Annotated in this window: 50 protein-coding genes and 2 pseudogenes (2 of these 52 only partly in view); 24 read left to right on the top strand and 28 right to left on the bottom strand. The window is 73.0% G+C overall.

All coding sequences use genetic code 11. The features are described 5' to 3' along the window. Together AB0J12_RS19565 and AB0J12_RS19560 are read right to left on the bottom strand one after the other, a co-directional pair. On the bottom strand, window positions 1-1,319 hold the 5' portion of the coding sequence (locus AB0J12_RS19565; RefSeq protein ID WP_363265562.1) for an ATP-dependent DNA ligase. Its footprint begins 220 nt before the window's first position; only the first 1,319 of its 1,539 coding nucleotides appear in the window; the start codon lies at window positions 1,317-1,319; the stop codon falls past the left edge of the window. A 127-nt stretch (window positions 1,320-1,446) separates the two neighbouring features. Next, window positions 1,447-2,379: an NAD(P)/FAD-dependent oxidoreductase gene (locus tag AB0J12_RS19560; RefSeq protein WP_363265561.1), complete on the bottom strand. Its 933-nt coding sequence runs from the start codon at window positions 2,377-2,379 to the stop codon at window positions 1,447-1,449. Window positions 2,380-2,464: 85 nt separating this feature from the next. Between AB0J12_RS19560 and AB0J12_RS19555 the strand changes: the two genes are divergently transcribed. The 6 genes from AB0J12_RS19555 (at window position 2,465) to AB0J12_RS19530 (ending at window position 7,696) form a co-directional block, all read left to right on the top strand. After that, a complete protein-coding gene (locus tag AB0J12_RS19555; protein ID WP_363265560.1) occupies window positions 2,465-3,037 on the top strand; it encodes an XRE family transcriptional regulator in 573 nt (190 codons plus the stop codon). 84 nt (window positions 3,038-3,121) lie between these two features. After that, entirely contained in the window at window positions 3,122-4,087 is a 966-nt protein-coding gene (locus AB0J12_RS19550) for an NADPH:quinone oxidoreductase family protein (RefSeq protein ID WP_363265559.1), read from the top strand. Further along, on the top strand, window positions 4,084-5,265 hold the full coding sequence (locus tag AB0J12_RS19545; protein WP_363265558.1) for an acyl-CoA dehydrogenase family protein: 1,182 nt from the start codon (window positions 4,084-4,086) through the stop codon (window positions 5,263-5,265). Before AB0J12_RS19550 ends, AB0J12_RS19545 begins: the two co-directional genes overlap by 4 nt. After that, window positions 5,262-6,335, top strand: coding sequence for an acyl-CoA dehydrogenase family protein (locus AB0J12_RS19540; protein ID WP_363265557.1), 1,074 nt, complete (start codon window positions 5,262-5,264; stop codon window positions 6,333-6,335). The genes AB0J12_RS19545 and AB0J12_RS19540 overlap by 4 nt, the downstream gene beginning before the upstream one ends. Window positions 6,336-6,498: 163 nt before the next feature. Then, window positions 6,499-7,362, top strand: a complete 864-nt coding sequence (locus AB0J12_RS19535; RefSeq protein WP_363265556.1) for a phosphatidylinositol-specific phospholipase C/glycerophosphodiester phosphodiesterase family protein — start codon at window positions 6,499-6,501, stop codon at window positions 7,360-7,362. A gap of 139 nt (window positions 7,363-7,501) precedes the next feature. Then, complete coding sequence (locus AB0J12_RS19530; protein ID WP_363265555.1) at window positions 7,502-7,696, top strand: hypothetical protein; 195 nt, start codon at window positions 7,502-7,504, stop codon at window positions 7,694-7,696. Between the two features lie 12 nt (window positions 7,697-7,708). Here AB0J12_RS19530 and AB0J12_RS19525 read toward each other — a convergent pair whose 3' ends face one another. The 4 genes from AB0J12_RS19525 to xylB all read right to left on the bottom strand — a co-directional run bounded on the left by AB0J12_RS19525 (window position 7,709) and on the right by xylB (window position 12,633). Then, window positions 7,709-8,947, bottom strand: coding sequence for a phosphodiester glycosidase family protein (locus AB0J12_RS19525; protein WP_363265554.1), 1,239 nt, complete (start codon window positions 8,945-8,947; stop codon window positions 7,709-7,711). Window positions 8,948-9,059: 112 nt separating this feature from the next. After that, window positions 9,060-9,659, bottom strand: coding sequence for an N-acetylmuramoyl-L-alanine amidase (locus AB0J12_RS19520; protein WP_363265553.1), 600 nt, complete (start codon window positions 9,657-9,659; stop codon window positions 9,060-9,062). A gap of 297 nt (window positions 9,660-9,956) precedes the next feature. Further along, window positions 9,957-11,165, bottom strand: a complete 1,209-nt coding sequence (locus AB0J12_RS19515; protein WP_363265552.1) for an ROK family transcriptional regulator — start codon at window positions 11,163-11,165, stop codon at window positions 9,957-9,959. Between the two features lie 28 nt (window positions 11,166-11,193). Then, the gene (xylB, locus tag AB0J12_RS19510; protein WP_363265551.1) at window positions 11,194-12,633 is read right to left on the bottom strand and encodes a xylulokinase; all 1,440 of its coding nucleotides are present in this window, start codon (window positions 12,631-12,633) and stop codon (window positions 11,194-11,196) included. Window positions 12,634-12,758: 125 nt separating this feature from the next. Between xylB and xylA the strand changes: the two genes are divergently transcribed. Beyond that, the gene (gene xylA / locus AB0J12_RS19505) at window positions 12,759-13,925 is read left to right on the top strand and encodes a xylose isomerase (RefSeq protein WP_363265550.1); all 1,167 of its coding nucleotides are present in this window, start codon (window positions 12,759-12,761) and stop codon (window positions 13,923-13,925) included. 56 nt (window positions 13,926-13,981) lie between these two features. Here the strand turns inward: xylA and AB0J12_RS19500 are convergent, their stop codons facing one another. The 3 genes from AB0J12_RS19500 to AB0J12_RS19490 form a co-directional block, all read right to left on the bottom strand. Then, window positions 13,982-15,322, bottom strand: coding sequence for an esterase-like activity of phytase family protein (locus AB0J12_RS19500; RefSeq protein ID WP_363265549.1), 1,341 nt, complete (start codon window positions 15,320-15,322; stop codon window positions 13,982-13,984). Window positions 15,323-15,654: 332 nt separating this feature from the next. Beyond that, window positions 15,655-16,938, bottom strand: a complete 1,284-nt coding sequence (locus tag AB0J12_RS19495; RefSeq protein ID WP_363265548.1) for an SWF or SNF family helicase — start codon at window positions 16,936-16,938, stop codon at window positions 15,655-15,657. Continuing rightward, entirely contained in the window at window positions 16,935-19,976 is a 3,042-nt protein-coding gene (locus tag AB0J12_RS19490; RefSeq protein ID WP_363265547.1) for a DEAD/DEAH box helicase, read from the bottom strand. The genes AB0J12_RS19495 and AB0J12_RS19490 overlap by 4 nt, the downstream gene beginning before the upstream one ends. 242 nt (window positions 19,977-20,218) lie before the next feature. On the opposite strand from AB0J12_RS19490, the gene AB0J12_RS19485 reads away from it, so the two are divergent. Then, the gene (locus AB0J12_RS19485; RefSeq protein ID WP_030316648.1) at window positions 20,219-20,401 is read left to right on the top strand and encodes a hypothetical protein; all 183 of its coding nucleotides are present in this window, start codon (window positions 20,219-20,221) and stop codon (window positions 20,399-20,401) included. Window positions 20,402-20,405: 4 nt separating this feature from the next. On the opposite strand, the gene AB0J12_RS19480 is transcribed toward AB0J12_RS19485, so the two are convergent. The 3 genes from AB0J12_RS19480 to AB0J12_RS19470 all read right to left on the bottom strand — a co-directional run bounded on the left by AB0J12_RS19480 (window position 20,406) and on the right by AB0J12_RS19470 (window position 23,455). After that, complete coding sequence (locus AB0J12_RS19480; RefSeq protein WP_363265546.1) at window positions 20,406-21,791, bottom strand: tannase/feruloyl esterase family alpha/beta hydrolase; 1,386 nt, start codon at window positions 21,789-21,791, stop codon at window positions 20,406-20,408. Window positions 21,792-22,064: 273 nt separating this feature from the next. Further along, a complete protein-coding gene (locus tag AB0J12_RS19475) occupies window positions 22,065-23,012 on the bottom strand; it encodes a hypothetical protein (RefSeq protein WP_363265545.1) in 948 nt (315 codons plus the stop codon). A 146-nt stretch (window positions 23,013-23,158) separates the two neighbouring features. Continuing rightward, the gene (locus tag AB0J12_RS19470) at window positions 23,159-23,455 is read right to left on the bottom strand and encodes a hypothetical protein (RefSeq protein ID WP_363265544.1); all 297 of its coding nucleotides are present in this window, start codon (window positions 23,453-23,455) and stop codon (window positions 23,159-23,161) included. 168 nt (window positions 23,456-23,623) lie between these two features. On the opposite strand from AB0J12_RS19470, the gene AB0J12_RS19465 reads away from it, so the two are divergent. Then, window positions 23,624-24,520, top strand: a complete 897-nt coding sequence (locus AB0J12_RS19465; protein WP_363265543.1) for an oxygenase MpaB family protein — start codon at window positions 23,624-23,626, stop codon at window positions 24,518-24,520. On the opposite strand, the gene AB0J12_RS19460 is transcribed toward AB0J12_RS19465, so the two are convergent. Continuing rightward, window positions 24,506-25,030, bottom strand: a complete 525-nt coding sequence (locus AB0J12_RS19460) for a PadR family transcriptional regulator (RefSeq protein ID WP_363265542.1) — start codon at window positions 25,028-25,030, stop codon at window positions 24,506-24,508. The two genes, AB0J12_RS19465 and AB0J12_RS19460, sit on opposite strands and share 15 nt — an antisense overlap. A 120-nt stretch (window positions 25,031-25,150) precedes the next feature. Here AB0J12_RS19460 and AB0J12_RS19455 point away from each other — a divergent pair, with 120 nt between their 5' ends. Further along, on the top strand, window positions 25,151-25,906 hold the full coding sequence (locus tag AB0J12_RS19455) for an alpha/beta hydrolase (protein ID WP_363265541.1): 756 nt from the start codon (window positions 25,151-25,153) through the stop codon (window positions 25,904-25,906). Between the two features lie 4 nt (window positions 25,907-25,910). Here the strand turns inward: AB0J12_RS19455 and AB0J12_RS19450 are convergent, their stop codons facing one another. After that, entirely contained in the window at window positions 25,911-26,510 is a 600-nt protein-coding gene (locus tag AB0J12_RS19450) for a class I SAM-dependent methyltransferase (RefSeq protein WP_363265540.1), read from the bottom strand. A 161-nt stretch (window positions 26,511-26,671) separates the two neighbouring features. On the opposite strand from AB0J12_RS19450, the gene AB0J12_RS19445 reads away from it, so the two are divergent. From AB0J12_RS19445 to AB0J12_RS19425, 5 genes are all read left to right on the top strand, one after another. Then, window positions 26,672-27,445, top strand: coding sequence for an MHYT domain-containing protein (locus tag AB0J12_RS19445; protein ID WP_363265539.1), 774 nt, complete (start codon window positions 26,672-26,674; stop codon window positions 27,443-27,445). Window positions 27,446-27,506: 61 nt separating this feature from the next. Further along, entirely contained in the window at window positions 27,507-30,050 is a 2,544-nt protein-coding gene (locus tag AB0J12_RS19440; RefSeq protein WP_363265538.1) for a nitrate- and nitrite sensing domain-containing protein, read from the top strand. After that, window positions 30,047-30,484, top strand: a complete 438-nt coding sequence (locus AB0J12_RS19435; RefSeq protein WP_363265537.1) for a roadblock/LC7 domain-containing protein — start codon at window positions 30,047-30,049, stop codon at window positions 30,482-30,484. Before AB0J12_RS19440 ends, AB0J12_RS19435 begins: the two co-directional genes overlap by 4 nt. 22 nt (window positions 30,485-30,506) lie before the next feature. Next, the gene (locus tag AB0J12_RS19430) at window positions 30,507-30,917 is read left to right on the top strand and encodes a DUF742 domain-containing protein (protein WP_363265536.1); all 411 of its coding nucleotides are present in this window, start codon (window positions 30,507-30,509) and stop codon (window positions 30,915-30,917) included. A 62-nt stretch (window positions 30,918-30,979) separates the two neighbouring features. Beyond that, the gene (locus AB0J12_RS19425; RefSeq protein WP_363265535.1) at window positions 30,980-31,579 is read left to right on the top strand and encodes an ATP/GTP-binding protein; all 600 of its coding nucleotides are present in this window, start codon (window positions 30,980-30,982) and stop codon (window positions 31,577-31,579) included. Between the two features lie 118 nt (window positions 31,580-31,697). On the opposite strand, the gene AB0J12_RS19420 is transcribed toward AB0J12_RS19425, so the two are convergent. Then, entirely contained in the window at window positions 31,698-32,126 is a 429-nt protein-coding gene (locus AB0J12_RS19420; protein WP_363265533.1) for a PPOX class F420-dependent oxidoreductase, read from the bottom strand. Between the two features lie 93 nt (window positions 32,127-32,219). Between AB0J12_RS19420 and AB0J12_RS19415 the strand changes: the two genes are divergently transcribed. Both AB0J12_RS19415 and AB0J12_RS19410 read left to right on the top strand, forming a co-directional pair. Beyond that, window positions 32,220-32,633 (top strand): roadblock/LC7 domain-containing protein, encoded by a 414-nt coding sequence (locus AB0J12_RS19415; RefSeq protein ID WP_363265532.1) that lies wholly within the window; start codon window positions 32,220-32,222, stop codon window positions 32,631-32,633. 137 nt (window positions 32,634-32,770) lie between these two features. After that, window positions 32,771-33,814, top strand: a complete 1,044-nt coding sequence (locus AB0J12_RS19410; RefSeq protein ID WP_363265531.1) for a DUF6397 family protein — start codon at window positions 32,771-32,773, stop codon at window positions 33,812-33,814. Window position 33,815: 1 nt separating this feature from the next. Here the strand turns inward: AB0J12_RS19410 and AB0J12_RS19405 are convergent, their stop codons facing one another. Next, window positions 33,816-34,682, bottom strand: a complete 867-nt coding sequence (locus AB0J12_RS19405) for an acyl-CoA thioesterase II (protein WP_363265530.1) — start codon at window positions 34,680-34,682, stop codon at window positions 33,816-33,818. A 19-nt stretch (window positions 34,683-34,701) separates the two neighbouring features. Then, window positions 34,702-37,215, bottom strand: coding sequence for a DUF3516 domain-containing protein (locus AB0J12_RS19400; RefSeq protein ID WP_363265528.1), 2,514 nt, complete (start codon window positions 37,213-37,215; stop codon window positions 34,702-34,704). A gap of 145 nt (window positions 37,216-37,360) precedes the next feature. On the opposite strand from AB0J12_RS19400, the gene AB0J12_RS19395 reads away from it, so the two are divergent. Continuing rightward, on the top strand, window positions 37,361-38,155 hold the full coding sequence (locus AB0J12_RS19395; protein ID WP_363265527.1) for a metal-dependent hydrolase: 795 nt from the start codon (window positions 37,361-37,363) through the stop codon (window positions 38,153-38,155). Window positions 38,156-38,226: 71 nt separating this feature from the next. On the opposite strand, the gene AB0J12_RS19390 is transcribed toward AB0J12_RS19395, so the two are convergent. The 4 genes from AB0J12_RS19390 to AB0J12_RS19375 form a co-directional block, all read right to left on the bottom strand. After that, window positions 38,227-38,481 carry a type B 50S ribosomal protein L31 gene (locus tag AB0J12_RS19390; protein WP_363265526.1) on the bottom strand — a complete coding sequence of 85 codons (255 nt, stop codon included), beginning with the start codon at window positions 38,479-38,481 and terminating at the stop codon, window positions 38,227-38,229. 60 nt (window positions 38,482-38,541) lie between these two features. Further along, window positions 38,542-39,012: a DUF5709 domain-containing protein gene (locus tag AB0J12_RS19385; protein WP_363265525.1), complete on the bottom strand. Its 471-nt coding sequence runs from the start codon at window positions 39,010-39,012 to the stop codon at window positions 38,542-38,544. 396 nt (window positions 39,013-39,408) lie between these two features. Beyond that, the gene (locus AB0J12_RS19380; protein ID WP_363265524.1) at window positions 39,409-41,190 is read right to left on the bottom strand and encodes an ABC transporter ATP-binding protein; all 1,782 of its coding nucleotides are present in this window, start codon (window positions 41,188-41,190) and stop codon (window positions 39,409-39,411) included. Next, the gene (locus AB0J12_RS19375) at window positions 41,187-43,004 is read right to left on the bottom strand and encodes an ABC transporter ATP-binding protein (RefSeq protein WP_363265523.1); all 1,818 of its coding nucleotides are present in this window, start codon (window positions 43,002-43,004) and stop codon (window positions 41,187-41,189) included. Before AB0J12_RS19375 ends, AB0J12_RS19380 begins: the two co-directional genes overlap by 4 nt. A gap of 218 nt (window positions 43,005-43,222) precedes the next feature. Here AB0J12_RS19375 and AB0J12_RS19370 point away from each other — a divergent pair, with 218 nt between their 5' ends. Continuing rightward, window positions 43,223-43,963, top strand: a complete 741-nt coding sequence (locus tag AB0J12_RS19370) for a L,D-transpeptidase family protein (RefSeq protein ID WP_363265522.1) — start codon at window positions 43,223-43,225, stop codon at window positions 43,961-43,963. Between the two features lie 235 nt (window positions 43,964-44,198). After that, window positions 44,199-45,728 (top strand): annotated as a pseudogene (locus tag AB0J12_RS19365) (peptide-N4-asparagine amidase); the annotation flags it as partial. 15 nt (window positions 45,729-45,743) lie between these two features. Here AB0J12_RS19365 and AB0J12_RS19360 read toward each other — a convergent pair. Next, window positions 45,744-46,193 carry a MarR family transcriptional regulator gene (locus AB0J12_RS19360; protein WP_363265521.1) on the bottom strand — a complete coding sequence of 150 codons (450 nt, stop codon included), beginning with the start codon at window positions 46,191-46,193 and terminating at the stop codon, window positions 45,744-45,746. 117 nt (window positions 46,194-46,310) lie between these two features. Here AB0J12_RS19360 and AB0J12_RS19355 point away from each other — a divergent pair, with 117 nt between their 5' ends. Both AB0J12_RS19355 and mltG read left to right on the top strand, forming a co-directional pair. Then, complete coding sequence (locus AB0J12_RS19355; protein WP_363265520.1) at window positions 46,311-48,122, top strand: ABC transporter ATP-binding protein; 1,812 nt, start codon at window positions 46,311-46,313, stop codon at window positions 48,120-48,122. Window positions 48,123-48,188: 66 nt separating this feature from the next. Then, window positions 48,189-49,112: an endolytic transglycosylase MltG gene (gene mltG / locus AB0J12_RS19350; RefSeq protein ID WP_363265519.1), complete on the top strand. Its 924-nt coding sequence runs from the start codon at window positions 48,189-48,191 to the stop codon at window positions 49,110-49,112. Window positions 49,113-49,135: 23 nt separating this feature from the next. Here the strand turns inward: mltG and AB0J12_RS19345 are convergent, their stop codons facing one another. The 6 genes and pseudogenes from AB0J12_RS19345 to AB0J12_RS19320 all read right to left on the bottom strand — a co-directional run bounded on the left by AB0J12_RS19345 (window position 49,136) and on the right by AB0J12_RS19320 (window position 54,335). After that, the gene (locus AB0J12_RS19345) at window positions 49,136-50,221 is read right to left on the bottom strand and encodes an NAD(P)-binding domain-containing protein (protein WP_363265518.1); all 1,086 of its coding nucleotides are present in this window, start codon (window positions 50,219-50,221) and stop codon (window positions 49,136-49,138) included. A 98-nt stretch (window positions 50,222-50,319) separates the two neighbouring features. Next, window positions 50,320-51,468, bottom strand: a pseudogene (locus AB0J12_RS19340) (LLM class flavin-dependent oxidoreductase). 1 nt (window position 51,469) lies between these two features. Continuing rightward, a complete protein-coding gene (locus AB0J12_RS19335; RefSeq protein WP_363265517.1) occupies window positions 51,470-52,498 on the bottom strand; it encodes an ABC transporter substrate-binding protein in 1,029 nt (342 codons plus the stop codon). Window positions 52,499-52,532: 34 nt separating this feature from the next. Next, window positions 52,533-53,273 (bottom strand): ABC transporter ATP-binding protein, encoded by a 741-nt coding sequence (locus AB0J12_RS19330; protein WP_363265516.1) that lies wholly within the window; start codon window positions 53,271-53,273, stop codon window positions 52,533-52,535. Then, window positions 53,246-54,121, bottom strand: a complete 876-nt coding sequence (locus tag AB0J12_RS19325) for an ABC transporter permease (protein WP_363265515.1) — start codon at window positions 54,119-54,121, stop codon at window positions 53,246-53,248. The genes AB0J12_RS19330 and AB0J12_RS19325 overlap by 28 nt, the downstream gene beginning before the upstream one ends. Before the next feature lie 130 nt (window positions 54,122-54,251). Beyond that, window positions 54,252-54,335 (bottom strand): putative leader peptide, encoded by an 84-nt coding sequence (locus tag AB0J12_RS19320; RefSeq protein WP_363265707.1) that lies wholly within the window; start codon window positions 54,333-54,335, stop codon window positions 54,252-54,254. Window positions 54,336-54,458: 123 nt separating this feature from the next. Here AB0J12_RS19320 and AB0J12_RS19315 point away from each other — a divergent pair, with 123 nt between their 5' ends. Together AB0J12_RS19315 and AB0J12_RS19310 are read left to right on the top strand one after the other, a co-directional pair. Beyond that, a complete protein-coding gene (locus AB0J12_RS19315; RefSeq protein ID WP_363265514.1) occupies window positions 54,459-54,881 on the top strand; it encodes a secondary thiamine-phosphate synthase enzyme YjbQ in 423 nt (140 codons plus the stop codon). Window positions 54,882-55,320: 439 nt separating this feature from the next. After that, window positions 55,321-55,906, top strand: the 5' portion of a protein-coding gene (locus AB0J12_RS19310; RefSeq protein ID WP_363265512.1) for a glycoside hydrolase family 3 N-terminal domain-containing protein. The gene runs 437 nt beyond the window's last position; the window shows 586 of its 1,023 coding nt (coding positions 1-586); it begins with the start codon at window positions 55,321-55,323; its stop codon lies off the right edge, out of view.

Raw genomic sequence — 55,906 nt, 5'->3', positions numbered from 1 at the left:
CGCTCGGTCTGCCAGGCGAGCATCGCGTCGGTCATGCCCTTGAAGGTCTTGCCGAGCATGGCGTAGCCGCCGTCGGCGGTGCGGGCGCCCAGGTGCAGGTTGGACAGCTTGCCGGTGCGGCGGCCGTGGCCCCACTCGGCGGCCAGGACGACCAGGTCCAGGGTGTGCACGGGCTTGACCTTCAGCCAGGCGGCGCCGCGCCGGCCCGCGCTGTAGGGAGCGTCGAGGGCCTTGACGACGACGCCCTCGTGGCCGCGTTCCAGGGTCTCGGCGAGGAAGCGTTCCGCCTCCGGCACGTCGTCCGGCCCCTGCGTCACGGTGCGCCGCACCCGCATCGGCTCCGGCACCAGCCGGGCCAGCTCCGCGTGCCGTTCGGTGAACGGCAGGTCGAGTAGGTCGCGGCCGTCGACCGCCAGTACGTCGAAGAAGACGGGGGAGACGGGGACCTCGCGGGCGGCCGTCGCCACGTCCACCCGGGAGCCGACGCGCCCGGCGATCTCCTGGAAGGAGCGCGGACGGCCGTCCGCGTCGAAGGCGATGACCTCCCCGTCGAGCACGAACCGCTCGCCGCGCAGCTCCCGGGCCGCCCGCGACAGCTCCGGCAGCCGGTCGGTGATGTCGTCGAGGGTGCGCGTGTACAGCCGTACGTCGTCGCCGTCGCGGTGCACCTGCACCCGGATGCCGTCCAGTTTCTCCTCGACCGCGCAGGCGCCCAGCTTGCCGACCGCCTCGGCGACCGAGGACGCGGTGTGCGCGAGCATCGGCAGCACCGGGCGGCCGACGGTCAGCCGGAACCGCTCCAGTGCGGCCGGGCCTTCGGCCAGCAGCGCCTCGGCGACGGTCTGCAGCGACCCGGCCAGCATGACGGCCCGCCGCACGTCCGCCGGCGGGGCGCCGGTGGCCTCCGCCAGCCCCTCCACGGCGAGCGCGTCGAGGGCACCCTGGCGGACCTCGCCGGTCAGCAGCCCGACGAGGAACCGCTGCTCGGCCTCGGTGGCCGCGCCCATCAGCTCCCCGACCAGCCGGGCCCGCTCGGCCTGCGACCCGGGCCCCGACACGGTGCCCAGCTCGGTGAGCCGGGCGTCCACCTCGCGGACGGTCAGACGGGGCTCGACGGCCGGTTCGACGGCCTGGCCGAGCACCTTCCAGCCGATCCCGAGCCGCCCCTGCGGCAGCCGCCCGGCGAGGTAGGGAATGACGATCGGGACGTCCTCCGCCTCCGCGTCCCGGAACAGCCCGGCCAGCAGGGCCGTCTTGCGGGACCGCGCGGAGGTGGCGGCGACCTCCTGGGACACACGGGCGAGCCGGTGCAACAGCATGCAGTCATGGTGCACCGGGCGAGGCCGGGCTACACCTGCACGGCGGGCGCAGCGGCTCAGTGCCGTACCGCCAGGCCGGGCCGGCGCCCCGCTCAGCGTCGTACCGCCACACCCCACCGGCGCCCCCTCAGCGTCGTGCCGCCGCGTCCAGGTCCGTGAAGAGCAGTTCGCCGTTGATCGCCGCGCCCGCGCGGTAGCCGCGGCTGGCCGCATTGATGACCTGTTCGGCGAAGCCGGAGGCGTTGCCGGCCGCCCACAGGCCGGGGACGGTCGTCAGGCCGCGTTCGTCGATCACCGGGTAGGAGCCGAACGGCGTCTCGCGCAGCTCGGCGCCGAGCCGCCGGAGTAGATCGGTGCGCGGCACCGCGCGCGGGGCGGCGAAGAGCACCTCGCGCTCGTGCACCGCGCCGTCGTCGAGTCGTACACCGGTCAGCCGGTCGTCCTCGATCACCAGGCCCGCGACCTCACCCGGCACCACCGTCACCCCGGCCGCCGCCAGCCGGCGCAGGTCGTCGCCGGACAGTTCCTCCTCGGCCACCCGGTGCAGGAAGAACGTCACGTCCTTGGACCACTGGGTGACCATCAGCGCCTGGTGCGCGCTGAGCGCACTCGTGGCCAGCACGCCGAACGCCTGGTCGCGCACCTCCCAGCCGTGGCAGTACGGGCAGTGCAGCACGTCCCGCCCCCAGCGCTCGGCGACGCCGGGAACGTCCGGCAGCTCGTCCTTCAGCCCCGTGGCCACCACCAGGTGCCGGGCGCGCACGCTGCGGCCACCGGCCATCCGTACGGCGAAGCCGCCGTCCTCGCGCGTCGCGTCCACCGCCCGGTCCCGGACCAGTTCCACGCCGTACCGGGCGATCTCCTCACGGCCCACGGCCAGGAACTCGGCGGGCGGCATCCCGTCCCGGGACAGGAACCCCTGCATGTGAGCGGCGGGCGCGTTGCGCGGCTCGCCCGCGTCGACGACGAGCGTGCGGCGCCGGGCCCTGCCCAGCACCAGCGCGGCGGACAGTCCGGCCGCGCCGCCCCCGACGACGACCACTTCGTACGTCTCGGTCATGGTGACCACCTCCGCCCCCGACAGTGACCCGGAGGATCCGGAAACGACAAACGTCTTTGCCGGTTCGGCAAGACACAATGGGGGCATGACGACGGACGAGGTACTCGCGGGCGTCGGCCCGAGACTGCGACGGATCCGCAAGGAGCGGGAGGTGACGCTGGCGGCTCTCTCCGAGTCGACCGGCATCTCCGTCTCCACGCTGTCCCGGCTGGAGTCCGGCCTGCGCAGACCCAGCCTGGAGCTGCTGCTCCCGATCGCGCAGGCCCACCAGGTCCCGCTGGACGAACTGGTCGGCGCGCCCCCGGTCGGCGACCCCCGGGTGCGGGCGAAACCGATCACCCGGGGTGGCCGCACCCTGTACCCGCTGAGCCGGCAGCCCGGCGGGCTCCAGGCCTACAAGATGGTCCAGCCGCAGCGCGCCGAACGGCCCGATCCGCGCACGCACGAGGGCTACGAGTGGCTGTTCGTGCTGTCCGGGAGGCTGCGCCTGGTGCTGGGCGAGCACGACGTCGTGCTCACGCCGGGGGAGGCCGCCGAGTTCGACACCCGGGTGCCGCACTGGTTCGGTTCGACGGGGGAGGGGCCGGTGGAGTTCCTCAGCCTCTTCGGTCCGCAGGGGGAGCGGATGCACGTACGGGCGAGGTCGAAGCGGGGGTGACGCACCTGACTGTTCCCTGATGGGCAAGCGACCGCTTAGTATGTGGGGAACCGGTCGGACGACGCAGTCTTGTGGAGGCTCCGCATGCAGGCATGGCAGGTGCACGAGAACGGTGAGCCGAGCGAGGTGATGCGCCTCGAGGACGTCGAGCGTCCCACGCCCGGCGACGGCCAGGTCCTGCTCAGGGTGCGCGCCGCGAACATCAACTTCCCCGACGCCCTGCTGTGCCGGGGCCAGTACCAGATCCGTCCGCCGCTGCCGTTCACGCCGGGTGTGGAGATCTGCGGCGAGACCGAGGACGGCCGCCGCGTGATCGCCAATCCGGCCCTGCCGTACGGCGGTTTCGCCGAGTACGCCGCCGCGGACGCCGCCGCCCTGCTGCCCGCGCCCGACGCGCTGGACGACGCGGAGGCGGCCGCCCTGCACATCGGCTACCAGACCGGCTGGTTCGGCCTGCACCGCCGGGCCGCGCTCCAGGCCGGCGAGACCCTGCTCGTCCACGCCGCCGCCGGAGGGGTCGGCAGCGCGGCCGTACAGCTCGGCAAGGCCGCCGGCGCCACCGTCATCGGTGTCGTGGGCGGCGCCGAGAAGGCCGCCGTCGCCCGGGAACTGGGCTGTGACGTGGTGGTCGACCGGCGCGCCGAGGACGTCGTCGCCGCCGTCAAGGAGGCCACCGGCGGCCGCGGCGCCGACGTGATCTACGACCCGGTCGGCGGGGAGGCGTACACCCAGTCCACCAAGGTGGTCGCCTTCGAGGGCCGGATCGTCGTCGTCGGCTTCGCGAGCGGCACCATCCCGAGCCCCGGCCTCAACCACGCCCTGGTGAAGAACTACTCGATCCTCGGCCTGCACTGGGGTCTGTACAACACCAAGAACCCCAAGCTCGTGCAGCAGTGCCACGAGCAGCTCACCGAGCTGGCCGCCCGGGGCGCGATCAAGCCGCTGGTGAGCGAGCGGGTGCCGCTGGACGAGGCCGCGGCCGGCGTGCAGAAGGTGGCGGACGGCCTGAGCACCGGCCGGATCGCCGTGGTGATGGAGGGAGCAGCATGACCGACGCCGAGGAACTGCGCCGCCGGACCCGGGAGTTCCTGGCCGCGCACCCGCCCGCCACGACCGACCGCCTCGACTTCCTGCGGGCCCGCTTCGACGCCGGTCTCGCCTGGGTCCATTACCCCGAGGGTCTCGGTGGCCTCGGCGCCCCCCGCTCCCTCCAGGGTGTCGTGGACGCCGAACTGGCCGCCGCCGGCGCCCCCGACAACGAGCCGCGCCGCAACGGCATCGGCCTCGGCATGGCCGCGCCGACGATCCTCAAGTACGGCACCGACGAGCAGAAGCAGCGCTTCCTGAGGCCCCTGTGGACCGGGGAGGAGGTCTGGTGCCAGCTGTTCAGCGAGCCCGGCGCCGGCTCCGACCTGGCCGCGCTCGGCACCCGTGCCGTCCGCGAGGGCGACCAGTGGGTCGTCAACGGGCAGAAGGTGTGGACGTCCGGCGCGCACAACGCCCGCTGGGCCATCCTTATCGCCCGCACCGACCCCGACGTGCCCAAGCACGCCGGCATCACCTACTTCGCCTGCGACATGACCGACCCCGGCGTCGACGTCCGGCCGCTGCGCCAGATCACCGGCGAGGCCGAGTTCAACGAGGTCTTCCTCACCGACGTCCGCATCCCCGACGCCCACCGCCTCGGCGAGGTCGGCGACGGCTGGCGGGTCGCGCAGACCACGCTCAACAACGAGCGCGTGGCCATCGGCGGCATGGCCCTGCCCCGCGAGGGCGGCATGATCGGCAAGGTCGCGAAGACCTGGCGCGAACGCCCCGGCCTGCGCTCCCACGACCTGCACCAGCGGCTGCTGAAGCTGTGGGTCGAGGCCGAGGTCTCCCGGCTCACCGCGGAACGCCTGCGTCAGCAGCTCGTCGCCGGCCAGCCCGGCCCCGAGGGCGCCGGCATGAAACTCGCCTTCGCCCGCCTCAACCAGGAGATCAGCGGCCTGGAAGTGGAACTGCTCGGCGAAGAGGGCCTGTTGTACGACGACTGGACCCTGCGCCGCCCCGAGCTGGTCGACTTCACCGGCCGGGACGCCGGCTACCGCTATCTGCGCTCCAAGGGCAACAGCATCGAGGGCGGGACCAGCGAGGTCCTGCTCAACATCGTCGCCGAGCGCGTCCTCGGGCTGCCCTCCGAGCCGCGCACCGACAAGGACGTCGCCTGGAAGGACCTGGCCCGATGACGGATCTGCTCTACTCCGAGGAGGAAGAGGCGCTGCGGGCCGCGGTCCGGGACCTGCTCACCGACCACTGCGCCCCGGCCGACGTGATCACCCGTGTGGAGAGCGACACCCCGCACGACCGCGCCCTGTGGAAGTCCCTCGCCGAGTCGATGGGCCTGGCCGGACTGCTGGTGCCCGAGGAGCAGGGCGGTCAGGGCGCCTCGCACCGCGAGGTGGCCGTCGTCCTGGAGGAGCTGGGGCGCGCGGTCGCGCCGGTGCCGTACCTGACCAGTGCCGTCGTCGCCACCGAGGCGCTGCTGGCCTGCGGCGACGCCGAGCTGCTCACCGCCCTGGCCTCCGGCCGCACCATCGGCGCCCTCGCCGTCGGCCTGCACCTCGCGCCCGGCGCGGCCTTCCCCGCCGTCCGCGTGGAAGACGGCCTGCTGCACGGTGAGTTGACGGGCATCGCCGATGCCTCGGCCGCCGACGTCCTGCTCGTGCCGGGCGAGGACGGCGGACTGTACGCCGTGGACGCGGACGCCGCCACGGTCACCGCCCAGGTGTCGCTTGACCTGACCCGCCCGGTGGCGACGGTACGGCTGGACGGCGCTTCCGGCCGCCGACTCGGCGACGCCGGACCCGCCGTACGCCGGGCCCTGCGTGCCGCGGCCGGACTGCTCGCCTCCGAGCAACTGGGCGTCGCCGACTGGACGCTGACCGAGACCGTGCGCTACCTGAAGGAGCGCAAGCAGTTCAACCGGCCCGTCGGCGGCTTCCAGGCGCTCAAGCACCGGCTCGCCCAGCTGTGGCTGGAAGTCGTCAACCTCCGGGCGGCCGCCCGCGGCGCCGCCGACGCCCTCGCGACGGGTACGGACACCGACGTGACGGTCGCCGTCGCCCAGGCCTACGCCGCGCCCGTCGCCGTTCACGCCGCCGAGGAGGCGCTGCAACTCCACGGCGGTATCGGCATGACCTGGGAGCATCCGATCCACCTGTACCTCAAGCGGGCCAAGGCCGATGCGATCGCCTACGGCACGGCCGGGGCGCACCGCGAGGCGCTGGCCGCTCTGGTGGACCTCCAGGCGCCCTGACGCGCCGCCGTGCGTAAAGCCCGTCCCCTCACCGGGGGCGGGCTTTCGCCTGTCCGGCCACGAGAAGTGAACAACGCGCCAACTCCCCGCTCAGCCAAGTACCTTGCAGCGTGAGGGCACGCATACTCTCCCCGGTCCCATCCGACCTCAAGGGAGGCAGAGCATGGCCCTCACCACCCGCCGCAGAGCCCTCACCACTCTTGGCGCCGCCCTCGCCGGCACCCTCGCGCTGCCCGCGACACAGGCGTCTGCCGGTGAACAGCGCCGCGGGCCCCGCCCGTTGTGGCACGCGCACGCCCACAACGACTACGTGCACCCGCGCCCCCTCCTGGACGCGCTCGACCACCGCTTCGGCAGCGTCGAGGCCGACATCTTCCTCGTCGGCGACCAGCTCCTCGTCGCCCACGACCCGGTCGACCTCGACCCGTCCCGCACTCTGGAGTCCCTCTACCTCGCCCCGCTCGCCGCCCGCGTCCGCGCCCAGGGCGGCTCCGTCTACCGCGGTTACCGCAAGCCGCTGCAGCTGCTCATCGACATCAAGACCGAGGGCTCCTCCACCTACCGGGAACTCGACCGCCACCTCAGCCGCTACCGGCACCTGTTCACCACCTGCGCCCACGGCCGCGTCCACCCGGGCCCGGTCACCGCGGTCGTCTCCGGCGACCGGGCGGCGCGCATCCCGATGGAGGCACAGACCGTCCGGCACGCCTTCTACGACGGCCGGCTCACCGACCTCGGCGGCTCAGCATCCGCCTCCTTCATCCCGCTGATCAGTGACAACTGGACGCTGAACTTCACCTGGCAGGGGGCCGGCGCCTTCCCCGACACCGAGCGGGCCAAGCTGCGCGGCATCGTCGCGCAGGCGCACGCGCGCGGGCAGCAGGTGCGGTTCTGGGCCACCCCCGACACACCCGGCCCCGCCCGCGACGCCCTGTGGACGGAACTGCTCGCCGCCGGCGTCGATTACCTCAACACCGACGACCTCGCCGGAGCGGAAACCTTCCTGGATACCCACCGCACTCGGTGACACCACCCGTTCGGGGGACACGTCAGCCACCCGGGTCAACCCTCGCCTACGCCACACTTGCGGCCGAACGCCGTGGAACGGACGGGCGTGCAAGGGCGTGGCGTCGCGTCATGCGGCGTCGTGGCGGAGGAGGCCGACGATGGCGATTTCCATCTCAGTGGTGCTGCTGCTCCTGCTCCTGGCGGTGATCTTCATCCGCAACGGCGGACTGAAGATCACCCACGCCCTGGTCTGCCTGCTGCTGGGGTTCTACCTCGCCAGCACCAGCATGGCGCCGACCATCCAGAGCGGGCTCACGGCCACCGCCGACATCGTCGGCAGCCTCCGGCCGTGAGCCCACCGGCCCTCACCGGCCGACGAACACACCGATGCCGTTCGGGACGGGCCGCTCGGCGCCACCGGTGGGATGGTTGCGCACGGACACGGCCGTCTCTCCCGGCGCCCGGGCCACCAGCGTGGTGGAGCCGCCGCCGTCCAGGCTGAACCCCTCGCGCGCACCCAGCCCGCGCAGCGCCTCGGCCACCTCCGCGACGGTCAGCCCCGTGCGGTACTCGGCGGCACCGTCCAGGGCCAACAGCAGCACCCGCCGGCCGCCGTCGGCAAGCCCCACGGCGGTGCGCACGGCGGCCGTGGTGTCGTCCAGCCCCGGCAGCGGCTGCCCGCCCGTGAGCAGCGGATAGCCACCGAGCGCGAAGTGGTACGGCACCCCGCTCCCGGCGGCGACCAGCCGGTGCGTCACGCTCACCTTCTCGCCCTCGGCCAGCTTCCGCAGCCACTGCGCACCGGTCTCCCGGCCCACCAGCACGGTCGTCCCGCGTGCGATGGGTCCGGTGCCCGGCGTGTCGGGCGCGGCGACCACCCGCCCCTGACGGAGGGTCACCTCAAAGGTGTCGGTGCTGCACGGTGCGGCCCGCTCGGTGTCCGTGCCGCAGGTCGCCCGCTTGCGCGAGGCGCTGCCCCACTCGGCGGTGAAAGCGCCGACGGAACCGACGGGCAGGGCGTACTGGTTCAGCCCGCCGAGAGGCAGCGTGCCGTCCGGGGTGCGGACCGAGCCGCGCAGGCTCAACCGCCCCATCCGGGCCCGCCGGTCGGTCCCCATACCGATGACCTCCTCGGTGGTGGTGCCGGGTGGCAGCGCAGGCCCGAACCGCTGTCCGCCCGGCACCGCCGCCTTGAGTACGTGACCGGTCGCGATCGCCGGGCCCACGCTCGCCCCGGTCGCGTCCGCGTCCGGGTGCTGCGTCTCGGTGATGTTGAAGAAGTCACCGTTGACGCCCGCGACGGCGCCCTCGGCGTCGGCCAGTTGTGAGACGGGCGCCCGCGCGGCCACCGCGCCCGGGTACAGCAGCCCGAGGCGCACCTTAGCGTTGCGCAGGTCCACGCTCAGTACATGGGCGTGCGTGACTCCCTTGGCGCCCTGGATGTCCAACTCCTCGTACACCACGCCCGGCGCGAGTGGTGTTCCCCGCTCGGCGGCACCGGTCGGCGCCGCGCCCGCCAGGGCTGCTCCGGTCAGCGTGCCGAGCGCCGCGAGGAGTGTCAGGACCGATCTGCCCCGCGCGGGGCTTTTCCGACGTGTCGCCACGAGTCCCCCTGATGTCACGTCAACTGTCCCCAGGATCCCGGGGCTGCGCCCCAGACGGCACCGCCCCGCGCGGCAGACACGGGGCCCGAGTGCAGTGCATGCCTCCGTGCCGTCAGGCGAAGTTGACCAGCCGGATGTAGCGCACCCAGTCCCAGTTCGGTCCGGGGTCCGTGTGGTCCGCGCCCGGCACCTGGTAGTGGCCGAGGATGTGCGTGCGGTCCTTCGGGATGCCGTAGCGGTCGCAGATCGCCGCCGTGAGTCTCGCCGACTGCTCGTACAGGGTGTTGGTGAAGTAGGCCGGCTGGTCCACCCACCCCTCGTGCTCGATGCCGATGCTGCGCGTGTTGTAGTCCCAGTTCCCCGCGTGCCAGGCGATGTCCTTCTCGCGCACGCACTGGGCCACATGCCCGTCGGAGGAGCGCACGACGTAGTGCGCGGACACCTTCTTCTGGGGGTTCTGGAAGATGGAAAGGGTCGTGGCGTACGTCTCCTCGGTGACGTGGATGATCACGTAATCCAGGGGATAGGCGGACGGCCGGCTGGAGGCCGTGTAGTTGGAGGTGCTCGCCGGCTGCCACTCGGCGGGCGGATAGTCGACGGCCTGTGCCTGGGCGCCGGCCCGCGCGGGCGGGAACAGGGCGGAGGAGGCGGCGGCGAGAGCGGCGCCGGTGAGGAGCCGTCGTCTGCTGGGAAGCGGTCGTGACCGTTCCATGGGCGGATGCCTTTCGACGTGGGGGAGGGTGCCCGGCCGCCGTACGGCAGCCCGGGGGCAGCGCTGTGGATCCTGGGTCGCTCATCGGGTCACGCTCCGTCATGCGCGCGGCGGGGAAAGCGGGTTCGCCGCGAGGGACGGGCGACGACCGGGTTTCACGGTACGGCCGTCCGGGGGCGCGCAGAAGAGGACGGCGCCGGGTCGGTGGACGGCACACGCATTGTGGACAACGCGCTCACCCGTTCGGGCGAACTCACCTCAGTTCGATGAGCGTTGGGGGCGCCGGCTCCCCGCGCGTCAGGCCCGCTCCGCCACCTGCGCCGGGTCGTCCAGTACCGCCCGCACCACCGAGTGCGCGGCACCGAGCAGCGGTCCCTGCGGCCCCAGCCGGGACACCGAGACCGGGCAGGCGCGTCCGGCCGTGCGCCCGTCCAGTTCCTCACGGAGCGCCGGCAGCAGCCACGGTGCGAGACCGGCCAGCGCGCCGCCCAGCACGACGGCTTCGGGGTCGAGCAGGTTGACCGCACCCGTCAGGGCGATGCCGAGCGCCACCCCGGCCTCCCGCAGGGCCCGCCGCACCGCCTCGTCGCCGCCCGCCGCCCGCTCGGCGAGCAGCCCCACCCGGTCCTCGCCCGGCTCCACATCAGCGGCCCGCAGGACCGCCTCCTCACCGGCGTACTGCTCCAGGCACCCGTGGCCGCCGCAACCGCAGGCGGGACCGTCCGGGTGGACCGGCACATGCCCCAGCTCGCCCGCGAAACCGCGCGCCCCGCGCAGTAGCCGCCCGTCCACGACCACCGCCGCGCCGATGCCGATCTCGGCCGAGACGTGCAGGAAGTCCCGCGGAGTGCCCTCGCCGAGCCACAGTTCGGCCAGGCCGCCGAAGTTGGCCTCGTTGTCCACGACCAGCGGGACGCCGTCCGGGGCCAGCGCGCCGAGGTCGGCATCGCGCCAGTCCAGGTTCGGGGCGCGGACGACCGTACGCCCGTCCGGCGCGACGAGGCCGGGCACCGCCACGGCGAGCCCGGCGGGCCACAGACCCTCACCTTCGGCCTCGGCGACGACCCGCCGGACGAGGACGGCCAGCTCGGCGAGGACGGGCTCGGGGGAGCGGCCCCGGTTCGTGCCGTGCCGCTCGGCCCGGGCCCGCACCTGACCGCGCAGGTCCACCGCGCAGACCGCCAGATGGTCGACGCCGACCTCCGCGCCGATCCCGGCGGGACCGCGATCGCTGACGGCGAGCGCCGATCCCGGCCGGCCCACCCGCCCGGGCCGTTCGGGGCCCAGCTCCTGCAGCAGCCCGGTGCGTATCAGCTCGTCGACGAGGGTCGACACCGCCGCCCTCGTCAGGCCGATACGGGAGGCGACCGCGGCCCGGGAGAGCGGACCCTGCGCGCTGACCGTGTGCATCACCCGGGCCAGATTGCGGCGGCGCATGCCCTGCTGGGTGTCGGGCAGCGCGCGCCCCGGGGACGCCGGGTGGGTCTCGTGCAGCGGTGCGCTCATGCCGGAAGCCGGTCCTCGGTCGATGTCGTCAGTGGACCTCCCGCCCGAGCAGCGGGGACGCGTCGGAGAGTACCCCGGAGATCCTGCTCAGCGTCTCCTCGTCCCGCTCCACGGCTTCCAGCACGGGTCCGCGCGCGGTGTCCCAGCGCCGGGCGACCGCGGCCGGGTCCTCCCCGGTGAGCAGCCCGGCCGCCTGGGCCGCCGCGCCGAGCGCCACCAGTTCCCGGGCCTCGGGCACCTGCACCGGGCGCCCCGACAGCCGTCGTACCGTCTGCTGCCAGGCCGTGCCGCGCGCGCCGCCGCCGATCAGCAGCAGGGGAGCCGCCGGGTCGGCGTCCTCGTCCAGCACCCTCTCCAGCGCGCCGAGCAGCGCGTGCACGGCCCCGTCGTAGGCGGCCTGCAGCAGCTGGCCGGCGGTGGTGTCGTGGCGCAGGCCCAGCAGCAGGCCGGAGGCGTCCGGGAGGTTCGGTGTGCGCTCGCCGTCCAGGTAGGGCAGCAGGGTCACGTCGGCGGCGGGCTCGACGGCCTCGCGGTCCAGGCCCAGCAGGGCGGCGACGCGGTCGACGGCGAGCGTGCAGTTCAGGGTGCAGGCCAGCGGCAGCCAGTCGCCGCGGGCGTCGGCGAAGCCCGCCACGGTGCCGGTCGGGTCGGTGGGGCGGTGCCGGGACACCGCGTACACCGTGCCGGAGGTGCCGAGGCTCATCACCGGCGTTCCGGGACGCAGGCCGAGGCCCAGGGCTGCGGCCGCGTTGTCGCCGGTGCCCGCCGCGACGAGGGTTCCCTTGGAGAACGGCAGATCGTGGTGTTCGCGGACCGTGCCGGCGATCTCTCCCGGGCGCACCACGCGGGGCAGCAGCGCCGGGTCCAGTCCCACGCGTGCGAGGATCTCCTCGTCGTACGCCTCGCCGGTCGACGCCCACCAGCCGGTCCCGGAGACGTCGCCGCGGTCGGTGGTGCCCTGGCCGGTGAGCCGCTCGGTCAGGTAGTCGTGCGGCAGACGCACCGCCCTGGTCGCGCGCACCGCCTCCGGCTCGTGTTCGGCGAGCCAGGCCCACTTCGTCACCGTGAACGACGCGGTGGGCACGCTCCCGGTGCGCTCGGCCCAGAACTTCCGCCCACCCAGCTCCTCGGTGAGCCGGCGCGCCTGCGGCGCCGAGCGCACGTCGTTCCACAGCAGGGCCGGGCGGACCGGCTCGCCGTGCTCGTCCAGGGTGACCAGGCCGTGCTGCTGCCCGCCGATCGAGACCGCGGCCGCCTCGTGCGCGGGCTCGCCGCACTGGCGCAGCGCCTCGCACAGCGCGTCCCACCACTGCCGCGGATCGCTCTCGCGGCCGGCGCCGGAGGAGACCGTGTGCGGTGCCTGGCCGCTCGCGACGACCCGGCCGGTGGAGGCGTCGACGACCAGCGCCTTGGTGGACTGCGTGGACGTGTCCACGCCGATGACGAGCGGACCCTCGGCTGCTGACATCGTGCTCTCCCTCTCGATGCGGCTCGGGACGGCGTGCCCCTTGTCTTTTCCCCCCGGTGCGTGCGCATACTAATTTGTAAAGCGCCATGACGAAATAGTCGCGAGCAAGAGCAAGGAGCCGTGGCATGAGCTACCAGCCCACCCCCGAGGACAGGTTCACGTTCGGTCTGTGGACCGTCGGCTGGCAGGGCAGGGACCCCTTCGGGGACGCCACCCGCGCCGCCCTGGACCCGGTCGAGACGGTGCAGCGCCTTGCCGAGCTGGGCGCCCACGGGGTGACCTTCCACGACGACGACCTGATCCCCTTCGGCTCCACCGACACCGAGCGGGAGGCGGTCGTCAAGCGCTTCCGGCAGGCGCTGGACGCCACCGGCATGAAGGTGCCGATGGCGACCACGAACCTGTTCACCCACCCGGTGTTCAAGGACGGCGCCTTCACCTCCAACGACCGCGACGTGCGCCGCTACGCGCTGCGCAAGACCATCCGCAACATCGACCTCGCCGTCGAGCTGGGCGCCCAGGTCTACGTCGCCTGGGGCGGCCGCGAAGGTGCCGAGTCCGGCGCGGCCAAAGACGTGCGGGTGGCGCTGGACCGGATGAAGGAGGCGTTCGACCTCCTGGGCGAGTACGTCACCGAGCAGGGCTACGACCTGCGCTTCGCCATCGAGCCCAAGCCCAACGAGCCGCGCGGCGATATCCTGCTGCCCACCGTCGGCCACGCGCTTGCGTTCATCGAGCGCCTGGAGCGCCCCGAGCTGTACGGCGTGAACCCCGAGGTCGGCCACGAGCAGATGGCCGGGCTGAACTTCCCGCACGGCATCGCGCAGGCCCTGTGGGCGGGCAAGCTGTTCCACATCGACCTCAACGGCCAGTCCGGCATCAAGTACGACCAGGACCTGCGCTTCGGCGCCGGCGATCTGCGTGCCGCGTTCTGGCTGGTCGACCTGTTGGAGAGCGCCGGTTACGCCGGTCCGCGGCACTTCGACTTCAAGCCGCCGCGCACCGAGGACCTCGACGGCGTCTGGGCCTCCGCCGCGGGCTGCATGCGCAACTACCTCATCCTCAAGGAGCGCGCCGCCGCCTTCCGCGCCGACCCCGAGGTGCAGCAGGCCCTGCGCGACGCCCGCCTGGACCAGCTCGCCCAGCCCACCGCCTCCGACGGCCTCCAGGCCCTGCTCGCCGACCGCGCGGCCTTCGAGGACTTCGACGTCGAGGCGGCGGCCTCCCGCGGCATGGCCTTCGAGCACCTCGACCAGCTCGCCATGGACCACCTGCTGGGGGCACGCGGCTGACCGCCGGACAGCTCGTGGGGGGCGGCACACGCGTGTGCCGCCCCCCACCGCTCCGCCTACAGCGTGTGCGGCAGGCGCACGTAGACCACGGTCGTCTCCACCCCGCTGTCCACCAGCCGGCCCTGCGCATCGAAGGCGCCGGTGCCGTCGGTCATCCCGAAGTCGTTGTCGTTGATCAGGGCGAGGGTGTCGTGGTCCACGCGCGCGACGCCCTCGATCTTCCCGGGCACGCCGGCCACCGTGCCCACATCCACCACAAGCCGCTTGCTCAGTACCGGGACGCCCGCGGACGCCGGGTCGTCGAGCTGCTCCAGCGAGGGCGACGTCGTGTCGTCGTCCCAGCGGCCGCCGAGGATGTCCGCCGAGCGCTCCAGACGGACCAGCTGCAACCGGGCCGTCCGATCGGTGCGCTCCTCGACCAGCAGCCGGTCACCGCCCATCGCGACCACGGAGGAGATCTTCAGCTCCGAGGTGTCGTCCTCGCCCGGGTCCACCACACCCACCGGGTCGAAGCGGTAGGCGTACTCGGCCGTGACCGCCTGCTTCCGCGGCGAGAAGCGCAGCAGCCGCGTGGTGCGCGAGGCCTCGCCCGCGGCCGTGTCCGGCAGCGACAGCGGGCTCTGCAGCGCCATCACCAGATCACCGCCGGGCAGTTGGGCGAGCCCCTCGAAGCCGCGGTTGATCTTCCGGTGCAGCAGCACGGACGGCAGGGCTTCCATCACGGGGTAGTCCGCGCCGGTCAGTTTCAGGCCCTTGGGCACGTAACGGGTGAGGACCCTGCCACTCGCCGAGACGTGGACCAGCGACGGCCCGTACTCGTCGACGACCCAGAAACTCCCGTCCGCCGACCGCACGATCCCTTCGGTGTCCAGCCCGTTCGGGTCGTACGACAGCGGCGTCCGCGCGTCATAGGAGTACGGCGCCTCGTCGCGGCCCCGCTGGTTCGGCAGACCGGTGACCGGGCGGCCCGACGCCGTGGTGATGGGGACGGCCTTCAGCACCCGCACGGTGTCGCCCTGCACGCGGATCTTCACGATCGCCGGGTCGAACCCCGGCACCGGGAACGTTCGGCGCTTGCTGCCGTTCACCTTGATCTGGCCATTGGGCCCGCGGTCCGTCACCGTCCAGAACTCGCCCTTGCGGCCCGCCGGGTAGATGTCGCTCCCGACGCCGCCGAGGTCCACGCCCCGGTCGTCGTCCACCGTGCCCGGCAGCAGCGCGTTGCTGAACTCACCGAGCGGCAGGTCCCCGAGCGTCGCCGTACGGGTGACGTGGGCGTCGGCCGAGGCAGCCGACACGGCCGGATGGGCCGCGGCGAGGGCGGCCACCACGGCGAAGGGAACGCCCACCGCGAGGGAACGGTGGACACGGCGCCGGCCGGCGGCGTACGGGGACATCGGGCCTCCTGGAGACAAGTTCACTGACTGCCGCCAGAGTTGGGCCCGCCCCCGAATGCCGCGCGACGGCGAGGTGAACACCGGGCGTCGGCCGCTCGTCGGACCGGCCCGGGGGCGCCTGCGCCCGGGGCGCCTGGCCGGCCGTCGGCTGGCTCGTGCCGAGGCCGGGGGCTCCTCGCTACGCCGTCGGGATCGTGGCGAGGCGGGGGCTGTCGGCGGGCCGGCTGGATCGTGGCGAGGCGTGGGCTGTGGTGGCGGGCCGTGGCGAGGCGGGGACTGGCTCCGGGCCGGCTGGATCGTGCTGAGCCGTGGGCCGATGTCAGGCCGTCGGATCATGCCGAGCCGTGGGCCTGTGCCGAGCCGTGGGCCTGTGCCGGGCCGTGGGCCTGTGCCGGGCCGTCGGATCGTGCCGCCATGAGGGCGGTGGCCGGGTCCGTGGCGGGCGGTCCGGCCGGTACCCAGTGCCCGTGTGCCCGGCGGAACGGCCACCAGCGGCCGTCCCGGCCCAGACGCACCTGCGCGTCCGTCACCGTCCACCGGTTGCCCTCGGCCTTCAGCGGCGGGCGCTCGTCGTCCTCCCCCGCGGCGTCCAGGGCGGCACGCGCGCGTGCCAGCGTCTCACCCCGCACCGTCCACTCCTCCTCCAGTGCGGACAGTCCGGCCGCCCCGCCCAGCCGCCACGCGAGAGCGGCGCGGTCCAGCGCCTGCGGTGACCTCCCCGAGGCGGCCGCCAGCCGCCGGGCCACCTCCGGGCCCGGCTCACCGGCCGCAAGCCGTACGGCGTCCTCGGCGGCCGTCAACTCCGGATCCGCCGGTGTCGGCGGAGAGCTCAGCGCCTGCGCCAGCAGCCGATGGGCGGCGTCGGCGGCCCGGGCGGCCAGGAACTCCAGCGCGGCCGGGTCGGGGCCCGCCGTCTCGCTGTCCAGGGAAGGCGGCTGCCCCGGCTCCTCGGGAAGCTCGGGCGCGACAGGCAACGGCGGCAGAACGGCCCCGGCTGCGAACGCCTCCGCCGCGTCCACGCCCTCCGGCTCACGCGCGGGCGCCGCGTCACGGGACTGAAGGGCCTCCAGTACGGCCCCCTCGGACCGGCCGCGCATCAGCAGCAACACGAAAGGATCCTCGTCGAGCAGCCGCGCCACCTGATGGCACAGGGCCGCCGTGTGCCCGCAGTGGTCCCAGGCGCCGCACTCGCACTGCGGCTCCAGGTCACCGATCCCCGGCAGCAGGTCGACACCCGCGTGTGCCGCGTCCTCGACCAGATGCGGCGGCATCTCCCGCTCCAGCAGTGCCGCCACGTGACCCGCGCGTTCCACCGCCATCGAGAGCAGCCGGTCCCAGGCGTCCTCGGCCAACTGCGCCAGCAGCACATCGGCCCGGTACCCGATGCCGTCCCGCTCCCGTACGACGGCGGTGAGCCGGCCCGGCCGGACCGACACCGCGCCGACGGCGCCCGCCCGCGCGAGCCTGCGCCCCGTCTTCACCTGCCCGGTGTCCAGGGCGGTGTCCTCCAGCGCCCTCAGCCAGGCCAGCCCCCACCAGGTGCGGGCGAAAGCCCGCCCCCGCACCGGCGGCAGAGCCGCGAAGACCCGCTCGGTCGCCTCGTCCTGCCGGTTCATCGCTCTCCTCCCCGCAGCTCGACCAGTTCGGCCAGCTCCGCGTCCGTCAGCTCGGTCAGGGCCGCCGACTCGCCCGTACCGAGGACCGCCTCGGCCAGCTCCCGCTTGCGGTCGAGCATCTGCGCGATGCGGTCTTCGATGGTCCCCTCGGCGATCAGCCGGTGCACCTGCACCGGCCGGGTCTGGCCGATGCGGTGCGCCCGGTCGGTGGCCTGCGCCTCGACGGCCGGGTTCCACCACCGGTCGACGTGGACGACATGTTCGGCCCGGGTCAGGTTCAGCCCCGTGCCGGCCGCCTTCAGCGACAGCAGGAACACCGGCACCTCACCGTCCTGGAAGCGCCGCACCATCGCCTCCCGCTGGACGACCGGGGTCCCGCCGTGCAGGAACAGCGTCGCCACTCCACGGTCGGCCAGATGGCGTTCGACGAGCCGGGCCATGCCCACGTACTGCGTGAAGACCAGGACGCTCGCCCCCTCGGCCAGGATGGTGTCGAGCAGTTCGTCCAGCAGCTCCAGCTTCCCCGACCGCCCGGCGATCCTCGGGTTCTCCTCCTTCAGGAACTGCGCCGGGTGGTTGCAGATCTGCTTCAGGGCCGTCATCAGCTTCACGATGAGCCCCCGCCGGGCCATGTCGTCCGCCTCGGAGATCCGCGCGAGGGTCTCGCGCACCACGGCCTCGTACAGACCCGCCTGCTCCGGGGTGAGGGCGACCGCGCGGTCGGTCTCCGTCTTGGGCGGCAGCTCGGGCGCGATCCCCGGGTCCGACTTGCGCCGGCGCAGCAGAAACGGTCCCACCAGCCGGGCCAGCCGCTGGGCGGCGGCGGGGTCGCGGCCGCCTTCGACCACCTGTGCGTAGCGGGTACGGAAGGTGCCGAGGCGGCCCAGCAGACCGGGGGTGGTCCAGTCGAGGATCGCCCACAGCTCCGACAGGTTGTTCTCCACGGGGGTGCCGGTGAGCGCCACGCGTGCGTGCCCGCCAAGTGTGCGCAGGGCGCGTGCCGTGGCGGACTGGGGGTTCTTCACATGCTGGGCCTCGTCCGCGACCACCAGGCCCCAGGACACCGCGGCCAGGCGGACGGCGTCGTGCCGCAGAGTGCCGTAGGTGGTGAGCACGAACTCGCCCTCACCCACGTCCTCCAGATCGCGTCGCGGACCGTGGAAGCGGCGTACGGCGGTGCCCGGGGCGAACCGCTCGATCTCGCGCTGCCAGTTGCCCATCAGGGACGTCGGGCAGACCACCAGGGTGGGACCGGCGCTCGCCGGATCGGTCTGCCGGTGCAGGTGCAGCGCGATCAGGGTGATCGTCTTGCCGAGCCCCATGTCGTCCGCGAGGCAGCAGCCGAGGCCAAGGGAGGTGGTCCGGGCCAGCCAGGTCAGCCCGCGCCGCTGGTAGCCGCGCAGCGTGGCGGCCAGCGCGGCGGGCTGGGCGATGTCCTGTGCGGCGTCCGGATCGGTGAGCCGGTCGCGCAGTGCGGCGAGCCAACCGGTGGCCCGGACCTCGACGCGGTGGCCGTCGACCTCGGTCGCGCCGGTCAGTGCGGCACCGAGCGCGTCGACGGCTGTGACCTTGCGCTCCTGCCGTGCTTGGGCCCGGCGCACCTCCTGAGGGTCGATCAGGACCCACTGGTCGCGCAGCCGCACCAGAGGGCGGCCGGCCTCGGCGAGCCGGTCCAGCTCGTCACGCGTGAGCTGCTGCTCGCCCAGACCGAACCACCAGGAGAACGACAGCCTCGCGTCGGCGCACAGGATCGACGGCACGCGCGTGGAGCCGTTGCCGGACATCACCGGGTTGCCGGGCGGTCGGTGGTCGGGCGTCACCGGGTCGTCGGGCGGTCCGACGACGGCCCGGGTGGTCAGCGTGCGGGCCAGGGACCGGGGCCAGTGCACCTCCACCCCCGCCTGGGCGAGGGCGCGCGCACCCGTGCCGAGCAGGTCGGACACCTCCTCGTCGGCCAGCTCCACGGCATCCGGTACGGCCGTGGACAGCAGCGGAGCCAGCGGCGGCCAGGCACGCGTCGCGCGGCGCAGTGCGACCAGGGCGTCCATCCGCGCGCGTGGACCGAACGCCTCGCCCGCGGCCTCCGGAGCCGCCCACAGGTCGGCGGCGTCGATCACGCGCGCGGGATCACGCACGCTGTGCAGCTGCGGCACGGCCCGGAAGCGCAGCGCCTCCGCGCCCAGCGCCTCCTGGTCCAGCCCCTTGTCGCTCAGCCCCTTGTCGTCGTGCCCCGCGTCACCCAGCCCCGCGTCGTCCAGCCCCAGGCCGGCCTGCGCCGAGGTGGCCGAGCGCGGCACCTCGATGCCGTCCTGTGCCGCCTCGGTGAGCCCCGGCACCTCGACGCGCAGGGACAGCCGGAGCCCCGCGTCGTGACCGGCGGCGAGGTCGGCCGCCCAGGCGCGCAGTTCGGGCATGCGCTGTGGCTCGTGCACGGCGAAGGCCGGGCCGTCGGTCACCGCGGCAGCGGCCGGCGAGCGGGGCAGCGTGTCGGCGACCGCGTCGAGGAAGGCCCGCAGAAGCCCTTCCGGATCGGGCAGCCGCAGCGGCCATGCGGAGCCGAGGGGGACGGCGTGGGCCTCCGGGGGCATCGAAGCGGCGAGCCGGCGGATGCCCTCGAGGTCCTGGGCGGTGTGCGGACCCGAGCGCCAGGCGTCCTGATCGGTCGCGGACAGGCCCGGCAGGAACAGGCCCCGCGCCGCGAAGTGCAGGGCCAGGACGGCGGCCGAGCCCCAGAAGGCGGCCGCGCGATGTCCGTGCCGGGCGGCACGCGCGTGGGCGAGGACCGGCAGCGCGGTGCGCACCGGCAGCAGCAGGGCGGGCACGGTCACCGGCTCCACGCCGTGCTCGCCGGGCAGCGCGACGGTCAGGTCGGTGACGGAGGCCGACGCCGGGGGCGGGGGTGCGGTACCGTCCGGCCGCCAGAAGGCGACCGCGCCGGTACGGGGCGGGTCTCCGGGCACGAACACGGCGCTGCACCGGGCCAGTTCGATGGGGTCGGGCGAGGGCGCCGGCGGGGCGGACGAGGGAAGACGCAGCACGACGGAGGCGCACTCCTCAAACTTGACTACTGGGGGGGGAGTCGCCGAGGTTACAGCACGGCCATGCCGAACCGTGGCCCGATCCATGTGAGCCGGGTCACCATGAATACGGTGGCCGGCCGGCCGCCGACCCGTAGGGGATGCCTCTCAGGGCTTTGTCAGGGTCGGTGGCCGGAACTGCGGGAGACGCCGGGCCGTTTCCACCACAGACAGCGGCAGCGGCCGCGAAGGAGGCGACGCACATGTCGAAGAACGCGAAGATCGCCGCAGGGGGTGTGGCGGTCGGTTTGCTCTTGCTGATCTGGCTGCCCTGGTGGGCGGCGCTGCTGATAGTCCTCGGCGTCCCGACCGCCGCCTACCTGACCCTCGACCCCTCCCAGCGGCGCAGGCTGCGCCGGGTCACGCGCAAGGAGCTGGGCCGCTGAGGTTCTATCGGGCCGCGGCGTCCGCGCCGCCCAGCGCACAGGAGCCGACCACGTCACCGCTCGCGGGCTTCGTCACCGTGTGATCCGCGGGCGGTGCGGCACCCCGATCCACCCAGGAGACCAACGCGTCGAAGGCCGAGCGATAGCAGGGCAGGATCGGCCGCAGCCGGTCGGGATAGCTGTCGTAGAGCCCGTCGACGTGCGTACCGCCCGCGATCGTGTAGTACCGGTGCAGCGCGCCGCGTCCGCTCCCCTCCACCATCCGCGCGTACACGTCCGAGTCGGCGGCCTTGGGCAGCAGCGCGTCCAGGTCGCCGTGCAGCGTGATCAGCGGCCTGCCGATGCGGCCGGTCAGCGCGACACGGGCCACCGCGCGATGTACGGCGGCCGGACGCGAGGCGTAGTCGTACGTGGCGTCCGAGGCGCACGGTGCGAGGATCTGCTCCGCGGTGGTCCCGGCCGACGGACCGGGGCAGCCGGGGTCGTAGGCGGGGTCGAACTCCGCGCGGTAGATCTTCTGGGTCACGCCCCAGTAGGCCTTCTCGTGATACGGCCACAGGAACTCCGAGCCCCGCGCGAAGCCCGCCGCGTACAGGTCCTCGTCCCGGGCCGCGCCGAGCGTCCGGGCCACGCCCGTCGGCAGGGAGGTGAGCAGACTGGGGCCGCGCGTGGTCCACAGCGCGCCCTCCCAGTCCACGCCTCCGTCGTACAACTCAGGATGGTTCTCCAGCTGCCAGCGCGTGAGATAGCCGCCGTTGGAGATGCCCGTGACGTAGGTGCGCCGGGGCGCGTGGCCGTACCGCTGGGCGACCACCCGGCGGGCGGCGCGGGCGAGCTGCGTGGTCCGCGTGTTCCACTCGGCGACCGCGTCGCCGGGCCGGGTGCCGTCGCGGTAGAAGTCGGCCCCGTTGTTGCCCTTGTCGGTGGCGGCGTACGCGTACCCGAGGGCGAGGACCTGGTCGGAGATCGCCTTGTCGGTCGCGTACTGCTTGCGCGTGCCCGGCGCGCCCGTGACCACCAGGCCGCCGTTCCATCTGTCCGGCAGCCGGATCACGAACTGCGCGTCGTGCCGCCAGCCGTGCGTGGTGTTGAAGTGGGACGAGTCCGGGAAGTAACCGTCGATCTGCGCCCCCGGCACCCCGGACGGCGTCCGGGTGGCCGCGGCCGTGAGCCCGGCCTGGTCGGCGGTGTCGGTGTAGGTTGTGCCGGCGAGCGCCGTGGTGGTGAGGTCGGGCAGACAGGCGGCGCGCTGGAGTTCGGCGCCCGGCACCCGCACCGCCTCCAGCCTCGCGCAGTGCCCGGGTGTCTGCGCATGTGCGGCGGGCAGGGGGCCGGTGACGGTGGCCGCCAGCAGAGCGGCGACGAGTGGCATTCCTCGGGACAGACGCATCACGGCCTCCGGGGCAGCGGGGACAGCGGGACAGTGCGGGCGGCAACAGCTGTCGGGCCGGCCCGCGGCTGCCCCATCGTGGTGGTCCTGTGACCCATCGGCCATGGTGTGGCGCCCCAGGGAAAGGGCCCGCATCATGGGGCGGCCCACCATGGTGAGGGAGGGGCGCCGCTCCAGGAGGCGCCCCACCATGCTCGGAAGCCGCTGGGCCACCGCGGTGTCCCGACGGGCGTCAAGAGCCCCGCGGGCACCGTTCCTGCCGCGCGAACGCCGTCAGAGAGGACGCACGGCCACCTTGTCGAGGGCCTCCAGCAGACCCGGCAATTCCGGCCCTCGGCCCACCGGTACGACCTCGCCCGGCCGCTCGTCGAGCAGCACGAACGCGATGTCGTCGGTCCGGGCCACCAGCGACCACCCCGGCCCGTCGGCGCGCAGGGTCCGCGCGTCACCCGGGGCGAACGACGACCTCACCCTGCCGAGCGGCGGCGGAGTGTCGACGTAGGCGCGGACCTCGTCCAGCACACGGCGGACGCCACTGGGCGAGGAGCCGTCCCCGGACGCCTCCGTCGCGGACTGCGTATCCGGCTGCTCTTTCCCCTCGCCTTCGGTCCGCAAAGGGCCTACGGAGCCCGCGCCCTTAGGTTCCTCTCCGTCCGCCCTGTCCCGCGCCGTGCCGGCCGGCGCCGCGGGGTCCTCGCCGCCGTCGGCGGGCCGGGCGAAGCTGCCGTCGTCGACCTGGTCCCGCCACGCCGCCCACTGCAGGGCGACCTCGTCCGCACCGAGCCGGCGCTGTGCGGGACCCCAGAACGACGTGTCCGGCGGGGTGAGCACCGGTCCGTCGTCGTCCTCCCGCTCGGGATCGTGGGGCTCGGGAAGGCCGGGGGCGGCGACGGCGACGTACAGTGGCCAGCCCGGGAGCGCGGTGACCACCGACCGCTCGTCCGGTGACAGGTCGTACTCCATGCCGCAGTCCCATGAGGCGATGGCGACGGCGACCAGCGACACGTCGTCCGTCACGACCGTCCAGCGCGCGCCCGCGCCGTCCTGGCCGAGCACCAGGCCGTAACCGTCGGCGAGCGGTGCGAGGCCGAGCGCGGCGCACGCCTCCGGATAGTCGTCGCCGAGCACACTTGGGAACTGCGCCGGCGTCAGCAGCACCGCCGTGAGCACATAGAGCGCGTCGTCCTCGGCGGCGACGGCGTCCTCGTCCGTCCCGGCCATCCCAGCCTCCCCATCGGTTTCGTCCAACGGCGCGCACCCTAGTGCGCCGCGGAGTCGCTTGTCACGACTCCCCACGCACCCGGAGCTGCAGTTTTCCACCTGGACGGGGGCGAATCGACCGTCCCGGCCGAGCACCCGCGGGCGCGTCAGGACGCCGGCAGCCCGAGCAGCGCCCGGGCCACCTCCCGCGGCGACTCGCCGCGCTCCCGGGCCAGCGCCACGACCGCCCGGTACGCCAGCTCGCTCACCCCGAAGGACAGTGCCTCCGGCGACACCCAGCCGGCCGCCTCGTCCACCCGCTCCTGGTCGTCCTCCGCCCTGGCCGAGACGTATACGGCGGCCGCCTCGAACAGGTTGTGCGGTCGGGCGTCGCGCCCGGTGTGCGTCCCTGTCCGCACCGAGCCGAGGAGTGTGGCACTGGCCTTGCGCACCCTGCCGAACATGGTGACGTCCTTCCCCTGGGAAAGTTTCCCGACCGACCGACCGACCGACCGACCGACCGACCGACCGACCGACCGACCGACCGACCGACCGACCGTTCCACTCGTGCCCTTCATCTGCTGCTGTTCAACGTAGAGTTGGAGCCTCGGCGGCAGAAGAGGAACAGTGCGGTGAAGCGCTACGAACGACTTCGGCAGATCCGGCGCATGGACCCGTACCGGGACGCCACGGAGATCGTCCGCCTGGTCTCGGCCTACGAGTTTCCCTGGGACTACACCCGCTCACTGGAACTCGCCCTCTACCGCACCTACGCCGTGCCGAGCATCGGCCGGCTCCTGGCGGAGACGGCCGAACTGACGGACCGCACGCAAAAGCGCTACGACGACACCGCGCTCCTGCTCGACGCGATCGTCGAGCACGGCTTCACCGGCACCCCGGGCCGCACGGCGATCCGCCGCATCAACCAGATGCACCGCAGCTACGACATCAGCAATGAGGACATGCGCTATGTGCTCTGCACCTTCGTCGTGATGCCGCGCCGCTGGATCGACGTCTACGGCTGGCGCAGACTGTCCCGCCACGAGACCGTCGCCTTCAGCGAACACTTCCGCACCCTCGGCCGGCACATGGGCATCAAGGACCTCCCCGCCGACTTCGAGGAGTTCGAAGCCTGCCTCGACGGCTACGAAGAGGCCCACTTCGGCTGGGACGAGGCCGCGCGCCGGGTCTCCGACGCCACGCTCGACCTGATGGCCTCCTGGTACCCACGTCCGCTCGCCCCCCTCCTGCGCACCGCCACGCTCGCCCTGCTCGACGAGCCGCTGCTGCACGCCTTCCGCTATACGCCGCCCGGCCCCGCCGCCCAGACGCTGGTGCGCCGCGCGGTACGGACCCGGGGACGCCTGGTCCGACTGCTGCCGCCGCGGCGCGCCCCGCACTTCGCGCGCCAGAACTGGGAGATCAAGAGCTACCCCGACGGCTACCGGTTGAACGATCTGGGCACCCACCCGGTTCCCGGCCTGCGCGGCTGCCCCGTACGACACATGGGCGACTCAGCCTCCCAGTGACGCCAGCGTCTCGCGCAGCCAGGTGAGTTCCGCCTGCGATGTGGCGCGCGCGATGGTGAGCAGACCACGCCGGAAGGGGTCCGGCAGTTCCTCGGCGGACACCGGCCGGTCACCGTCGTAGAAGAAGCTCGCAGGCTGCTCCAGGAAGGTCAGCCGGCGCCGCAGCACGGCCGCCTGGGCGGTGGGGTCGTCGAGGTGCCGCAGGAAGGCGAGCACCGTGAACCAGCGGTTCTCGTCGGTGATGTCCTGCGGTCCCGGCTCCGTCAGGCGGTGGCGCAGTTCTCGCCTGCCCTCGTCGGTCAGCGTCAGCACGTGCCGGGGCGCGGCGACCGCCCCAGGTTGCGTGGTGCGCGCCAGCAGTCCCGCCTTCTCCAGGCGCTTGATCGCCGGATACAGGGTGCTCTCGGCCACCGGGCGGACGTGCCCGGTCAGGGCCGTGATGCGTTTGCGCAGTTCATAGCCGTGCAGCGGGGCGTCGTAGAGGAATCCGAGGATGGCGAGCTCCAGCATGCCCGCATTCTCTCTCATGCACGCGGTACATCGACAACGCGGTACTTCGACTTCTCCATACCTCGAGAGCGATGTATCGTCTCGGGGTCGTGCTGACACCGACGTCCGAGGGAGGACTTGATGAGGCAGGCCGAGTTCGACGGCAAGGGCAGCCGGATCCGCTGGACGGAGACGCCGGGTGCGGAGCCCGCGCGCGTGTATGTGCACGGGCTGGGCGCGGCCTCGTCCGTCTATCACGCACACATCGCGGCCCGGCCCGAACTCGCGGGGAGGCGCAGCCTGTTCGTCGACCTGCCCGGGCACGGCATCAGCGATCGACCGGAGCACTTCGGCTACACCCTCGAGGAGCACGCCGACGCGCTCGCCGCCGCCCTCGACGCGGCGGACGTCACCGGCGCGGAGCTGATCGCGCACAGCATGGGCGGTTCGGTCGCCCTGGTGCTCGCCCACCGCCGCCCGGACCTGGTCTCCCGACTGGTTCTCACCGAGGCCAACCTCGACCGCGATCCGCCGCCCACCGCGGGCAGCAGCGGCATCGCCTCCTACGAGGAGGACGAGTTCGCCGGCGGCGGCCACGCGCGCGTGCTGGAGCGGGTGGGGCCCCTCTGGGCCGCCACCATGCGGCTGGCCGATCCGCGTGCCCTGCATCGCAGCGCGGTCGGTCTGCGGCGCGGCTCGGACCCGGTGATGCGCAGGCTTCTGGAAGAGCTGCCGATGGAGCGGGTGTACCTCCAGGGCGAGCACAGCGGAGAGCTGGTGGGCGCCGCAGGGCTGGAGGCCGCCGGCGTTCGCGTGGTGAGCGTGCCGGACGCCGGCCATAACGTCATGTTCGACAACCCCGACGCCTTCGCCGCCGCGATCGCCGGGCGGCTGTGACCGCTCAGGCCTCCTTGACCGCCAGGGCCAGGAAGCGGTCGTCACGGTCGACGTACGACGTCATGCGCCAGCCCGAGCCTGCCAGCATCGCACGCAGGTTGGGTTCCGCGCGCAGGTCGTCCGGGGTGATCTGCCTGCCCTGACGGGCCGCCAGCGCGGCCCGGCCGATGGGGTGGAACAACGCCAGCGCCCCGCCGGGACGCACCACGCGGGCCAGCTCCCGCAGATTGTCGGCCGGTCGCGGCAGGTGGGCGATGAGTCCCGCCGCGAACACCGCGTCGAGGGACGACGAGCGCACCGGCAGCGCCGACACGTCGGCGAGCGCCAACAGCCCGTCCCGGTCCCGCCCCGCCTGTACCGCGGCCCGCAGCATGGCCGGCGTGAGATCGGCGCCGACGACGACGCCCGTGGGACCCACGGCAGCCCGCAGCGGGGTCAGCGCACGCCCGGTGCCGCACCCCGCGTCCAGTACCCGATCACCCGGGCGCAGCCCGAGATCGGCGACCGCGGCGGCGTAGGCCGGGCCGTCGTCGGGGAAGCGGCTGTCCCAGTCGGCCGCACGGGCGGTGAAGAACTCCTGAACATGCGTGTGGTCATCGCTCATGCACCGCATGATTCCGCATCGCCCCTCACCGACACGGATGACGCAGCTGTGCGCATGTTCGAGCCTGATGCGATCGTTCCGGCACACCTCTGCGTCATATTCCAGCAGCTTTCGAAACGCGCCCCCTTTGTGCGCCCGTGTCCCCCTAGCGTCCCGGGGCCATGGGACACCTGGACCACGCCGCCTTCGGCTGGCTTACCCCCGTGCTGTCGTACGTGATGGCCTGCCTCGGCGCCGCCCTGGGGCTGCGCTGCACCGTCCGCGCGCTGGGCGCCACCGGACGCGCCCGGCGCAACTGGCTCGTCACCGCCGCCTCGGCGATCGGCTCCGGCATCTGGACCATGCACTTCGTGGCCATGCTCGGCTTCGCCGTCAGCGGCACCGACATCCGCTACGACGTGCCGCTGACCGTGCTCAGCCTGCTCATCGCCATGCTCGTCGTCTGCGGCGGCGTGTTCGCCGTCGGCTACAGCCGTGACCGTACCCGCGCCCTGCTGATCGGGGGGCTCACCACCGGACTGGGCGTCGCGAGCATGCACTACCTGGGCATGGCCGCCGTACGGCTGCACGGCGAGGTGCACTACGACCCACTGCGCGTCGCCCTGTCCGTGCTGATCGCCGTCGTCGCCGCGACCGCGGCCCTGTGGGCGGGACTCAACATCAAGTCACCCCTCGCGGTCTCCGTCGCCTCCCTCGTCATGGGCGCGGCCGTCACCAGCATGCACTACACCGCGATGTTCGCGGTGAGCGTGCACGTCACGCCCTCCGACACCGCGCTGCCCGGGGCCACGGCGATGCAGTTCATCTTCCCCCTCGCCGTCGGCCTCGGGTCCTACCTCTTCATCACCTCCGCCTTCGTCGCGCTGTCCCCGACGGCGGGGGAGCGCGAGGCCTCCGCCTCCGCCCAGCGGCCGGTCGAGAGCGTCGCCCCCTAGGGGTGTCCTCCAGCCACAGTCGCCGCGCCGCCGGCCCGACCCACTCCCGAACGAGGAGGCCATGCGTACACCCCGTAGGACCCTCACGGCACGCGCCGCCGTGCCGCCCAGGGCGCGCGGCCGCCGCGCGCACGCCGGGCCACCCGCCGACGAGCGCCCCGACACACCCGCGGGCACCACGGCGCCCGCCGCGGCGGCGCCCGTCGCATCCGCGCGGGGCGGCCGCCGGCTGATCCGGCCGCGCACCGTGCGCGCCAAGATCGTCTGCCTGCTGATGGTGCCGGTCGTCTCCCTGCTCGCCCTGTGGGCGTACGCCACCGTCAGCACCGCCCAGGACGTCTCCCGGCTGCGCCAGCTGCAACGCGTCGACGCCCAGGTCCGCGCCCCCGTCACCGCGGCGGTCACCGCGCTCCAGGCCGAGCGCACCGCGGCCGTGCGTTACGCGACGGACCCCGCCGCCGGCGACGCCGCCGCCGCCCTCAAGGGCCTCGCCGCCCGCACCGATCTGGCCGTGGCGCAGCTCAGGCTCGGTGACCACAACACCGTCGCCGACGGCCAGGACCTGCCCGCGGACGTCTCACGCCGCCTCGACGCCTTCGTGCGCGGCGCCCAAGGGCTGCGCTCGCTGCGCACCGAGGTCCTCGACGGGCGGACCGGCTGGAGGGACGCCTTCCAGCAGTACACCGACGCCATCACCGCGGCCTTCGGCGTGGGCGGTGCCCTCAGCGGCTTCCAGGACGCCGATCTCGGCTCCGACGCGCGTGTGCTGCTGGAGTTCGCCCGCGCGGGCGAGGCACTGGCCCAGGAGGACGCCGTCCTGACCGGCGCGCGGACCACGGGCCGCCTCGACGCGGAACGGCTGCGGCTGTTCACCGGCGCCGCCGCCAACCGCCGTACCCTCACCGAGTCCGCGGCGGGCGACCTGCGCGGCTCCGAGGCCACCGCCTGGCGCGCTCTCGCCGGAGGAAGCGCCTACACCGCACTGAACGCCGCCGAGGAGAGGGTCCTCGCCGCGAAACCCGGAGCCCGGGCCGGCACCCTGCCGTCCGCCGCCACCTGGAGCAGTGCGCACACGCGCGTGCAGGACGGCATGCACGCCCTGGAGATCCAGGCAGGCCGCGAGGTCGCCGACCGGGCCGACCCCTTCACCCGGGGACTGCTCACCCCGGCCGGGGCCGCCGTCCTGCTCGGCCTGCTCGCCGTGGTCGCCTCCCTCGTCATCTCCGTGCGCATCGGCCGCGGCCTCGTCGTCGAACTGGTCAGCCTGCGCAACGGCGCGCTGCGGATCGCCCGGCGAGAACTCCCCGAAGCCATGCGCCGGCTGCGGGCCGGCGAGGAGATCGACGTCCGCGCCGAGGCCCCGCCCGGACCCCCTGCCGAGGACGAGGTCGGGCAGGTCGCCGAAGCGCTCGGCACCGTGCACCGCGCCGCCCTGCGGGCCGCACTCGAACGCGCGGAGCTCGCCAGCGGCATCTCCGGCGTCTTCGTCAACCTCGCCCGCCGCAGCCAGATCCTGGTCCACCGTCAGCTCGCTCTCCTCGACAGCATGGAACGGCGTGTCGAGGACCCGACCGAACTGGGCGACCTGTTCCGGCTCGACCACCTCACCACCCGGATGCGACGCCACGCGGAGAGCCTGATCATCCTCTCCGGCGCCGCACCGGGCCGGGCCTGGCGGATGCCCGTCTCGCTGACCAACGTGGTCCGGGCGGCCGTCTCCGAAGTCGAGGACTACGCGCGCGTGGAGGTACGCCGGCTCCCCGAGGCGTCCGTCGCCGGTGCCGCGGTCGCCGACCTCACGCACCTGCTCGCCGAACTCATCGAGAACGCGACCCAGTTCTCGCCGCCGCACACGCGCGTGCGCGTCACCGGCGAACCCGTCGGCAACGGGTACGCCGTCGAGGTGGAGGACCGAGGCCTGGGCATGGGCAAGGAGACGCTCGCCGACGCCAACCGGCGCAGCGCGCAGTCCGAGGACCTCGACCTGTTCGACAGCGACCGGCTGGGCCTGTTCGTCGTCAGCCGCCTCGCCGCCCGGCATGACATCCAGGTGCACCTGCGGACCTCGCCTTACGGCGGCACCACCGCGGTGGTCCTGCTGCCCAAGGCCCTCCTGCACGACGGCACGGCGGAACGCGCCCCCGGGCAGGCCGCGCGCATCGAGCAGCCCACCGCACGCGGCCACGCGCGCGTGAGCGACGCCGCCCCGCACACGCAGGCACATCACGAGGCCGTCACCCCGGCTGCCCGGCCCGCTCTGGCCGCGCCCGAACCGCTCGCCGGCCGGACCGCCGACGACACCCCGCCGTTGGGAGTGACCACCTTGCGCCTGCACCGCCCACGGGACACCTCCGAGCAGCCCGGCGCAACCGACGACCTCCCGCGCCGGGTACGGCAGGCGAGTCTCGCGCCCCAGCTGCGCGAGCGACCGCGCCAGGACCCGCCCGGGGAGGAGCCGCCGCAGGACGAGCGACGCACCCCCGAACTCGTCCGGGACCGCATGGCCGCCTACCGCGCCGGATGGGCGCGCGGCGGCGGCAGGCAACCCGGCCGCCCGCCCGGCCGCACGCCGGGCAGCGACAGCAGCGAAGGAGACCGCGCATGATCCAGGACCCGACCACCGCGAGCGGACGGCACTCGGGCGAACTCGACTGGCTGCTGGACGATCTCGTCATGCGCGCCGGCGACGTACGGCACGCCGTGGTGCTGTCCAACGACGGCCTGGCCGTCGGCGCCTCCAGCGGCCTCAGCAGGGAGGACGCCGAGCACCTGGCCGCCGTGTCGTCCGGCTTCCACAGTCTCGCCAAGGGCGCGGGCCGGCACTTCGGCGCCGGCGGCGTACGCCAGACGATGGTGGAGATGGACGACGGTTTCCTGTTCGTGGCCGCCGCGGGCGACGGCTCCTGCCTCGCCGTCCTCACCGCCGTGACCGCCGACATCGGCCTGATCGCCTATGAGATGGCACGGCTGGTCAAACGCGTCGGCGAGCACCTGTACACGGCGCCGCGCGTCACCGCACGCCCACCGGCCGCCGGATGAGACCGGAAGGCGAGCGCCACCCATGAGCGAGGACAGGCACGGCGTCCCGGGAGAACCGGGCAGCCAGTGGTACGACAACGAGGCCGGGCCCCTCGTACGGCCGTACGCGATGACCGGCGGCCGCACCCGGCCCGGCCCCAGCGCGGTGCCCTTCGACCTGATCGCCCTCGTCACCCTGGACCCCACGGGCCCGGGCCCCGACGACGCCCCGCTCGGCCCCGAGCACCGGGCCCTGATCGACCTGTGCCGCATCGAGACCCAGTCCGTCGCCGAACTCGCCGCCGGTGCCGACCTGCCCGTCGGCGTGGTCCGGGTGCTCCTCGGCGACCTGCTGGAACTCGGCTGCGTCACCGTCCACCGACCCGTGCCGCCCGCGCAGCTGCCCGACGAACGGATTCTGCGCGAGGTCATCGCAGGGCTGCGCGCGCTGTAGCCGTCCCCGCACCACCCACCCCGAACGTCGACCGTTGCCGGTCCTCCCGAGAGAAGTGATCGATGGGCACCGAACACCCCGACCTCGCCGACGAGTCCGCCCTGGCGCTGAAGATCCTGGTCGCCGGCGGATTCGGCGTGGGCAAGACCACCCTGGTCGGCGCGGTCAGCGAGATCAGGCCGCTGCGCACCGAGGAACTGCTCAGCGAGGCAGGACAGTCGGTCGACGACACCGACGGCGTGGACCACAAGGTGACCACGACCGTCGCCATGGACTTCGGACGCATCACCATCCGCTCGGGGCTGTCGCTGTACCTCTTCGGCACCCCGGGCCAGAACCGGTTCTGGTTCCTGTGGGACGAACTGTCCCAGGGCGCTCTCGGTGCCGTGGTCCTCGCGGACACGCGGCGGCTGGAGGACTGCTTCCCGGCCGTGGACTATTTCGAGCACCGCGGCATCCCGTTCGTGGTGGCCGTCAACTGCTTCACCGGCGCACGGTCCTACGGATCCGACGACGTCTCGCGCGCCCTCGACCTGGACCGGGGCGTTCCCGTGGTGCTCTGCGACGCCCGGGAGCGGGACTCCGGCAAGGAGGTGCTGATCCGGCTGGTCGAGTACGCCGGGCGGATGTACACCGCCCGGCTGCTCGATTCCGTCGGCTGAGCGGGACCCGGGCAGGGGCCCCGCATCGATCACTCGGTGGCCGGTTCGGCTCAGCCGGCCGCGGCCCTCTGCGCCGAGGCTCCTCTCAATCGGCCACGGCCCTCTGCACCGAGGCCACTCATTCGGCCACAGCCCTCTGCGCCACCACCTTGTCGACGCTGACCCGCACGAGGAGTTCCCCCGGCACGCCGTTGCGCGCGCCGAACTCTTCGGCACGGTCCTCGCCCATGTAACGCGCCGCGAGCCGGGTCGCCCACGCACGCACCTCGTCGAGGTCCTCCGACAGCCGGGCCCGGCCCTGCAGCACCACGAAGTCGTACGGCGGCCGGTCGTCGTCGACACACAGCGCGACCCGGCCGTCCCTGGTCAGATTGCGTCCCTTCACGCTGTCCCGGTGCGTGGTGAACACCACCTCGTCGCCGTCCAGCAGGAACCAGACCGGTGTCGTGTGCGGGCTGCCGTCGGCCCGGACGGTGGCCAGTTTTCCGGTGCGGGTGCCGTGGGAGACGAACGTCCGCCATTCCTCGTCGGTCATCTTCTCTGCCATGCCCCCATCCTGCTTGCCGGGCGGCCGGTCCTGGGGAAGGCTGGCGGGCAGATCCCCCAGCCAGGGGGAGACATCTCACGGGGAGAAGTGAACATGGGGCAGAACCAGGGACTTGGCTGGCTGCTGGACGACCTGACCGAGCGCGTGGACGAGGTGCGCCACGCGCTGGTGCTGTCCAACGACGGACTGGTCACGGGGGCCAGCACGGGGCTGCGGCGGGAGGACGCGGAGCACCTGGCCGCCGTCTCGTCGGCACTGCACAGTCTGGCCAAGGGCTCGGGACGCCACTTCGGCGCGGGCGAGGTGCGTCAGACGATGATCGAGTTCGACGACGCGGTGCTGTTCGTCACCGCCGCAGGCAGCGGCAGCTGCCTGTGCGTCCTCAGCGGCGCGGAGGCCGACTTCGGTCAGATCGCCTACGAGATGACCCTGCTCGTCAACCGGGTCGGCGAACATCTCGACGTCGACGCCAGGCAACCCGAACCCAAGCCCGTCACAGAGCTCTGACCCGGCTCTGACCTGCGAGTTCCTTGAACCCCGTGGAGTTATCCACAGGCTCGCCGGAAAGGCGGTCCCGGCGGCTACGGTTTTTCACACGGCGAGCGCACCGGGCGCGAGCCACCGACTCCACGGGGGAGACGACCATGACCGCCACCCTTCTCACCGCAGCGGACCGGCAGACCCTGACCATCGGCCGGGCCGCGCGGGAACTGGGAATCAAGCGCAGCGAGTTCGACCTGGCGGTGCACCTCGGCCGTATCCGTACCGTGCCCGACGAAGGAGGCGGGGGCCGGCGGGTGGCGGCCGAGGAGATCGAGCGGCTGCGCCGCCAGGAGGGCTTTCCCGACGCGCTCACCGCGGCCGTCCGTACGGTCGGCACCACGGAGGGCGCGGCCCTCATGGGCATCGCGCCCACCCGGTTCACGCGCCTGGCGCGGGCCGGCCTGCTCGTGCCCGTGCGCTTTTACCTCAATCGATACCGCGCCGTCGTCTGGCACTACCTCGCCGAAGAATTGAGCCAGTTCGCCGCTGAGGAGGCAAACGCCCCGCTGCTGAAGGGACGCACGCTTCCCCCGGACCTGCTCGCCCGCCTCAGGGAGGGCGTCGACCTGCGCGCCCGCAACTGGCGGGGCCGTCATGGGGGCTTCCTGCGCCGCCAGGCCGGCGACCACCCCTGGGAGCGGGCCGGAGCGGTGGCCGCCCTGCTCGATCCGGTGCAGATCGCGGAGATCGTCCCGGACCCCTACGAGCGCGCCCACCTGTACCGCTTCCGGCCGGGACCGCCCGTGCACGGAGCGCCGGGCTCGCCCACGGTGCTGCTGGCGGAGCGCCTCATGACCGCGGACGACCCGCACGAGATCGGCTGGCTCCGCTACGACCTCACCGTGGCGATGGACGAGGCCCGCGATCTCCGGCCGGCGCCCCGCCCCGCACCGAAGCCGCCCGCCGCCGCGCCACGGGACACCAAGCCGCTGCGCGCGGAAGCAAGGGAGACGGAGCCGCGGGGTGTGGAGCTTGGGGTGACGGAGCCGCAGGGCGTGGAAGCAGGGGTGAACGAGCCGCAGGGCGTGCGGGCAGGGCAGATGGAGCCGCGGGGCGTCGAGCAGCGCGACCCCGAGGCGGCCCCCACGCCACAACCGCCCCGCGAGCGGGGCCTGCTGGGCAGGCTGCTCCGCAGAGGGCAGTGAGTCACAGCGCGCGGAACAGCCCCTCCTGCACGACCGACACCAGCAGACGGCCCCGCACGTCGTAGATCCGCCCCCGGGCAAGACCTCGCCCGCCGGTCGCGATCGGCGACTCCTGGTCGTACAGGAACCACTCGTCCGCCCGGAACGGCCGGTGGAACCACATCGCGTGGTCCAGGGACGCCATGTCGAAGTTCCGCGCACCCCACAGCGGTTCGACCGGCAGGCGCACGGCGTCCAGGAGGGTCATGTCGCTGGCGTAGGTCAGCGCGCAGGTGTGCACCAGCGGGTCGTCGCCCAGCGGTCCCACCGCGCGCATCCACACCGCGCTGCGCGGCTCGGCGTCCTTGACCTCCTGATCCGTCCAGCGCAGGCGGTCCACGTACCGGATGTCGAAGGGCTGCCGGCGCTCGAAGCGCTCCCACTGCTCGGGCAGCTCGCCCAGATGCTCCCGGATCTCCTGCGCCACGGTCGGCAGGGACTCCGGAGCGGGCACCTCGCGGGCCGGCGGCAGCTGGTGCTCGAAAGGCCCTTCCTCAGGCGTGTGAAAGGAGGCGGTGAGATTGAAGATCGTGCGTCCCTGCTGCACGGCGGTGACCCGGCGGGTCGTGAAGGACCGCCCGTCCCGGACCCGCTCGACCTGGTACACGATCGGCACGCCCGGCCGGCCCGGGCGCAGGAAGTACGCGTGCAGCGAGTGCACCGGGCGGTCGCCGTCCGTGGTGCGGCCCGCGGCGACCAGCGCCTGGCCGGCCACCTGGCCGCCGAAGACCCGCTGCAGGGACTCCTGCGGGCTGAGGCCACGGAAGATGTTGACCTCGATCTGCTCCAGGTCCAGCAGGTCGACCAGTCGCTCGGCCGGGTTCGTCATCGGTGGGATTCTCCTGTGGTCACAGCTGGCCGACGTCGGTGACACGGATCACGGCGCGGCCCTCGGCGTCGGAGGCGGTCAGGTCGACCTCGGCGCTGATGCCCCAGTCGTGGTCGCCGTTCGGGTCGGCGAAGATCTGCCGGACGCGCCACAGTCCGTTCTCCGGCTCCTCGTTGATGACGAGCAGCTTGGGGCCGCGGGCGTCGGGCCCGGTGCCGAGGTCGTCGTACTCGTCCCAGTACTTGTCCATCGCCTCGCCCCAGGCGTCAGCGTCCCAGCCGGACTCCGCGTCCATCTCGCCGAGTTCGTCCACCTGGTCCAGGGCGGCCAGCTCGACGCGGCGGAACAGGGCGTTGCGCACGAGCACGCGGAAGGCACGGGCGTTCGTGGTGACCGGCTTGACCTCGTCGGCCTTCTCCTGAGCCTCCTCGGCGGTCATCTCCGCCGGGTTGGCGAGCTGCTCCCACTCGTCCAGCAGGCTGGAGTCGACCTGGCGCACCATCTCGCCGAGCCACTCGATGAGGTCCTCGAGGTCCTCGGACTTCAGGTCGTCCGGGATGTTGTGGTCGAGGGCCTTGTAGGCGCCGGCGAGGTAGCGCAGCACGATGCCCTCGGTGCGGGCCAGCTCGTAGTAGGAGACCAGTTCCGTGAAGGACATCGCCCGTTCGTACATGTCGCGCACGACGGACTTCGGGGACAGCGGGTGGTCGCCGACCCAGGGGTGGCTCTTGCGGTAGGTGTCGTAGGCGTGGAAGAGCAGTTCCTCCAGCGGTTTGGGGTAGCTGATGTCCTGGAGGCGCTCCATGCGCTCCTCGTACTCCACGCCGTCCGCCTTCATGGCGGCCACCGCCTCGCCGCGGGCCTTGTTCTGCTGGGCGGCGAGGATCTGACGCGGATCGTCCAGCGTGGACTCCACGACGGACACCATGTCCAGCGCGTACGACGGCGACTCGGGGTCGAGGAGTTCGAACGCGGCCAGCGCGAACGTGGACAGCGGCTGGTTGAGCGCGAAGTCCTGCTGGAGGTCCACGGTGAGGCGGACGATCCGGCCCTCGGCGTCCGGGGTGTCCAGCTTCTCGACGATGCCACCGTCCAGCAGCGAGCGGTAGATCGCGATCGCCCGGCGGATGTGCCGCAGCTGCTGCTTGCGCGGCTCGTGGTTGTCCTCCAGCAGCCGGCGCATCGCCTCGAAGGCGTTGCCGGGCCGGGCGATCACCGACAGCAGCATGGTGTGCGTCACCCGGAAGCGGGAGGTCAGCGGCTCGGGTTCGGAAGCGATGAGCTTTTCGAAGGTGTTCTCCGTCCAGCCGACGAAGCCCTCCGGCGCCTTCTTGCGCACGACCTTGCGGCGCTTCTTCGGGTCGTCGCCCGCCTTGGCGAGTGCCTTCTCGTTCTCGATGACGTGTTCCGGCGCCTGCGCGACGACGAAGCCCGCCGTGTCGAAACCGGCCCGGCCCGCCCGGCCGGCGATCTGGTGGAACTCACGCGCGCGCAGCGTGCGCACCCGGCTGCCGTCGTACTTGGTCAGGGCGGTGAACAGCACCGTGCGGATGGGCACGTTGACGCCGACGCCGAGGGTGTCGGTGCCGCAGATGACCTTCAGCAGGCCGGCCTGCGCGAGCTTCTCCACCAGGCGCCGGTACTTGGGCAGCATGCCGGCGTGGTGCACGCCGATGCCGTGCCGGACGTACCGCGAGAGGTTGCGGCCGAACTTGGTGGTGAAACGGAAGTTGCCGATCAGCTCGGCGATCCGGTCCTTCTCCTCGCGGGTGCACATGTTGATGCTCATCAGCGCCTGCGCCCGCTCCACCGCCTGCGCTTGCGTGAAGTGCACGATGTACACCGGCGCCTGCTTGGTCTCCAGCAGGTCGGTGAGCGTCTCCGTGAGCGGGGTGTAGCAGTACTCGTAGGAGAGCGGCACGGGCCGGGTCGCCGAGCGGACCACCGCCGTGGGGCGGCCGGTGCGGCGCGTGAGGTCCTTCTCGAAGAAGGACACGTCGCCCAGCGTGGCCGACATCAGGATGAACTGCGCCTGCGGAAGCTCCAGCAGCGGGATCTGCCAGGCCCAGCCGCGGTCCCCTTCCGCGTAGAAGTGGAACTCGTCCATGACGACCTGGCCGATGTCCGCGTCCTTGCCGTCGCGCAGCGCGATGGAGGCGAGCACCTCGGCCGTGCAGCAGATGACGGGGGCGTCGGCGTTGACGGAGGCGTCGCCGGTCAGCATGCCGACGTTCTCCGTACCGAAGAGCTTGCACAGCTCGAAGAACTTCTCCGACACCAGCGCCTTGATCGGAGCGGTGTAGAAGGTGACCTCGTCGCGGGCCAGCGCCGCGAAGTGCGCGCCGGCGGCGATCATGCTCTTGCCGGAGCCGGTGGGCGTCGACACGATCACGTTCGCGCCGGAGACCGCCTCGATCAGTGCTTCCTCCTGGTGCGGATAGAGCGTGAGACCGCGCTCCTGGGCCCAGGACTCGAAGGCGTCGTACAGGGCGTCGGGGTCGGCGGTCTTCGGCAGCTGATCGATGAGGGTCACGCCCCCATCTTGCCTGGCCTGCCACCCGATGCGGGAATCGGATGTCCCCGCCAAGATCACGACCGCTACGCTGTGTCGCCGACGGAACGTCATCGCGCCCGGTCAACTGGACGGCGCGGTATGAGGAATGGGGCGGGCAACGGCCATGATGGGACCAGCACACTCACTGTCGGGCGCCGCGGCCTGGCTCGGCGTCGGTGCGGCGGCCGCCGCTGCCGGGCATCCGATGCCCTGGCCGGTGGTGCTCTCGGGTGCGCTGATCTGCGCCGGCGCCGCGCTCGCCCCGGATCTGGATCACAAGGCGGCCACGATCTCCCGGGCCTTCGGTCCGGTCTCGCGCGGCCTGTGCGAGATCGTCGACAAGCTGTCCTACGCCGTCTACAAGGCGACCCGCAAGCAGGGGGACGCGCGCCGCTCGGGCGGCCACCGCACCCTCACCCACACCTGGCTGTGGGCGGTCCTGATCGGCGCGGGCACCTCGGCGCTGGCGATCACCGGTGGCCGCTGGGCGGTGCTGGCGATCCTCTTCGTCCACATGGTGCTGGCGATCGAGGGGCTGCTGTGGCGGGCGGCCCGGGGGTCCAGCAGCGACGTGCTGGTGTGGCTGCTTGCCGCCGCCAGCGCCTGGATCATCGCCGGGTGGCTGGACAAGCCGGGCAACGGCTCCGACTGGCTGTTCACGGCGCCGGGCCAGCAGTACCTGTGGCTGGGGCTGCCGATCGTGCTGGGGGCGCTGGTGCACGACATCGGGGACGCGCTGACCGTCTCCGGCTGCCCGATCCTGTGGCCGATCCCGCTGGGCCGCAAGCGCTGGTACCCGATCGGGCCGCCCAGGATGATGCGGTTCCGGGCCGGCAGCTGGGTCGAGCTGAAGGTGCTCATGCCGGCGTTCATGCTGCTCGGGGGAGTGGGCGGGGCGGCGGCCCTCAACTTCATCTGAGCGGCCCCGACCGATCGGGCCCGCGCCGTCGACCGCGCGGCCCTGCCCCTCCGCGGCCCGGCGGCACGTCGCTACGACGCCTCGCCGCCGCCGTAGCGCCGTTCGAAGCGGGCGATGCGGCCCTCGGTGTCCACGGTGCGGGCCTTGCCGGTGTAGAAGGGGTGGCTCTCGGAGGAGATCTCCACATCGACCACCGGGTAGCTCTGCCCGTCGTCCCACTCGATGGTCTCGTCGCTGGTCGCGGTGGACCGGGTCAGGAAGGCGTAGCCGGCGGCGCGGTCGCGGAAGACGACCGGGTGGTAGTCGGGGTGCTTGTCCTGCTGCATGGCGGCTCCTCGGGTGGGACGTACGGGGGTCGGGAACGGCGCGGCACGGCGGCGCGGGGGTCAGCCGGAGAGGGCGTCCTCGTCGACGATGTGCATCGCGGCCTCCTCGGCGGAGGCGGCGGCGCCGTCGATCCCGACGTCCGAGGCGACCAGGGCGGCCTCCTCGTCCTCGTGCGCGCCCTCGTCCGGGGCGACGAGCCGGCCGGAGCGGACGGCACCGACCTCGTTGTCCAGCGGCTCGCCGTCGGTGCCGTCGGCGTCGCCGATGCCGTCGCCGTCGGGCACGGGCGGATCCGGCAGCTCCTCCGCCAGACGCTGGTCGAGGGTCTCGCCCGTACGGCGCTCCGCGGCCGTCACGCCGGTGTGCTCCACCGCCCAGGGCCGCTCCGGAGGGGACCAGCCGCGGTCCAGCGGATCGTCGACGCCGTCGTACTCCAGGGTGTCCTCGGAGTCGAGCACGCCCGTGTCCTCCCGCTGGTCGGACGCATCGGGCTGGTAGACGTCGTCTCCCCAGCCATCCTCGCTGTTCACGGGTACCTCCTGGGGGTGGGGACGAGCCCGCTGTCACGGCGGCCGGTAGTGGCCGACCGAGGTGCGGGGCACAGGCCGCGCACGGCACGAGCCGGACGGTCCCCGGGCCTTTCCCGAGCCGGTGCCGCTATCCAGCGTTCCACCCCCGCTTGCCACCGCGCAACGGCAGACGCCCTCACGACGGGCAGCGCGGGCGACCCCGACCGGGTGCCGGCCGGGGCCCGCCACGGCCCTCGGTCCGCTGGGGCGACAGGGCGACCCGCGGGTCGGTCACCTGACGCCCGCCCGCGCCGGCCGAGGACGGCAGCGCCACCCCCGGCCCCCTCACCCTGCACCCGCCCGCGCCGGCCGGCCGGACCACGACTGCGGCGGTCAGCCGTGCCACGACCGCCTCGGTCAGCCGTGCCACGACCGCCACAGTGCCGCGTATGCGCCGTCGGCGGCTACGAGGGCGTCGTGGCTGCCCAGCTCACTGATACGGCCCTTGTCGACGACGGCGATGACATCGGCGTCGTGCGCGCTGTGCAGCCGGTGCGCGATGGCGACCACGGTGCGCCCGTCCAGGACCCGGGCCAGGGACCGCTCCAGATGGCGGGCCGCACGCGGATCGAGCAAGGACGTCGCCTCGTCCAGGACCAGCGTGTGCGGGTCGGCCAGCACCAGCCGGGCGAGCGCGATCTGCTGGGCCTGCGCCGGGGTGAGCGTGAGCCCGCCGGAGCCGACCTCGGTGTCCAGACCGTCGTCCAGGGCGCGCGCCCAGTCGTCGGCGTCGACCGCGGCCAGGGCGGCCCACAGCTCGGCATCGTCGGCGTCGGCGCGGGCCAGCAGCAGGTTGTCGCGCAGGGAGCCGACGAACACATGGTGCTCCTGGTTGACCAGGGCGACGTGGGAGCGGACCTGCTCGGCGGGCATCCGGGAGAGCTCGGCGCCGCCGAGGGTGATCCGGCCGGCGCGGGGTCCGTAGATGCCGGCCAGCAACCGGCCCAGAGTGGACTTGCCCGCGCCCGAGGGACCGACCAGGGCCAACCGGGTGCCGGGCGCCACCCGCAGCGACACCTCGCGCAGCACGTCCACGCCCTCCAGGTAGCCGAAGTGCACCTGTGCGGCGTGCACGTCGCGGCCGTCCGGGAGCAGCGACGCGTCGCCGGCGTCCGGTTCGATGTCGCGGACGCCGACCAGCCGGGCCAGCGACACCTGGGCGACCTGCAGCTCGTCGTACCAGCGCAGGATCAGGTTGACCGGGTCGACGAGCATCTGGGCGAGCAGCGCGGCGGTCGTCAGCTGACCCACCCCGATCCAGCCCCGCAGCACGAACACGCCGCCGATCATCAGGACCGACCCCAGCACGGTGACGTGCACGGCGTTGATCACGGGGAACAGGATCGAGCGCAGCCAGAGGGTGTAGCGCTCCCAGGCCGTCCACTCCTTGATCCGCTGCTCCGACAGCGCGATGCGGCGCTCGCCCAGCCGGTGCGCCTCGACGGTGTGCCCGGCGTCCACCGTCTCGGTCAGGGCGGCGGCGACGGCGGCGTACCCGGCGGCCTCCGAGCGGTAGGCCGACGGTGCCCGGCGGAAGTACCAGCGGCAGCCGACGATCAGCAGCGGCAGGGCGAGCAACACGGCCGGCGCCAGCGGCGGCGCGGTGACGACGAGGCCGCCGAGCAGCAGCACCGTCCACATCACGCCGATCGCCAGCTGGGGCACGGCCTCGCGCATGGCGTTGGCCAGCCGGTCGACGTCGGTGGTGATGCGGGAGAGCAGGTCGCCGGTGCCGGCGCGTTCCAGCACGCCGGGCGGCAGGGCGACCGAACGGACGAGGAAGTCCTCGCGCAGGTCGGCCAGCATCCGTTCGCCCAGCATCGCGCCCCGCAGCCGTACCTGCCGGACGAAGACGGCCTGCACGGCCAGGGCCAGTACGAACAGGGCCGCGACACGGGTGAGCGGGAGGTCCGCCGCCTTCTGCGAGACGCGCTCGACGAGGTCGCCCAGCAGCCACGGGCCCACCATGGAGGCGACGACCGCGACCGTGTTGACCCCGATGAGCAGCAGGAAGGCGCGCCGGTGCCGGCGGAACAGTTCGGCCACGTAGGCGCGGACGGTGGCGGGGGCGCCGACGGGCAGGGTGGTCGCCGTCGTCGGGGCCGCCGGGTCGTACGCCGGTGGCGCCACGCCGATCATGCGGTCTCCTCGGTCTCTCGCAGTTCTTCCAGCACGTCCAGATCACCTTCGAGCGTGGTGGCGAGGGCACCGACCCTCTCCTCGTCCTCGGTCTCCCGCGTCACCACCGCCTGGTACCGCGGCTCGGAACGCACCAGCTCCCGGTGCGTTCCGACCGCCGCGACCCGGCCCTCGCGCACCAGCACGACCTGGTCGGCACGGTCCAGCAGCAGGGGAGAGGAGGTGAGCACCACCGTCGTGCGGCCGGCGCGCAACCGGCCCACGCCCTCGGCGATCCGCGCCTCGGTGTGCGAGTCGACGGCCGAGGTCGGCTCGTCCAGGACGAGCACGTCGGGATCGGTGATCAGGGACCGGGCGAGGGCGAGGCGCTGGCGCTGGCCGCCGGACAGGGACCGGCCGCGTTCGGTGATGCGGGCGTCCATCGGGTCCGCCGCGTCGAGCGACCCCTGCGCCAGCGCCTGCAGCACGTCGTCGCACTGCGCGGCCGCCAGCGCCGCAGGCGCCGCGACGGCACCGGAGGACGGCACGTCCAGCAGCTCGCGCAGGGTGCCGGACAGCAGCACCGGGTCCTTGTCCTGTACCAGGACGGCCGTACGGGCGGCGGCGAGCGGCAGTTCGTCCAGCGGGACGCAGCCCAGCCGTACCGACGGGCCCTCCACCGTGGCGTGCCCGCCGAGCCGTTCGGCGAGCCGGCCCGCCGCGTCCGGGTCGCCGCACACCACGGCGGTGAGCCGGCCCGCGGGCACGGTCAGCCCGGTCGCCGGGTCGTGCAGATCACCGGCCGGCAGGTCGGGCGCGCGTGATCCGCCGGCGCCGACGGCCCGTTCCAGGGACAGCACGCGGGCGGCGCGTTTCGCCGACGGCTTGGAGAAGGAGTACGCCATGGCGATCTCCTCGAAGTGCCGCAGTGGGTAGGCGAGCACCATGACCGAGCTGTAGACGGTGACGAGTTCGCCGACGCTGATCCGGCCCTGACGGGCGAGGTGGACACCGTAGGAGACGACGCCGATGAGCAGCAGGCCGGGCAGCAGCACCTGCAGGGCCGCGATCAGCGACCACATGCGGGCGCTGCGCACGGCGGCGCGGCGCACCTCCTGCGAGGCGCTGCGGTAGCGGCGCAGGAAGAGCTCCTCGCCGCCGATGCCGCGCAGCACGCGCAGTCCGGCCACGGTGTCCGAGGCCAGCTCGGTGGCGCGCCCGGCCTTCTCGCGCTGCTCGTCCGCGCGCCGTGTGGCCGCGGGCAGCAGGGGAAGCACGGCCAGCGCGAGCACCGGCAGGCCGACCGCGACGACCACGCCGAGGGTGGGCTGGTAGACGGCCAGGCCGACGCAGACCGCGGCCACGGTGAGCGCCGCCGCGGTGAACCGGGAGACGGCCTCCACGAACCAGCCGATCTTCTCCACGTCCCCGGTGGACACGGTGACGACCTCGCCGGCGGCGACCCGCCGGGTCAGGGCCGCGCCCAGTTCGGCGGCCTTGCGGGCCAGGAGCTGCTGGACGCGGGCGGCGGCCGTGATCCAGTTGGTGACGGCGGACCGGTGCAGGAAGGTGTCGCCGAGCGCGGTGGCCGCACCGCACAGGGCGAGCACCCCACCGGCCAGCGCCAGCCGCGCACCGGAGCGGTCGACGACGGCCTGGACGGCGAACCCGACGCAGAAGGGCAGCGCGGAGACGGCCAGGAAATGCAGCAGCCCCCAGGCCAGCGACTTCAGCTGACCGCCCAGCTGATTCCGCCCGAGCCACCACAGGAAGCGGGGCCCGGAGCGTACGTCGGGTACGCCCGGGTCGGAATACGGAAGGTCGTGAATCTGCATGACGTCCCAGTGGCTCGTGTGAGGAGACGGATGGTCGCGGACGGACGGTGACAAGGCGGTGCGGCAGGCCGCGCGCGGGCGGTCGGTGGACGGTCGGCGGGCGGCGCAGCAAACCGTGACAGGTTGACGCCGGAGCGTGGTCGGAATCAAAGGGTTTTCCACGCGGGCGAACACCCCCGGCCGACGGGCCGGCGGCACGGCGGTGCCATCATGGACCGATGCGAGACAGCGCCCATGGAGTGATACCGCGTACGACGACGGCGGCCGCCGCGGTGTGCGCCCTGGCCCTCGCAACGCTGACCGCGTGCGGCGGTTCGGGAGCAGGTGGCGGGCATGACGCGAAGTCAGGCGCACCGGCCGCCCGGCCCAGTGCGGACCCGACCCGCATCCCCGGAGTCGGCGACCGCCTGCAGCGCCGCATTCCGGCCGCAACCCGCCAGGTGATCGCGGTCTACGGTGACGGAAAGGACGCGCCCGGCGCCACGGTCGTCCTCTATGACCGGCGTGGTTCCGTCTGGGAGCGGGTGCGCAGCTGGCCGGCGCACAACGGCAAGAGCGGCTGGACGCTCGACCACCACGAGGGCGACAACCGCACCCCGGTGGGTGTGTTCACGCTGAGCGACGCCGGTGGGGTGCTGCCCGACCCCGGGGCGAAGCTGCCGTACAGCCGCTCGGCCTCCTTCGCCGCGCCGCACACCTGGGGCAAGAGCGCCTGGCACGACTTCGACTACGTCATCGCCATCGACTACAACCGCGTCAAGGGCACCTCGCCGAACGACCCGACCCGGCCGCAGGGGGAGAAGAAGGGCGGCAGCATCTGGCTGCACATGGACCACGGCAGCGGTACGTCGGCGTGCGTCACGCTGTCCCGGCCGGCCATGGAGTACCTGCTGCGCACGATCGACCCGGCCCGTCATCCCGTGGTGGTGATGGGGGACAAGGCGGACCTGCTGGCCTGAGGATCCGCCAAAGGAACCGAGGCCCCATTGCGGGGTGGCCCCGCACCCCGTAGAAAGACCGGCCATGAGAAGCCGGATCATCATGTCCATGCTCGCCGGAGCGACCCTTCTGGCGAGCACCCTCCTCTCGGCGGCCACTCCCGCAGACGCCGCGCAACCCGCCGGCACGGCAACCCCGGCCCGCGCCGCGCAGAACTCCGGGCAGCCCGCGCGGACCGCCGGTACCGCGCAGAACTCCGGGCCCGCGCAGACCGCCGACGTGCCCGCCGAGTTCGGCACCGACTGGCACGACCCGGTGACCGCAGCCCCGCCCGTCACCCGGCCGCACTCCCGGTCCTGCCAGGTCACCCTCGCCGAGGCGCAGTTCCGCGACTTCACCCCGTACCGGGGCCGGTACGCCCCACCCGCCGGGTGCGGGCAGCGCTGGAGCAAGGTCGTGCTGCGGCTCGACGGCAAGGTGAAGGGACGGCAGTTCGACCGGCTGGGGTATCTGCACGTCGGCGGGGTGGAGATCCTGCGCACCTCGACGCCGGAGCCGTCCCCCGAGGGCATCTCCTGGTCGGTCGAGAAGGACGTCACGCGCTACAGCGACACGTTCCGCGGCGCGCAGGACGTCGAGATGCTCATCGGGAACGTCGTCGACGACACCTACACCGGCGTCATCGACGTCAAGGTGACCCTCACCTTCTTCACCGGCGCTCCCGCGGAGCGCGCCCCCGACCGCGTCCTGACCCTCACCGACGGCACCACGCTCACCACCCCGCGCAACAGCGAGCGCGTCCTCGCCGAGGTGTACGCCACCGGCTCGGGCGGCGGCTGCGAGGAGTTCTGGTATCTGACGGTGCCGGACACGGCGCCGTACTCCTGCAAGGCGGGGGAGGGGCCGTACCGCGAGGTGCAGATCTCCGTGGACGGACAACTGGCCGGGATCGCCGCCCCGTTCCCGACGGTGTGGACCGGCGGCTGGTCCAACCCGTTCCTCTGGTACGTCGTCCCGGGCCCGCGCGCCTTCGACGTCAAGCCGATCACGTACGACCTGACACCGTTCGCCGGTCTGCTCGACGACGGGCGGCCGCACCGCGTGGAGGTGTCCGTCGCCGGGGTGCCCGCGGGGCAGGCCGGCTGGAGCACGCCGGTGAACGTCCTCGTCTGGCAGGACGCCGGGAAAGCGCGGCTCAGCGGCGGGCTCACCGTGCACCGGGCGGGAGACCTCGCCAACTCCTCGGTGTACACGCCCGGTTCCGGGCACCGTGTGGACACCCGGGGCGGTCACCGCCTCACCGTCGCCGGGTACCTGGACACCTCGCACGGCCGGGTGACGACCACCGTCGACCGCGTCCTCGCGAACACCTCCGCGCACCGCTGGAACGACGGCGAGACCGTGGACGGCCTGGACGCGGCCTGGACGGACGACGAGACGGCGACCGTGGACGGACGCGGGCCCTCCCGGACCACGCACACCCGTCGGACGTACACGATGAACGGCACCATCACGATCGGCGCGGACGACCGGCTGCGCACCGTGCTCACGATGGGCGACCGTGCCGCCGTCGACGAGAGGCGCGGCGGACGGCGGACGGCGTGGTCCCGGTTCGACGACACCTGGGCCGGTGACGCGGCGTACACGATGAACGTGCCGCGCGACCAGCGCCACGCGGTCGGGACGAGCCGCGAACGCTACCGGCTGTACGGCTCGGACGGCTGCTACGACCGGACCCTCACGACCCGTCAGGGGGTGCTCGTCGAGGACGGCGACGGCTGCTGAGCCGGGACCCGGTCGTCAGCAGCGCTCCGCCGGCCCCCCGTCGATCAGCAGGTCCAGCAGCTCCCCGAACACCTCCCGCTGCTCCTTCGTCAGCGGGGCCAGGATCTCCTGGGCCGCCGAGCGGCGGGCCGTGTGGAGTTCGCGGAGTGTCGCGCGGCCCGCATCCGTCAGTTCGATACGGGTCACCCGGCGATTGACGGGATCCGGCACCCGGCGCACCTTGCCGCTGCCCTCCAGACCGTCCACCAGCGTCGTCACCGCGCGGGGCACGACCTCCAGCCGTTCGGCGAGGTCGGCCATGCGCGGGGGCGCGCTGTAGTGCGCGAGGGTGCGCAGCAGGCGGGACTGGGCCGGGGTGATCCCCAGATCGCGCGTGTGCAGATGCCGCTTCTGGATGCGGTGCACCCGGCGGGTGAGCCGCAGCAACTGCTCGGCGAGCAGGCCGTCGGGGTCGGGCGAGGTCATGCGGGAACAATATCAGGACGTAGTTCATTGTGAGTCTAGGTAACAATGAGCTATGGTCCCTTCCGGCCGGCGCCGCACGCCGCGCCGGCCCGCCCGCCCCACACTCCGTAGGAGCCCATGCACCCCGACCACACCCCCTCCTGGACCCCACCCGCCGACGCGGCGTCGCAGCCCCGGCAGGTCCGCCGGATCCTGCGTCTGTTCCGCCCCTACCGCGGCAGGCTCGCCGTCGTCGGCCTCCTCGTCGGCGCCGCCTCGCTCGTCTCGGTCGCCACGCCCTTCCTGCTGAAGGAGACCCTGGACGTCGCGATCCCCCAGGGGCGCACCGGGCTGCTCAGCCTGCTCGCCCTCGGCATGATCCTCAGCGCCGTCCTCACCAGCGTCTTCGGTGTGCTGCAGACCCTGATCTCCACCACCGTCGGCCAGCGCGTCATGCACGATCTGCGCACCGCCGTCTACGGCCGCCTGCAGCGCATGTCGCTCGCCTTCTTCACCCGCACCCGCACCGGCGAGGTGCAGTCCCGCATCGCCAACGACATCGGCGGCATGCAGGCCACCGTCACCTCCACCGCCACCTCCCTGGTCTCCAACTTCACCAGCGTCGTCGCCACCGTCGTCGCGATGATCGCCCTCGACTGGCGGCTCACCGCCGTCTCCCTGCTCCTGCTGCCGGTGTTCGTCTGGATCAGCCGCCGGGTCGGCAGGGAGCGCCGCAAGATCACCACGCAGCGTCAGAAGCAGATGGCCGCCATGGCCGCCACGGTCACCGAGTCCCTGTCGGTCAGCGGCATCCTGCTCGGCCGCACCATGGGCCGCTCCGACTCGCTGACCGCGTCCTTCGCCGAGGAGTCCGAGGCTCTCGTCGGGCTCGAGGTGCGGTCCAACATGGCCGGCCGCTGGCGCATGGCCGTCATCACGATTGTCATGGCCGCGATGCCCGCCGTCATCTACTGGACCGCCGGTCTCGCACTCCAGACGGGCGGCCCCGACGTCTCCATCGGCACGATCGTCGCCTTCGTCTCCCTCCAGCAGGGGCTGTTCCGGCCGACCGTCAGCCTGCTGTCCACGGGCGTGCAGATCCAGACCTCCCTCGCGCTCTTCCAGCGCATCTTCGAGTACCTGGACCTGCCCATCGACATCACCGAGCGGGACGATCCGGTCCACCTCGACCAGGTCAAGGGCGAGGTCCGCTTCGAGGACGTCACCTTCCGCTACGACGGCAAGGACGACACGGCCCGCCCCGTCCTCGACGGCGTCGACCTCACCGTCCCGGCCGGCGGCAGCCTCGCCGTCGTCGGACCGACCGGCGCCGGCAAGTCCACCCTCGGCTACCTGGTGCCCCGGCTGTACGACGTGACCGGCGGCCGGGTCACCCTCGACGGCGTGGACGTGCGCGACCTCGACTTCGACACCCTCGCCCGCGCGGTCGGCGTCGTCTCCCAGGAGACGTACCTCTTCCACGCCTCCGTCGCCGAGAACCTGCGTTTCGCCAAGCCGGACGCCACCGACGACGAACTGCACGCCGCTGCGCGCGCGGCCCAGATCCACGACCACATCATGTCCCTGCCCGACGGCTACGACACGGTCGTCGGCGAGCGCGGCCACCGTTTCTCCGGCGGCGAGAAGCAGCGCCTGGCCATCGCCCGCACCATCCTGCGCGATCCTCCGGTGCTCATCCTCGACGAGGCGACGAGCGCCCTGGACACCCGTACCGAGGCCGCCGTGCAGCAGGCCATCGACGCCCTGTCCGCCGACCGCACCACGCTCACCATCGCCCACCGGCTCTCCACCATCCGCGGCGCCGACCAGATCGTGGTGCTGGACTCCGGCCGGGTCGCCGAACGCGGCACGCACGACGAACTGCTGTCGCTGGAGGGGCGGTACGCGGCCCTCGTCCGCCGGGACGCCCGTCTGGAGCTGACGAGCTGACGCCCGGTGAGGCCCCCTCGGGAGGGTTTGCCGGATTTACGGTGATATGCGGGTTACCGTGCCCGCATGCAGATGAACACTCGGCGACGCAGGACGGGGAGCGCGAGGGCGGCGAAGGGCACCGGGAGCGCCGGAAGCAGGTGGCGCGCGGCGAGGGCCGGCAGGGGGAACACCGGCGGAGCGATCCGGCTGACCCGCCGCGGCCGTCTCGTCCTCATCGCCGCCGGAGCCGTCGTCGCCGGCACCGTCGTGGCGGTGCCGCTGCTGATCCTGGGCGGCGGAGCGGACCGGACCCCGACCCTGGTCGTCCCCGAGGGCTGGCGCGCCGCCCAGGTCTACGACGCCGTCGACAAGGCGCTCGCCCTGCCGCCGGGCAGCACCCGCAAGTCCCTGGCCAAGGCCCATCTGAAGCTGCCGAGCGATGCCGGCGGAAACCCGGAGGGTTACCTCTACCCGGCGACGTACCCGCTGGGCGGCAAGGGAACGACAACGCCCGAACAACTGCTCGCGACGATGGTCGACACGGCGAACCGGAAGTTCAACGGCGCCCCCGTCGCCGCCGGCGCCCAGCGCAACGCGATGAACGCCTACCAGGCGGTCACCATCGCCAGCATCGTGCAGGCCGAGGCCGCGACGAAGGCGGACATGGGCAAGGTGGCCCGGGTCGTCTTCAACCGGCTGGAGCGGGGCATGCCGCTGCAGATGGACTCCACCCTCAACTACGGGCTGGGCCGCTCCACCCTGCGCACGACGACCGCCGACACCCGCGTGGACAGCCCCTACAACTCCTATCAGCGCATGGGTCTGCCGCCCACGCCGATCGACAACCCCGGTGCGGACGCCATGCAGGCCGCGATCAACCCGCCCCCGGGCGACTGGCTGTACTTCGTCACGGTCAAGCCCGGCGACACCCGTTTCACCGCGGACTACGCCGAACACCAGCGCAATGTCGCCGAGTTCAACCGCGGTCAGCGGACCGGCGGCCACTGAACGACCCTGACCACACCGAGGTCTCAGGCCGCCACCGGCTGCGCGTCCCGCTCCGCCAGCAGCCGCCGGATGTCCCGTACGGCGGCGCGCCCGGCCCGGTTCGCGCCGATCGTGCTGGCCGACGGGCCGTAGCCGACGAGGTGGATCCGCGGATCGGCGACGGCGCGGGTGCCCTCGACACGGATCCCGCCGCCCGGCTCGCGCAGCCGCAGCGGTGTCAGATGGTCGATCGCCGGCCGGAAACCGGTCGCCCACAGGATGACGTCCGCCTCCACCCGCCGTCCGTCCCGCCACTGCACCCCCTCCGGGGTGATCCGGTCGAACATCGGCTGCCGGTCCAGCACCCCGTCGGCGATGCCCTGCCGTATCGCGTCGTTCAGCGGCAGGCCCGTGACCGACACGACGCTGCGCGGCGGCAGGCCCTGCCGCACCCGCTCCTCCACCAGCGCGACCGCCGCACGGCCCGCGTTCTCGTCGAAGGGACCGTCGCGGAAGACCGGTGGCCGCCGGGTGACCCAGGTCGTGGCCGCCGCGTAGGGGGCCAGCTCCAGCAGGTGCTGGGTGCCGGAGGCGCCCCCGCCCACCACCACGACGCGTCGCCCCGCGAACCACTGAGGCCCCGGGTACTGCGCCGTGTGCAGCTGCTGCCCCCGGAAGGTCTCCTGGCCGGGGCAGCGCGGCCAGAAAGGCCGGTCCCAGGTGCCGGTGGCGTTGATCAGCGCGCGGGTCGCCCAAACGCCGTCGGAGGTCTCGACGAGCAGCCGCCCGTCCGCCCCCTCCCGCACGGCCGTCACCTCGACCGGGCGCCGAACGCGCAGGTCAAAGGCGCGCTCGTACGCCGTGAAGTACTCGCCGATCACCTGCGACGACGGCCGCGCCGGGTCCGCGCCGGTCAGTTCCATGCCCGGCAGCGCATGCATCCCGTGCACTTTGCCGTACGTCAGCGACGGCCACCGGAACTGCCACGCGCCGCCCGGGGCGGGGGAGTGGTCCAGCACCACGAAGTCCCGCTCCGGTGCGAAACCGGTGCGGCGCAGGTGGTAGGCGCTGGACAGACCCGCCTGCCCGGCGCCCACGACGACGACCTCGACCTCACGCAGTTCGTTCACGTTTCTACTAACGGTCGCGCGGCCGTGGATCTTCCCCGCAGCCGGTGCGTGGATCCCCCCGGCACCTGGTTCGGAGGGAGATCCACGCCCCCGGTGCGCTACCGCCCGCTCGCGACGGCCAGCGGCACCCGTGCGTCAGCCGCGGGCCCGCCCGCCGGCAGCCCCCGCGCCGCCAGCTCGGGAACCACCCCCTCCCCGAACCAGTACGCCTCCTCCAGATGCGGATAGCCGGAGAGCACGAAGTGCTCCACGCCCAGCGCGTGGTACTCCTCGATCCGGTCCGCGACCTCCGCATGACTGCCGACCAGCGCGGTCCCCGCACCGCCGCGCACCTGCCCGACGCCCGCCCACAGATTGGGATGGATCTCCAGCTTGTCCCGCGAACCGCCGTGCAGCGCCAGCATCCGCTGCTGCCCGACCGACTCGCTGCGCCCCAGCGCGGCCTGCGCTGCCGCGACGGTGTCCGCGTCGAGATCGTCGAGCAGCCGGTTCGCCGTCGCCCACGCCTCCGCCGCGGAGTCCCGGGAGATCGTGTGCAGGCGGATGCCGAAGCGGACCGTGCGCTCCTGCCGCTCGGCCAGACCGCGGATCCAGTCGATCTTCTCCTTCACCAGCGCCGGCGGCTCGCCCCACGTCAGGTAGACGTCTGCATGCCGGGCGGCGACCGGCCCCGCGGCCGGCGAGGACCCGCCGAAGAACAGCTGCGGCACCGGGTCCGGCGGCAGTGCGGTGAGAGCGCCGTCGACCTGGTAGTGCTCGCCGTGGAAGTCGTACGGCGCACCGCCTCACACCCCGCGCACCACGGACAGGAACTCGTCGGTGCGTGCGTAGCGCCGGTCATGGTCGAGCCGGTCGCCGAAGCGCCGCTGCTCGGCCGAGTCACCACCGGTGACCACGTTGAGCAGCAGCCGGCCGCCGGTGAGGCGCTGGTACGTGGACGCCATCTGCGCGGCCGGCGTCGGCGACAGCAGTCCCGGCCGGAACGCCACCAGGAACTTCAGCCGCTCGGTGTGCTGCGCGAGCGCCACGGTGGTCAGCCAGGCGTCCTCGCACCAGGTGCCGGTCGGCGTCAGCACCGCCTCGAAGCCGAGGCGCTCGGCCGCCTTGGCGATCTGGACGAGATAGTCCAGGTCGGGCGCGCGCACCCCGCTGACCTTGCCGGTCGTGTTCGGGCCGTAGGCGTGCCGGTCCACGAGGGTCCGGCCGTCCCCGCCCGTCGGCAGGAACCAGTGCAGTCGGACCGTCATCTCAGGACGCCTTCGAGGGCCGGGGCGCCGACGTCGACGCCGGCAGGGTGCCGTTGAACCGGGTGTCGGTGAAGTCGCCGAAGTCCACCTTGCGCGGGATCAGCCTCAGGCCGGCGAAGGTGTCCACGATCTGCTGCTCGGAGGCGATCAGCGGCTGGTCGACGGCGACCGGGACCCGGGTGCCGTAGGTGCGCTTCACGGCGGCGAGCGCCACCTCGTAGGGCAGTCCGGTGTCCTTCGCCCACACCTTGGCCCACTCCTCGGGATGCCCGTACACCCAGTCCTGGGCGCGCCGCAGCCGCTCGAGGTAGTCCTTGATCGCGGCGGCCTTCTTCGCGTCCTTCAGCGCGCCGGGCGCCGCCACCTGGAAGGTCAGCCCGTTGGTGATGCCGTCCCCGGTGGTCAGCACGCGTCCCTGCTTCCCTTGCAGCACCTGTGAGGAGTAGGGGTCCCACACCGCCCACGCGTCCACCTTCCCGGAGGTGAACGCGGCCAGCGCGTCGGCGGGCTGGAGGTACTTGACCTTGACGTCGCCGAGCGTGAGCCCGGCCTTCCGCAGGGACGCGACCAGCTGGTAATGCGCCGAGGAGCCCTGCGCCACGGCGACGGAGTGCCCCTTGAGCTGCCGGGGGCTGCTCAACTTCGAGTCGTTCGGTACGAGGATGGTGTCGCCCTTGGACGTGCCGTGCCAGGCCGCCACCACCGTGATCTTCGAGCCCGCGCCGGCCGCGAAGACCGGTGGGGTGTTGCCGACCCCGCCGATGTCGACGGCCCGGGCGTTCACGGCCTCCAGCAGGGGCGGACCGGAGGTGAAGGTGGACCACTTGATCTTGTAGTCGAGGTCCTTGAGTTCGCCGGCGGCGCGCAGGACGGCCTCGGAACCGCCCTTCTGGTCACCGACGTTGAGGGTGAGGGAGCCCTTGCCGCCGGTTCCGCCGCCGCCCGTCTGCGCGGCGGAGTTGCCACCGCAGGCGGAGAGCAGGAGTGTGAGGGGGAGGAGCAGCGCGGCGGGGACGAGACGTCGTCGCATCAGGGTTCCGTTCTTCGGAAAAGAGGGGCTTGGTTCAGATCGCTTCGGCGGCGGAGTCGACGCCGAGGCGCTCCAGGAGGGCGGCGCGCAGTGCGGCGAAGCGCGGGTCGGTGATGTCGCGCGGGCGGTCGAGGTCGACGCGGTGCTCGTGCGCGATGACACCGTCGTCCATGACCAGGACACGGTCGGCGAGCAGGACGGCCTCCTCGACATCGTGCGTGACGAGCAGCACCGCGCAGCCGCGCCGCTGCCACAACTCGCCGACCAGGAGCTGTGCCTTGATGCGGGTGAGTGCGTCGAGCGCGCCGAACGGCTCGTCCAGCAGCAGCAGATCGGGCTCGCGCACCAGGGCACGGGCGAGTGAGGCGCGCTGGGCCTCGCCGCCGGAGAGCGTCTTGGGCCAGGCGTCGGAACGGTGGCCGAGACCGACCTCCTCCAACGCCTGCCGCGCGACGGAGCGTTCTGGTTTGCCGGGCAGCCCGAGCAGGACGTTGCGCCACACCTTCTTCCACGGCATCAGCCGGGGCGACTGGAAGGCGACCGCCTTGCGGCGCGGTACCAGCACCGTCCCCTCGATGTCCCGGTCGAGTCCGGCGAGGATGCGCAGCAGGGTGGACTTGCCGCAGCCGCTGCGCCCGAGCAGAGCGACGAACTCGCCCGGCGCCACGTCGAGATGGAGATCGTCGATGACCTTGCGCCCGTCGAAGGAGCGGGTGAGCCCCTCGACGCGGATCGCCGAGCGCGCGGTCAGCGGCCCGTGAACGTCGGTCGCCATTGCAGCAGCAGCCTTTCGAGGGTACGGACGACGAAATCGGCGAGCAGGCCGAGGAAGGCGTAGACGATGAGGCAGACCACGATCACGTCGGTGCGCAGGAAGTCGCGCGCCTGCACCATCAGGAACCCGATGCCGGAGTCGGCGTTGACCTGCTCGGCGAAGACCAGGGCGAGCCAGGCGATGCCGAGGGAGTAGCGCACTCCGGTCATGGCCCCGGGCAGCGCACCCGGCAGCACGACGTGCCGCACGAGCCCCCACCGCGACAGGCCGAGCGACTCGCCGGCCTCGATCAACTGGGCGTCCACCCCGCGGATTCCGGCGTACACGTTGAGGTAGAGCGGGAACGTGACGCCGAGCGTGATGATGGCGATCTTCGGGGCCTCGCCGATGCCGAACCAGATGATGAACAGCGGGATGAGACCGACGAACGGCACCGTCCGCAGCATCTGCACCGGCGCGTCCACCAGGTCCTCGCCGATCCGGAACAGCCCGGAGACCAGGGCGAGTCCGGTACCGGCGATCGCGCCGAGCAGCAGTCCGGCGGCGACGCGCTGCAGGGAGGTGCCCATCGCCGAGGACAGCGAGCCGTCGGCGATCAGATCCCGGCCGACCTGCGCGATGCGCCCCGGTGAGGCGAGCACATCGGGGGGCAACGCGCCGGTCGAGCTGAGGAGTTGCCACAGCGCCAGCAGCAGCAGTGGTCCGGCGGTGCGGCGCAGCCAGCGCGGAACGCGGGTGCGGCGGGAGGAGGAGGGGACGAGAAGGACGAGGTCGGGTGACGACTTGGCGACGGATATACCGGAAATATCCGTCCGCGAGGAGCTGGGTGGGGCATGGCTGATGCTCATGGGTGCTCCAGAGAAGAGCGGTGAGAGGAGAGGAAATGCGCGCATGAGCGCATGCGCGCCTGATGCGGCGAACGCGGGTTCAGCCGTGCGTCAGGCGTGCGTCAGGCGTGGATCAGGAAGTGAGAAGGCGTCAGCAGCCGCGGTGACACGCGGCGGAGGCCACCCGCAGCAGGTCGATGTGACCGCGCGTGGTGAGCAGGGCTGTACGCAACATGCGCACGAACCTAGCCAGCAGGCGTTGCCGAGGTCAACGGGCGTCTCGCCGGCTGGACGGCGGTTTCATCAGACGGGCGGTTTCGTTCGGCATGAAAGCGGACCGATGGGTGAGGATGGGTCCATGTCCGATGCCTTCACCACCCGAGTGCTGAACGTGTCCTCCGGCTCCCGGGAGGCCGTCGTCGACCTCACCGGCGACTGCGAGGCCTTCCTGCGCGAGGCGGCCGCCGGCCGCGACGGCCTGCTCAATGTCTTCGTCCCGCACGCGACGGCCGGGATCGCCGTGATCGAGACGGGCGCCGGCAGCGACGACGACCTCCTCGCCGCGCTGCACACGCTCCTGCCCGCCGACGACCGCTGGCAGCACCGCCACGGCAGCCCCGGCCACGGCCGCGACCACGTCCTGCCGGCCCTCGTCCCGCCCCACGCCACGTTCCCCGTCATCGCCGGCCGTCTGGAGCTGGGCACCTGGCAGTCGGTGTGCCTGGTCGACACGAACAAGGACAACCCGAACCGGCAGGTGCGGCTGTCGTTCCTCGGGTAGTCCCCCCGTCCCCACACCCGCCGGGGAGCGGACACATGCCCCGCAGCGTACGGTGTGACGGAGGCAGCAAGCCGGGCTCGCCGTGAGGGAAGCGGCTGCGCAGCACGCGGCCGAAGGCGGCCCCGGGCCAGTCCAGGCCGGGAGACGACACATGACACTACGCGTCCGGCAGCGGCCCACGGGCCGCCGTGGCACAGCCCTGCGTACCGGGGTTTCGCTGGTCACCCTGGCGCTCGCCGTCACGGGCTGTGGGGCATCCTCCACGCCCGGGGCAAAGGCCGACTCCCCCCGGTCCGTTGCCTCCGGCCAGAGCACACACGACTCGACCGGCGTCAGCGCACGGCCCGGCACCGCCACCCGCACCGGCACGGCGCCGGCCACCGCGAGGGCCGCCCCGTCGCCGTCTGCGACCACCTGCACCGACCGCTACATGTCCGGGATGACCACTGCCCAACGGGTCGGACAGCTTCTCATGGGGGGCGTCTCCGCCGCCCACCCCGACCAGGCCCAGCTGGCCACGCTGCGGGCCCACCATGTGGGGTCCGTCATGCTGACCGGCCGGAGCACCGCCGGTACGACGGCGACCCGGCAGGTCGTCGACGGTTTCCGGGGTCAGGCCGACCAGGTCGCCGGCCGGCGGGTCGGCCTCCTGGTCTCGACCGACCAGGAGGGCGGCAAGGTGCAGGTCCTCACGGGCCCCGGCTTCTCGGTCATGCCCAGCGGCCTGACGCAGGGCAGTTGGCCGACCGGGACGCTGCGTACCCGGGCCGCCGAATGGGCCCGGCAGCTGAAGGCCGCCGGAGTCGATCTGAATCTGGCACCGGTCGCCGACGTGGTCCCGGCCGCCCTGGGCACCCGGAACCTCCCCATCGGCTCCTTCCAGCGGGAGTACGGCCACACCGCGGACACCGTGACGTCCCACACCGGTGCCTTCGCCGCCGGCTTCGCGCAGTCGGGCGTCATGACCACGCTCAAGCACTTCCCCGGGCTGGGCCGGGTGATCGGGAACACCGACACCACAGCCA

The sequence above is a fragment of the Streptomyces sp. NPDC049915 genome (assembly GCF_040656475.1).
Taxonomy (GTDB): domain Bacteria; phylum Actinomycetota; class Actinomycetes; order Streptomycetales; family Streptomycetaceae; genus Streptomyces.
The sequence above is the reverse complement of the archived record's forward strand: the minus strand, read 5'-3'. Positions and strand labels throughout refer to the sequence as shown.

Coding starts and splice junctions, on each gene's coding strand:
- AB0J12_RS19320 (WP_363265707.1), bottom strand. CDS start 54,335: ATGTTGCGTACAGCCCTGCTCACCACGCGCGGTCACATCGACCTGCTG.
- AB0J12_RS19445 (WP_363265539.1), top strand. CDS start 26,672: ATGGGACACCTGGACCACGCCGCCTTCGGCTGGCTTACCCCCGTGCTG.
- AB0J12_RS19390 (WP_363265526.1), bottom strand. CDS start 38,481: ATGCAGCAGGACAAGCACCCCGACTACCACCCGGTCGTCTTCCGCGAC.
- AB0J12_RS19420 (WP_363265533.1), bottom strand. CDS start 32,126: ATGGCAGAGAAGATGACCGACGAGGAATGGCGGACGTTCGTCTCCCAC.
- AB0J12_RS19480 (WP_363265546.1), bottom strand. CDS start 21,791: ATGCGTCTGTCCCGAGGAATGCCACTCGTCGCCGCTCTGCTGGCGGCC.
- AB0J12_RS19560 (WP_363265561.1), bottom strand. CDS start 2,379: ATGACCGAGACGTACGAAGTGGTCGTCGTCGGGGGCGGCGCGGCCGGA.
- AB0J12_RS19495 (WP_363265548.1), bottom strand. CDS start 16,938: ATGAACCGGCAGGACGAGGCGACCGAGCGGGTCTTCGCGGCTCTGCCG.
- AB0J12_RS19355 (WP_363265520.1), top strand. CDS start 46,311: ATGCACCCCGACCACACCCCCTCCTGGACCCCACCCGCCGACGCGGCG.
- AB0J12_RS19360 (WP_363265521.1), bottom strand. CDS start 46,193: ATGACCTCGCCCGACCCCGACGGCCTGCTCGCCGAGCAGTTGCTGCGG.
- AB0J12_RS19405 (WP_363265530.1), bottom strand. CDS start 34,682: ATGACGAACCCGGCCGAGCGACTGGTCGACCTGCTGGACCTGGAGCAG.
- AB0J12_RS19380 (WP_363265524.1), bottom strand. CDS start 41,190: ATGATCGGCGTGGCGCCACCGGCGTACGACCCGGCGGCCCCGACGACG.
- AB0J12_RS19475 (WP_363265545.1), bottom strand. CDS start 23,012: ATGGCCGGGACGGACGAGGACGCCGTCGCCGCCGAGGACGACGCGCTC.
- AB0J12_RS19410 (WP_363265531.1), top strand. CDS start 32,771: ATGACCGCCACCCTTCTCACCGCAGCGGACCGGCAGACCCTGACCATC.
- AB0J12_RS19540 (WP_363265557.1), top strand. CDS start 5,262: ATGACGGATCTGCTCTACTCCGAGGAGGAAGAGGCGCTGCGGGCCGCG.
- AB0J12_RS19455 (WP_363265541.1), top strand. CDS start 25,151: ATGAGGCAGGCCGAGTTCGACGGCAAGGGCAGCCGGATCCGCTGGACG.
- AB0J12_RS19450 (WP_363265540.1), bottom strand. CDS start 26,510: ATGAGCGATGACCACACGCATGTTCAGGAGTTCTTCACCGCCCGTGCG.
- AB0J12_RS19430 (WP_363265536.1), top strand. CDS start 30,507: ATGAGCGAGGACAGGCACGGCGTCCCGGGAGAACCGGGCAGCCAGTGG.
- xylA (WP_363265550.1), top strand. CDS start 12,759: ATGAGCTACCAGCCCACCCCCGAGGACAGGTTCACGTTCGGTCTGTGG.
- AB0J12_RS19545 (WP_363265558.1), top strand. CDS start 4,084: ATGACCGACGCCGAGGAACTGCGCCGCCGGACCCGGGAGTTCCTGGCC.
- AB0J12_RS19425 (WP_363265535.1), top strand. CDS start 30,980: ATGGGCACCGAACACCCCGACCTCGCCGACGAGTCCGCCCTGGCGCTG.
- AB0J12_RS19460 (WP_363265542.1), bottom strand. CDS start 25,030: ATGCTGGAGCTCGCCATCCTCGGATTCCTCTACGACGCCCCGCTGCAC.
- AB0J12_RS19500 (WP_363265549.1), bottom strand. CDS start 15,322: ATGTCCCCGTACGCCGCCGGCCGGCGCCGTGTCCACCGTTCCCTCGCG.
- AB0J12_RS19370 (WP_363265522.1), top strand. CDS start 43,223: ATGCGAGACAGCGCCCATGGAGTGATACCGCGTACGACGACGGCGGCC.
- AB0J12_RS19530 (WP_363265555.1), top strand. CDS start 7,502: ATGGCGATTTCCATCTCAGTGGTGCTGCTGCTCCTGCTCCTGGCGGTG.
- AB0J12_RS19440 (WP_363265538.1), top strand. CDS start 27,507: ATGCGTACACCCCGTAGGACCCTCACGGCACGCGCCGCCGTGCCGCCC.
- mltG (WP_363265519.1), top strand. CDS start 48,189: ATGCAGATGAACACTCGGCGACGCAGGACGGGGAGCGCGAGGGCGGCG.
- AB0J12_RS19520 (WP_363265553.1), bottom strand. CDS start 9,659: ATGGAACGGTCACGACCGCTTCCCAGCAGACGACGGCTCCTCACCGGC.
- xylB (WP_363265551.1), bottom strand. CDS start 12,633: ATGTCAGCAGCCGAGGGTCCGCTCGTCATCGGCGTGGACACGTCCACG.
- AB0J12_RS19435 (WP_363265537.1), top strand. CDS start 30,047: ATGATCCAGGACCCGACCACCGCGAGCGGACGGCACTCGGGCGAACTC.
- AB0J12_RS19485 (WP_030316648.1), top strand. CDS start 20,219: ATGTCGAAGAACGCGAAGATCGCCGCAGGGGGTGTGGCGGTCGGTTTG.
- AB0J12_RS19470 (WP_363265544.1), bottom strand. CDS start 23,455: ATGTTCGGCAGGGTGCGCAAGGCCAGTGCCACACTCCTCGGCTCGGTG.
- AB0J12_RS19555 (WP_363265560.1), top strand. CDS start 2,465: ATGACGACGGACGAGGTACTCGCGGGCGTCGGCCCGAGACTGCGACGG.
- AB0J12_RS19535 (WP_363265556.1), top strand. CDS start 6,499: ATGGCCCTCACCACCCGCCGCAGAGCCCTCACCACTCTTGGCGCCGCC.
- AB0J12_RS19515 (WP_363265552.1), bottom strand. CDS start 11,165: ATGAGCGCACCGCTGCACGAGACCCACCCGGCGTCCCCGGGGCGCGCG.
- AB0J12_RS19330 (WP_363265516.1), bottom strand. CDS start 53,273: ATGGCGACCGACGTTCACGGGCCGCTGACCGCGCGCTCGGCGATCCGC.
- AB0J12_RS19325 (WP_363265515.1), bottom strand. CDS start 54,121: ATGAGCATCAGCCATGCCCCACCCAGCTCCTCGCGGACGGATATTTCC.
- AB0J12_RS19415 (WP_363265532.1), top strand. CDS start 32,220: ATGGGGCAGAACCAGGGACTTGGCTGGCTGCTGGACGACCTGACCGAG.
- AB0J12_RS19335 (WP_363265517.1), bottom strand. CDS start 52,498: ATGCGACGACGTCTCGTCCCCGCCGCGCTGCTCCTCCCCCTCACACTC.
- AB0J12_RS19315 (WP_363265514.1), top strand. CDS start 54,459: ATGTCCGATGCCTTCACCACCCGAGTGCTGAACGTGTCCTCCGGCTCC.
- AB0J12_RS19550 (WP_363265559.1), top strand. CDS start 3,122: ATGCAGGCATGGCAGGTGCACGAGAACGGTGAGCCGAGCGAGGTGATG.
- AB0J12_RS19375 (WP_363265523.1), bottom strand. CDS start 43,004: ATGCAGATTCACGACCTTCCGTATTCCGACCCGGGCGTACCCGACGTA.
- AB0J12_RS19395 (WP_363265527.1), top strand. CDS start 37,361: ATGATGGGACCAGCACACTCACTGTCGGGCGCCGCGGCCTGGCTCGGC.